Here is a 57,671-nt window from a genome sequence, read left to right on the forward strand (position 1 = left end):
CTCGGTGATCGAATCACCCAACGGCATCACCCGCACCCCACCGTTGGACTCCGCACTCGCCGGCCCCGCCACCACGGCCGCACCGACCGCCGCCAACGCGACCGTCACGGCCGCCGCGGCGAACCATTTCTTCTGTGTACGCATGATCAGACCTCGCTGTCGGTCTCCGGCGGACACGGTGCCGGCGGTCGGGTCACCGCGGTCCGCGTTCCGCACTTGACGGTGAAATTGGTGGCGCCATTCGCCGGCCACACCGGCCGTACGGGCGACGGCGCCCGTCGGCGTGACCGGCTTTCGAAGTCGGAGGGTCGAAGTGCGCGTGGCGTCCACTGCGGCGCGCGGTGCCGGTGGTTGGCCCGGACGGTTGCCGGCGGGGAAGGCGCGGGAACGAGTCGGTCCCGGGTGCCCTCGCGACGCGGCGATCCCGACGCGGAGCGTGCCCTTCGCTCCGTTGCCGGCAACGTAGCATGTTATCGTTAACATCTTCAATGGGTGAACGTCGATGGATATTCGCTCTCTGCCATCGGCTCGGTAGGCTGGCGCGGTCACCGTTCCGTCGTTTTCCGGGGAGTGCCGCCGATGACCAGCCCCGCGCCCGCCGAGGTCCGGACCGCTGACCGCGCCGACGTCGAGGCCCTCGTGGACCTGATCGAATCGGCGTACCGGGGAGAACGCAGCCGGGCCGGCTGGACGACCGAGGCGGACCTGCTCGCCGGGCAGCGCGTCGACCCGGCGATGGTGGTCGCCGCGGTGGACCGCCCGGACGGCGCGATGCTGGTCGCCGAGGACGACACGGGCATCGTCGCGTGCTGCCAGCTGGAGCGCCGCGCGGATTACGCCTACTTCGGCATGTTCGCGGTCTCCCCCCGTCGCCAGGGCGCCGGGCTGGGGCGGGTGCTGCTGGCCGAGGCCGAGCGGTACGCCCGCCGGGAGTGGGACGCCGGCGAGATGCGGATGACCGTCATCCGGCAACGCGAGGACCTGATCGCCTGGTACGAACGCCGCGGCTACAGCCGTACCGGTGAGGTGAGCCCGTTCCCGTACCGCGACGAACGGTTCGGCGTGCCGCTGCGTCCGGACCTGGAGTTCGAGACGCTGGCCAGAAAGCTGGTTTGAGGGCCGGGCCGGTCACCGGGCCGGCGGCGGGTCGGCCGCGCCGCTCACGGGTGACGCCGTCGGTTCCGGGGTCGCGTCGAGCGAGGACAGGACCCGTTCGGCCAGCTCGACGAAGACGGCCAGCTCGCGATCGGAGAGTACGGCGAACCAGTCGGCGACGGCGGTGTGGTCGTCGTCGTCCCGGGAGCGCCAGTACGCCCGGCTCGCCTCGGTGACCGAGAGCAGCTTGCGTCGGCCGTCGGTGGGGTCGTCGCGGACCGCCAGCATGCCCTTGCGCTCGAGTGCGCGGACCAGTTGGGCCACGTTCTGGTGGGTGGTCCCCAGGCCCGCCGCGACCTGCTTCACCGACGGCGCGTCCAGCGCGGCCACCAGCGTCAGCAGGGCCGCCTGACCGGTGGTGAGGTCGTCGGCACGCAGCCGGTCGTCCATCAGGTAACGCAACCGCTGGGCCAGGGACAGGGTGAGCCGGAACGCCCGTACCGGCGGGGTCAGCTCGCCGCGGAGGAAGGGTGACTTGTCTGTCGACGACATAGGAAATATATTACCTATCGTGTCGCCGGAACACCGCATCGTCCTGATGCCGCACTGCGGCTACCTCTCCGAGACGTCCCGGATGCTGGAGATCCACCGCGCCCTCGTGCGGCGCGGCGCGTCCGTGCGGATGGCCACCCACGGCGGCGTCCACGAGCGGCTGCTGCGCGCGGCCGGCGTCGACTACGACATCGTCGGTCCGCACATGACCGACGCCCGCTCGGTCGAGATCGTCGCCGCGGCGACCGGCCTGGGCGACGTACGGCAGAGCATGTACGACGACGCGGAGCTGCTCACCTATGTGCGGGCCGAGGCGGAGTACTTCCGCGCGCACGCCACCCGCACCGTCGTGACCGGATACACGCTGACCACCATGCTGTCCACCCGGCTGGCCGGCGCCGCGCTGGTGTCCGAACACAACGGCTGCTGGGTGCCACCGGTCTTCGAACGGGGCCTGGTGCCCGCGCCGAGCATGCGCCGCACCCGGCACCTGCCCGGCCCGGTCGGGCGGCTGCTGGTCAACCGGGTGCTGCCCCGGACCGGTTTCTACTGTGGCGGCTTCAACCGGGTGGCGGCCCGGCTCGGCGTCCCGGGCGTACCCAGTCTCGCGGCCCTGGTGCTGGGCGACCTCGCGCTGGTGCCGGAGATCCCCGAGGTGCTGGGCATCCCGGCCGCCGAGCTGGAGTCCTGGCGGCCGGCCGGGCGGCGCTACCGGCCCGACACGCGGCTGCGCTACACCGGTCCGCTCTTCGCCCACCTCGACCTGCCGGTCCCGGACCGGGTCGCCGACTTCCTCGCCGCCCCGGGCCCGGTCGTCTACGTCGCACTCACCTCCAGCACGCCCGACCGGGTCCGCCGCGTGGTACGCGCTCTGCGACCACTCGGCGTCCGGCTCCTCGTCGCCGCCACCGTGCACGACCTGACCGATCTCGCCGACGACCGGACCTGCGTCGGCACCGTCCTGCCCAGCCACCTGATCATGCGACGCGTCGCGCTCGCCGTCACGGGTGGCGGACAGGGCAGTGTGCAGACCGCCATGGCCTCGGGGACGCCGGTCCTCGGCCTACCCATGCATCCCGAGCAGGACCTCAACGTGGCTCTCCTGCGCCGGCGGCACGCCGCCCTCGCGGTGGCGCCCCGACACGCCGGCAGCGCCCGGCTCACCCGGGCGGCGGCCCGGATGCTCGCCGACCCGCGGTTCACCGCCGCGGCCCGCCGCATCCGGGACCTGTACGCGGCGGTCGACGGGCCGGGCAACGCGGCGGACGCGATCATCGAGCTGACCGCGCGACCGGGCGACTGACCGGCCCCGACCGTCCGGTCGGACACGGGGCGGGCCGGTCGGTCGGACCGGCGTCGGCCCGGTCGCCCCGGAGGTGACCCTGTGCCGGCGTTGTCGTACCCGTCGGACGGCGGCCGGTCACCCCGCGCACCCGGGCCGGCCGGTGCCCCGCCGGCGGGACACCCGACCGACCGGCGCCCACCGACGGGCGGTGCCCAGCCGATTGGCGAGGCTCAGCCGGTGGCCGTGGCTTTGCCGGTGCCGCGGGGCTTTGCCGGTGCCGCGGGGCTCAGCCGGTGGGCGGGGGCCCGCCGGCGGGGGACCGCTGGGGGACCGGGCCGGTGCTGGACCGCAGCGAGATCGGCGGACTGTACAGATGGTGGCGCGGTGGCATGACCGGTCCGGCGATGCGCTCCAGCAGCAGGGACACCGCCTCCGCGCCGACCTCGGCGGCCGGCACGTCCGCCGCCGTCAACGGTGGGCGGAAGTCCTCCGCCCAGTGCCGCGCGGCGACCCCGGTGACCGAGAAGTCCCGCGGCACCACCAGGCCGGCGGCCGCCAGGGCGCGCTGGATCCCCGGCAGCGCCGCCTCGTTGACGGTGACCACCGCGGTGACCCGGGGATGGGCGGCGAGCAGTTGTTCGAAGCATGCCTCGCCGGCCGCCGCGTCGTCGCCGCAGCAGACGTCGACCCCGGTCAGGCCGCGCTCGGCGACGGCCGCGGCGAAACCGATCAGGGCCCGGTGCCCGGGGCCGTAGCCGGCCGCGACGAGTTCGGCGGAGCGGTTCACCAGGGCGACGTGCCGGTGTCCCAGGTCGGCCAGGTGGTGTACGCACCGGGCGATCAGTCCGGGGTAGTCGATGTCGACCCAGGACATGCCCTCCGGGTCGGCGGTCCGGCCGATGGTGACGAACGGCAACCGGCTCTGTCGCAGCCGGGTCACCCGGTCGTCCTCCATCCGGATCTCCATCAGGATCACGCCGTCCACCCGCCGGCCGGTGACGATCCGTTCGAACGACCGCTCGTGGTCACCGCCGGAGGGGGAGAGCAGCACGTCGAGGTCGGCGTGTGCGGCCGCCTCCACGACGCTCGCGACGAAGCCGAGTTGCATGTCGGTCAGCCGCTGGCTGGCCGGCGGGATCACCAGTCCGAGGGTCCGGGTGCGTCCCTCCTTCAGGGCCCGGGCGCTGGCGTTGGGGCGGTAGTCCAGCTCGTCGATGACGGCCTGGATCCGTCGGCGGGTCGCCTCCGACACCGTGCGTTTGCCGCTCAGCACGTACGACACCGTGCTGCGCGACACCCCCGCCCGTCGGGCGATCTCCCCGATGTTCATCCCGCTCCCGTGGCCGAGCCGGTCCACCGGCAGCCTAGGCGGCGCCGCTCGGCATGGTCAACGCATGCCCTGCCGAGGCTCTCCGTGCCTTGATCACCGTCTATTGACATCGCCAGGCGAGGCGGGGACAGTGTTGACGATTTTCACTGCATGAATGAATGACGGCGGGAATTTTCGTTTCTCCGGCCGGTCGGTGTCCAGCCGACCGGCCGTACCGAGACTTGGGAGGTAATCGATGAGGAGGCTCCTCGCCCGGTGGTCGCTCGCGGCGGCGACGGTCCTGGCCTCGCTCGCGGTCGCGGCATCACCCGCGCACGCCTACGCCAACGCCTTCTTCCCCACCCAGAGCAGCGGCAACCGCGGTACCGACGTACTCACCATCCAGTACCTGCTCGCCAACGCCGGACACGCCACCGGAGCCGACGGCGTCTTCGGCCCGGCCACCGCCACCGCCGTGCGGAGCTTCCAGACGGCCAAGGGGCTCGGTGCCGACGGCATCGTCGGCCCGGCCACCTGGGGCGCGCTCGCGGTGACGATCCGGCAGGGCGACTCGAACTCCGCCGTACGCGGCCTTCAGGTGCAGCTCAACGCGAAGCGGTCCGCCAAGCTGACGGTCAACGGGGTGTTCGACGCCGCCACCGCCGCCGCCGTACGGAGCTTCCAGTCGCACGCCGGCATCGACGCGGACGGCATCGTCGGGCCGACGACCTGGCGCAACCTGGTCTGGCACTACGAGTACGCGCTGCCCAACGGCAACATCTGCGACCAGGACCCGGACGGCAACGGCCTGGCGAACTGGGCCACCGGCGCGGCGATCGGTCAGCTCCGGACCGGCATCGCGAACTTCGTCAGCACCGGCCAGGGCAAGGTGCCGCTCGGTGACTCCGGCTTCGAACACGGCGGGGACATCGCCGGCCACGCCAGTCACGAGGTGGGGCTGGACATCGACATCTGGCCGATCCGCACCGACAGCGCCCAGTGCACCGCGGGTCGGATCACCTGGCAGTCCAGCACGTACGACCGGGCCGCCACCCGGCAGCTGGTGCAGGCGATCCGGGCGGCCGCGCCCGGGCACGTCCGGGCCGTCTGGTTCAACGACCCGGTGCTGATCAGCGAGGGACTGACCAGCACCCAGGCCAACCACGACAACCACCTGCACATCCGGTACTGCGAGGCGGTCCACCCGAACAGCCTGTACGACTGCTGACCGCGGCTGTCCGGGCCGGTGGGTGACCTCCGGCCCGGACCGTGTCCGGCCGTTTGTCGGGCTGTTCGGCGGGAAGTACCTGCCAGATGACTGGAACGCCGCTCGCCGATCAGACCGTCCGGTTCGCGATCGAGGGCTACGGCTGGCTGCCCAACCTGCGCCGCCGCACCGGTGGCGACGTGGTGCGTACCCGGCTGCTCGGCGGGCCGGCGGTCGGGATGTGTGGGCCCGCGGCGGCCCGGTTCTTCTACGACGAGGAGCACATCCGGCGGCACGGCGCGTTGCCCGAACCGATCCAGGGCACCCTGTTCGGCAAGGGAGCCGTGCACGGCCTGGACGGGGTGGCGCACCAGCGGCGCAAGGAGCTGTTCACCGGCCTGATGACCCCCGAGGGGGTGGAACGGTTCGGCGCGCTCGTCGCGGACGCCTGGGACGCCGCCGTACCCGGCTGGCGCGAGCGCGGGGAGGTCACCCTCTTCGACGAGGCCGCCGTGGTGATCTGCGTGGCGGTGTGCCGGTGGGCGGGCGTACCGGTGGCCGACGCGGAGGTCGGGCCGGTCACCGCCGACCTGGTGGCGCTGGTCGACGGCTTCGGCACCGTCGGCCCACGGCACTGGCGGGCCCGGCGGGCCCGCGGCCGGCTGGAGGAGCGGTTCGGCGACCTGGTCGAATCGGTACGCCGGGGCGAGGTCACGGTGCGGCCCGGGTCCGCGACCGCGGCGGTCGCGGCGCACCGCGACGCCGACGGCCGGCAGCTGGACCGCCACGTCGCGGCCGTGGAACTGCTCAACGTGCTACGCCCCACCGTGACCGTGGCCTGGTTCATGATGTTCGCCGGGCACGCGCTGCACCGCTGGCCGGAACACCGGGCGGCACTCGCCGACGGCGACGGCGGGTTCGCCACCGCGTACGCGCACGAACTGCGGCGGTTCTACCCGTTCGCGCCGTTCATCGGCGGGCGGGCGGCGCGCGACCTGACCTTCGACCGGGAGCCGATCCCGGCGGGGGCGGTGGTGCTGCTCGACGTCTACGGACAGAACCACGACCCCGGCCTGTGGCCCGACCCGTACGCGTTCCGTCCGGACCGGTTCGTCGACCGCGAGATCGGCCAGTTCGACCTGATCCCGCAGGGCGGCGGCGACCCGCGCACCGGGCACCGCTGCCCCGGCGAGGCGATCACGATGGCGGTGCTGACCGCGCTGGTGCCCCGCCTGGCCCGGCTCGACCACCGGGTGCCCGAGCAGGACCTGACCATCCCGCTGCACCGGATCCCGACCCGGGTGCACAGCGGCGTCCGGCTGGCACTCTGACGGGTCGCTCCACCGCCACACCACCTTGATCGACAGCGACGAATCACACGACATCCCTGGTGGGCTGCGCGATGCAACGGCAGCCTCCTGGCACCCGAGCTGCTGGACGGCATTGTGGAGACCGCCGTCGACCGGTTCGTCCGCGGATCGCGCGGCCGCTAGACGGCGCCGTCACCGCCGGCCCCGCCGTCCGTGAGGCGCCGGCGCACGTCGACGGCCTCCTGGCGGACGCGCCGCCCGGTCATCCGGTCGCCGGTCGCGTCGTACGCGTCGGCGAGGGTTTCGATGCCGGTCGCCAACCAGTGCGGCGAGTCGATCCGCCGCCAGATGTCCACCGCCTGCGTGGCCCGCCGACGGGCGGCCGCCGCCCGTCCGGCGGCCAGTTGGGCCACCGCCAGCGCCCACAACGCGCCGGCCTCGCCCCAGTCGTTGCCGACGTCGCGGAACACCCACAGGCAGCGGGCCAGCAGCAACCTGCCCTCGGCCGGCCGGCCCTGGCGGACCCGCATCTCCCCGAGCCAGCAGGCCGCGTGCGCGGCGCCCACCCGGTCGCCGAGGCCGTCGCTGATCCGCTTGGCGTGCAGGAAGTGCCGGGCGGCGAGGTCGTGCCGAGCGCGGGCCCGCTGCACCTGGCCCAGGGATCGCAGGGCCTGCGCCTCGCCGGGCAGGTAACCGGCGGCCCGGCTCAGCCGCAGGCACTCGACGAAGCATGCCGCGGCATCCGCCAACCGGCCACGCTCCAGGTGGACCACGCCGAGCCCGCTGGTCGCGTACGCCAGGCCGTTGACGTTGCCGGTCGTCCCGCTCAGCGTGCCGGCGCGGGTGAATTCGGTCAGCGCGTTCCCGTACTCGCCGCGCAGCCGGTGCAGGTAACCCAGGCCGGCGGCGATGGCCGCCTCGTACTCCGGGTCCTTGGCGGCGTCCGTCGCCCGCGCCGCCCGGAAGTGCGCCACCGCCTCGGCGTAGCGGTCCTGGATGGTGTCCAGCTCCCCGAGGCCGCGGTGCAGCCACCTCGCGGCCCGCCGGTCACCGCCCCGCCGGGCCGCCGCCAGCGCCGCGGTCTGCGTCCGCCGCCATTCGGCGAACCGGTTGCCGACCTGGAAGAACGTGGTGAGCGAGGCGGCCAGGCAACACGCCAGGCGCAGCGCGCCGGCGGTCAGGCCGTGGTCCACCAGGGCGACCAGGAAGGCGTGTTCCCGTTCGTACCAGGCGCGCGGGTCGGCGGTGATCCGGTCCGCCTCCGGCCGGGGCAGGCTCCACCGGGCCTGCCGGTGTCGCGTGACACCGAGGAAGTCCGCGGCGAGCCGGGCGCCGGCCTGTTCGGTCAGGCTCAGGCCGGCACCCAGCAACCGGTGGAGCGCGCCGGCACGGGCGTGCGGCGGATCCGTCGCCGCCTGCTCCTGGGCGTACAACCGGATCAGGTCATGGAACCGGAACCGCGTCCCGTCGGGCGCCGGGTTGCCGGGTTCGGCGCCGGGTTCCACCAGGTGGGCGGCGGTCAACTCCTCGAGCAGCCGCTCCGCGGTCGGGAGCGGGGCGTCCAGCAGCGCCGCGAGCGCCCAGCCGGGGAAGTCCCGGACGGGTAGCAGGCCGAGCCGGCGAAACGCCTGCCGGGCCTGCGGCGAGAGACCGCGGTAGGTCAGTTCGATGCCGGACCGGACCGAGAGGTTCCCACTGGCGAGTTCGTCCAGCCGCCGCTGGACGGCCGCCAGCCGATCCGCGAGCGCGGCCAGCGGCCACCGTGACCGTGCCGCCAGCCGCGTACCGGCGATCTGCAGGGCGAGTGGCAGATGCCCGCAGAGGGCGGCGACGCGGGCGGCGGCGGCCGGGTCGGCCGCGACACGGGCCGAGCCGGCCAGCCGGCCGAGCATGGCCACGGCGTCGTCGGTGGAGAGCACGCCGAGGGGCACCCGGTGCGCGTCGATCGGACCGCTGAGGACGTGCCGGCTGGTGATCAGCGTGGCGCAGCCGGGCCCGGCCGGCAGCAGCGGACGGACCTGGTCCGCCGAGGCGGCGTCGTCCAGCAGCAGGAGGATCCGCCGCCGGGCCACCACGGATCGGAACAGGGCCGCTGCCTCGGCCTCCTCGTCGGGCACCGCGTCGGGGCGGACGCCCAACGTCCGCAGCAGGCGCCCGAGCGCGTCGACCGGACGCAGTGGAATCAGGCCGGAGGTGGCGCCCCGCAGGTCGACGTAGAGCTGCCCGTCCGGGAACCGGTCGGCGCCGCTTCGGGCCGCCGCCAACGCCAAGACCGACTTGCCGACACCGGCCACCCCGTCCACGGCCACCACCAGCGGCCCCGGTGCCGGGTCGGTGAGCAGTCGCCGCAGATCGGCCAGTTCGACGGTACGGCCGTAGCAGTGACGGGGCCCGGTGGGCAGCTGACGGGGTGCGGCACCGGCGGCCGGCCCGGCGGAGGTCGGCTGGACCTCCCCGCGCAGGATCTGCTCGTGCAACCGGCGCAGTTCCGGCGCCGGGTCCACGCCCAGCTCACCGGCGAGCATCCGGCGCAGCCTGGCGTACGTGGCCAGCGCCTCACTGGCCCGGCCCGCGCCGTACAGCGCCCGCATCAGCAGCTCCCACAGTCGTTCCCGCAGCGGGTTCTCCCGGGCCAGGCTGCCCAACTCCGCGATCGTGGCCTCCGGCTGGCCCAGGACCAGCCGGGCCCGCGCCCACTGCTCGACGACCGCGAGTCGGCGCTCCTCCAGTCGGGTCGCCTCCGCGTGCAGGGCCGGCCCGCAGGGCACCCCGTCCAGTACCCGACCGCGCCACAGCCGCGTGGCCTGTTCCAGCCGGTCGGCCGCCACCGGCAGCCACCCCGCGCGCAGCGCCCGCTCGCCCTCCTCGACGAGCCCGTCGAACCGGTCCAGGTCCAGCTCGCCGGGGAGGACGCTGAGCTGGTAACCACCGGCTCCGACGGTGCGGACCCGGGTGCCGGGCTCGCCGGGTGGGCGCAGTACCCGACGCAGGCTGGCCAGGTAGAGCCGCAGGTTGGACCGGGCCGCCCGGGGCGGCTCCCACCAGACCGACTTCACGAGACGGTCGGCGGACAGCCCCTGGTTGCGGTACAGCAGCAGCGCGGTGAGCACGGCCCGTTGCTTCGGCGGACCGGTGTCGAGGCGCTCACCGCCGTGGAAGACGTCCGGCCGGCCCAGAACCTGGAATTCCATCTCCTCGTCCCTGTAGCGCGAGAAAACTCCTCGGTGGTGGTTCCCGGAGGTGACGCTACGTCCGTTCCGGGAGCCGGTCGTCATACGACGACGTCAGTCCCGGTCAACTTTCGCGGTATGCCGGGCCCGGGTCGGCCGCACCGGAGGTTCGTGACGAATCGATAGACTCCGGTGGGCGACGGGGAGGACGGGCGGCGAGTGTCGAGCGGCGATGCGGCGGTGCGGGACATCCGGGTGCTCGTGGCCGACGACCAGCCGCTGGTCCGCGCGGGCCTGGCCGCACTGCTGCGGGCCGCGCCCGGCGTCGAGGTCGTCGGCGAGGCCACCAGCGGCGAGGAAGCTGTGGGGCTGGCCCGGGAAACCGCCCCGGACGTGGTGCTGATGGACATCCGCATGCCCGGCCTCGGCGGGATCGCCGCCACCAGGCGGATTCTCGGTGCGGACGCGATCACCCGCCCCGGCGTGCTCATCCTGACGACGTTCGACCTGGACGAGTACGTCTACGAGGCGCTGCGGGCCGGCGCGCACGGGTTCCTGCTCAAGGACATCGCGGCCGACCGCCTGCTCACGGCGGTCGCGACCGTCGCGGCCGGCGAGATGCTGTTCGCGCCCAGCGTCACCCGGCGGCTGGTGGAGGCCTACGCCGGTCGCCCCGGCGGGCGGACGGCCGGGCGCGCGCCGGACCTGAGCGGGCTGACCACCCGGGAGTGCCAGGTGCTGCGGCTGGTCGGGCAGGGACTGGTCAACGTTGACATCGCCGACCGGCTGCGTATCTCCGAGGCCACCGTGAAGACACACCTCAACCGCGCCATGAGCAAGCTGGGCCTGACGAGCCGGGCGCAGGCGGTGGTCCTGGCCTACGAATCCGGACTGGTCGTGCCGGGAGCCGCCGCACCGGGTCCCGCCGAGTGACCGACCCGGGCATTCGGAGTTCCGCGCCGCGGGCGTTCCGCGGCCGGACCGTCGGTCGCGCCACGCCGACGGCGATCGACGTTCTGCTCGCCCTGTCGCTGGCCACGCTCACCGGCATAGCGGGCACCGGGTACCGGATGCCGTCCCACCGGTCGTTCGACGCCTGGGCGTGGGCGCTGACGTTCGCGGTGGCCCTGCCGCTGGCGGTCCGGCGCCGGTACGCCCTGCCGGCGTTGCTGGTCTCCTGCGCCGCGTACACCGGGTACCTGGCCGCGGGCTACCAGCCATCGGTCAACTGGGTCGCCCCACCGCTGGCCCTGTACACCGTCGTGGCGCTGCGACCACGGCGGATCGCGCTGGTCGGCGCGGCGGCCGTGGCGTGGGTCGTCTTCTACAGCGGTTGGCAGGCGCGGGTGCTCCCGCTCAGCGTGGTCCTCGGCCAGGTCCTGCTCATCGTGGGCATCGCCTGGCTGTTCGGTACCAACGCCCGCCTGCTCGCCCGGCGCAACGCCCAACTGGCAGCGCTGACCGCCCGGCTGCGCCACGAGCAGCAGGAGCGGGCGCAGCGCGCGGTCACCGAGGAACGCATGCGCATCGCCCGGGATCTGCACGACGACGTCGCCCACCACATGTCGGTGGTCTCCGTGCAGGCGGCCCTGGCCCAGTACGTCTTCACCTCGAATCCGGCCACCGCGCGCGTCGCGCTCGACGCCATCGCCGAGGCCGGCCGGCAGGCCCAGCGGGACCTGCGCCACCTGCTGGCCGCCCTGCGCATCGGACCGGACGGGACCGAGGACGGCGCGCCGACGCCAGGGCTGGACCGCCTCGACGACCTGGTCGACCGGGTCCGCCGCGCCGGCCAACCGGTCGACGTCGTGGTCAACGGCCGGCCGCGGCGGCTGCCGAACCACCTGGACCTGTGCGTGTACCGGATGATCCAGGAGGCGTTGACCAACGTGCTGCGGCACGCCGGACCCGCGCACGCCACCGTGACGCTCGACTACCGGCCCGAGCAGATCCTGGTACGGGTGACCGACGACGGGCGGGGCGACCGCGCCGGCCCGGGCGACCGCGTCGACCCGGGCGAACCGGGCGAACCGGTCGGCCACGGCCTGATCGGTATGCGGGAGCGGGCCCGGCTGTTCGACGGCACGGTCGCCAGCGGCAACCGGCCCGGCGGCGGGTTCGAGGTGGTGCTGACGCTGCCGTGCCCCGAGACGCCCGCCCACGACGCCGCCTGCCCCCGGTGACACGTCCACCGCCCGGTCAACAGGTCTGCGCGCAGTTGCGCAGGCCGTAGCGGATCTTCAGCTGGGTGCCGCCGTTGCCGTCCCAGTCGTCGACGTAGAGCACGGTCAGATAGCCGGCCTGGTCGACGCCGACGGCGGGGGCGTCCTGGCGGTTGGCCGTGAAGACGCTGAGCCGGTACTCGGGGAACAGGTTCTCGGTCGTACCGGTCGGGCCGACGCCGCGGGCCCACACCTCGGTGCCGCTGCTGCCGCTGGTGAGTCCGGTCGTCTGGCCCGTCTCCTGCCAGGTGACGACGGCGTTGCCGGCACCGTCGACGGCGAGGTCCGGATGCGACTGACGGCCGACGCGGTCCGACTGGTAGGCCGTCTGCTCGGTCACCGTGTACACGCCGGACGAGTTGTTCGTCCACCGGTAGATCGGCCCGCTGACGGCTCGGGCGGCGAACGCGGCCGTCGTGCCGGTGAAGCCGCGCACGTAGATCAGCGACTGCGGCTTGCCGTCGTAACCGGTGCGGCCGGCGTAGTCGTCGGTCCAGGCCACGTACCAGGTGCCGGCCGGACCGGCGCCGACCGCCGGGTCGAGCTGCTGACCGTCGGAGAGGTCGCCGGTGTGTACGGCGACGAGCGCACCGAACACGCCCGCGAACGTGCCGGTCCGGGCGCGGATGCTGTACCCGCCGTTGCCGTCCGCGTCGTCCTCCCAGGCGATCGCGGCGGTTCCGGCGGCGTCGAGCGCCAGGTCCGGTCTGCGGTACGTGCCCTTGGCGACGGCCTGGACCGGTACGTCGTAACCCCCGCTGACCGCCGACACCCGGGCGTCGGTGGCGCTGAACGAGGCGTACCGGATCGAGCTGGCACCGGCGGTGGACCGGTCCTGCCAGGCGACCCCGAATCGTCCGTCGGGCAGCACCGCGACCGACGGCTCGCTCTGGTCACCATCGGCCTGGGAGTTGATGTTGACGACCGGGGTCATCGTGCCGTCCGGGTGTACCCGGCGGGAACGGATCTCGTAGCCGCCGTTGCCGTTGCCGTCGTCGGCCCACACGACCACGGCGTCACCGTTGGCGGCGAGGCCGACGTCGGGGGTGCGGTAGTTCCATGCCGTACTGCCGCCGGTGCGCACGACGACGTCGGACTGGCGTGCCCCGTCGACGAAGCGGCCCAGCCGGATCTCGTTGCCGGTGCCGGTCAGCGAGCCGGAGCTGTACGCGACGGCGCTGACGTGGTGCCCGTCCGCGTCGCGGCGGGCGGCGACGGCCGGCTGATGCTGGTCGCCGGTGGCCACCTGGTTCGCCGTGGCGAAGGTGGCGTCCGGGTACCGCGACGGGGCGATAGTCACGGCCGCCCTGCGGATGGCGGCGAAATCGGCGACGTAGCCGCCGTAGACGGTGGCGTCGTCGATGCGCATGAACGTCTCGTCGTTCTTCTTCAGCGCCCCGTTGGTGAGGTTGTGCGAGCCGGTGTAGACGTACTGGTGCGTCTTGTTGTCCTTGCGGGACACGCCCTGGGTCAGCAGGTACTTCGAGTGGATGCTGCCGTCGGCGCACTCGGCGTTGACGGCGGTGCCGACCCCGAAGAACGACTGGCGGCAGCCGCCCGGGTCCATCGCGTAGACGCCGATCCCGCGCGCGGTCAGCTCGTCCATGGCGTCCTCGTGCTCGCCGGTGGCGACCTCGACGGTGCAGCCGGCGGCGGCCTTGTCGCCGAGCGCGTCGATGACCTCCGGCCGGGCCTGCCGGAAGCCCCACATGGCGAGGCGGATCACGTCGTCGGTGCCGGTGGTGGAGCACTGCACGTCGTCGATGGCGGCGGCGAAGACGTCGTGCCGGGTGCTCTGCGGGTTGAACGAGCTGGTGATCTCGTTGTCCTCGGCGGTGCTGGGGGAGTTGCGGGGGGAGAACCAGACGCGGAACGCCCCGGCGTCGGAATGGCCGGTCTCGTACACCTTGCCGGTGCCGGTCACCGTGACCTTGCGGTCGACGTAGGCGCGGTAGACGGTGGCGAGCGCGGCGTTTCCGGAGACCTCGACCAGGTTCTGGAACATCTGCTGCTGCGGGTTGGTCGGGTTGTTCGACGCGACGACGGTGACGTCGGTGCGTCCGTCGGAGAGGGCACCGAACACCCAGAACTTGTTGTGGTTGATGCCGACGCCGCCGCCGGCGCAGGAGGCGAAGCAGCGTCTGACCCAGGAGCCGGTCGCTCCGGACGTCCACGCCGGCAGGCTGGCGACCAGCGCGTCGACCTGGTCGGACTGGTTGCACACGGCGGGGTCGCCGCCGGTGCACGCCTCGACGAGCAGGCGTACCTTCACCCCCCGCCGGTGCGCGGCCAGCAGGTGGTCGGTGATGGCCGGGTCGGTGAAGCTGTACAGCGACGCGTACAGGGTGGAGCCCGCCAGGCTGGCCTGGACCAGAGCGTCGATCTCGTCCCGCAGGCCGGTGGTCTGGTACCGGGCGAGCCGCGGTCCGGTCTTGGTGGGATCGGGCGCGGCGTAGTCGGCGTCGGGGACCGGGTCCAGGTTCGGTCGCAGGAACAGGACCTTGACCGAGCCGCTGGTCACGGTCACGGTGTCCGCCGCGGCCGGCGTCGCCGTGTCGATCACCATGCCGATCACCAGTGCGAACGCCAGGACCAGACGGCGCATGGCGGGTGCTCCTTTCGGACGCGGGGGAGGAGAAGGCTTCGCGGTCGCCGGCCGGGCCGGCGATGCGGGCGATTGTGCGGTACGCCCGTTCGCGTCCGCCAGGGCGATCGTCGTGGTGGCCGCCGCGGTGGCCGGCCCGTCGTCGAGGGTCATCCGGTCCCGGCGCTGGTCACGCCGTACGCGGTGCCGACCGGACGGTCGCGGCGCACGACGGAAGGCATGATGCGGGTGTGCGGAACATGTGCACCGCCGCTGCGATCCTGACGTGGTGCCACGGCGGGGGAGGGCCGGTGCGGTCCGGCCGCCGCGGTGGTGGCGTCCGCACCGTCGTCGAGGAGGCTTGATGTTTCTACGTCGCATCACCGCACTGCTGGTCACCGGTGGCCTCGCCGTCACCGCGTCGTTGGCACCGACCACACCGGCGGTCGCGGCCGTGGCCTCGGGGGCCGTGTTCAACAACCCGACCGTGGCCGGTCAGCAGTACGCCATCATCGACCACGTCCAGGGGCTGATCCGGGGCGCTGCGGCGGGATCCACGATCCGGATGGCGATGTACCACTTCACCCTGACCCGGGTCTCGAACGACCTGCTGGCGGCGTACGACCGGGGAGTGCACGTACGGGTCGTGGTCGACAGCCAGTCCCGCGACTACCCGGCGGTGACCAGCCTGACCGCCCGGCTGGGCGGGAACCGGGCCAACCCGTCCTGGGTGACCGTCTGCACCACCGGTCGGGCCTGCATCGGGAACCTCGGCACGCCGATCATGCACAACAAGTTCTTCCTCTTCTCCAACACGTCCGGGTCGACGAACGTGCTCGTGCAGAGCTCGTCCAACCTGACGTCCGGGAACGCCGAGCAGTACTGGAACAACGCCGTGACGCTGGTCGGCAACACCGCCGTCTACAACTCGTACGTCGCCTACCACGACGACCTGGCGGCGCAGGTGAAGAACAACGACTACTACCGGACCACGTCCAGCGGCAACGCCAAGTCGTACTTCTTCCCGCGCGCCGGTAGCACCCAGGACACCGACACGATCTACAACATGCTCGACGAGAACGTCACCTGCGAGGGCAACACCTCGACCGGAACCGAGACAGGACGCACCATCATCCGGATCGCCATGTGGTACTTCAGCCGCAACCCGATCGCCAGCAAGCTGCGCGAGCTGGCCGACCGGAAGTGCTGGGTGGAGGTCGTCTACACGGACACCGACGCCGACGTGCTGCGCATCCTGTCCGGGCACAGCCGGATCAAGCTGTACCGGATCAGCGGCGACTACATCGTGCACTCGAAGTACCTGCTGATCGAGGGGACGTACGCCGGGCAGAAGGACACCAAGTGGGTGATGACCGGCAGCCACAACTACTCCAACGCCGCGCTGCGGGAGAACGACGAGGCGCTGCTGCGGGTCCAGTCGGCGGCCATCCACGACCAGTACCGGTCGAACTTCTGGGCGCTGCGGGCCGCCGCCGCGCCGATCGGCTGACCTGGACGCGTCGGGTCGCGTCCTGCCGGTCGCACCGTGGAGCGCGGGGCTGTTCATTTCTTGCAAGAATCTGACGTACGATCGCGACCGTGACGAAACGCTTGACGGAGGTGGCCCGCAAGGCGGGCGTCAGCGAGGCGACCGTGAGCCGGGTGCTCAACGGCCGGGGCGGCGTGTCCGAGGCGACCCGGACGGCCGTGCTGACCGCGCTCGACGTGCTCGGCTACGAGCGGCCGACGAAGCTGCGCGGGGAGCGGGCCCGGCTGGTCGGACTGGTCCTGCCGGAACTGCAGAACCCGATCTTTCCGGCGCTGGCCGAGGTGGTCACCGGCTCGCTCGCCCAGCGGGGCTTCACCCCGGCGCTGTGTGCCCGCACCATCGGCGGCGTGCCCGAGTCCGGCTACCTGGAGATGCTGCTGGACCACCAGGTCAGCGGCGTGATCTTCGCCGGTGGCGCGTACGCGTTGGCCGATGCCTCGCACGAGCACTACCGGCGGCTGAACGACCGGGGCCTGCCGGTGGTGCTGGTCAACGCCGGCGTCGAGGAGTTGGGCTTCCCGCGGGTGTCCACCGACGACGCGGTCGCCGTCGAGCAGGCGTACGGGCATCTGCGCTCGCTCGGGCACGAGCTGATCGGCATGGTGCTCGGTCCGGAGGACCACGTACCCTCGCGGCGCAAGCTGGACGCCATGGTCCGGGCGGCGGACTGGGGTGCGGACCGGAGCCGCGTCGAGCGGTCCAGCTTCTCCATGGAGGGCGCCCGGGTCGCCGCGGCCAAGCTGATCGAGCGTGGCGTGACCGGCGTCATCTGCGCGAGCGACGTGCTGGCCCTGGGCGCCATTCGGGCCGCCCGCCGGCTCGGCCGCGTGGTGCCGGCCGACGTGTCGGTCGTCGGCTTCGACGACTCCGCGTTCATGACCTGCACCGATCCGCCGTTGACCACGGTGCGGCAGCCGATCGAGACGATGGGTCAGGCGGCGGTGGACCTGCTGGTCACCCAGATCGAGGGCGCCGGCGTGCTGCACGAGGAGCTGCTCTTCGAACCCGAGCTGGTGGTACGCGGTTCCACCGCCCCCGCGCCCCGCGGCTGAGCCCTTCGCGTCACCCGGCCGCCGACCACTGCATGTGGTCGGCGGCCGTTTTGGTGCCTCCCGACATCTCCGTCGCGATCCGCCGTTACAAAGTCGAGTTCTTTCGTCGATGGATCGAAACCTTGCCGTAAAGAGTCGGCATCGCTACATTGACTGCACTCAACCGCACCCGGGACCCCGTCGGGGCGGCCGTCGAAGATCAATGAATGCCATCGATGCACCTGTTCCCGAAGGGATGGGCAGATGTCCGTACCGCAACATCGGAAGGTCCTGGCCGCGACACTCGCGGCCGGCCTCGGGCTCGGCCTCGCGGCGTGCTCCACCAAGAGCGACAACTCCGCCGGAGCCGGCGGCAAGGTGACCATCACGGTCGACTGTCAGCCGGTCGGCGCGCAGAAGGAGCTGCTGAAGAACTGGAACGACGACGTCGCCGAGTTCCAGCGGCAGAATCCGACCATCGTCGTCAAGAGCGTCAGCGTCGGCGAGCAGTGCAACAACCCGCCGGACTTCACCGCCCGCCTCGCCGGTGGCACCGTCACCGACGTGTTCTACGGCTACATGACCGACCTTCAGCAGGTGCTGGACTCCGGTCAGGCGATGGACATCACCGGGTACGCCACCAAGGACACGCTCCCGACCTGGGACAGCGTCGACCCGGCGCTCAAGGAGGTCTTCACCGACGGCGGCAAGCTCTACGGCGTACCGGTGAAGAACTACTCGATGGGCCTGATCTACAACAAGGCGCTGTTCCAGCGCGCCGGGCTGGACGTGACGAACCCGCCCAGGACCTGGCCCGAGGTGCGGGCCGCAGCCAAGAAGATCTCCGCGCTCGGCGGCGGCGTCGCCGGATACTCGGAGTACAGCGCCGGCAACACCGGCGGCTGGCACTTCACCTCGCTGCTCTACTCCCAGGGCGGCCAGGTGCTGACCGCCGACGGCAAGAAGGCCGACTTCAACAACGCCAGCGGCAAGCAGGTCCTGCAGAACCTCAAGGACATGCGGTACGGCGACAACAGCATGGGCAGCCGGCAGCTACTGCAGTGGGGTGACCTGCTGACCAACGCCGGCGCCGGCAAGGTCGGCATGTTCATCGGCGCGCCCGACGCCACCCAGGCAATCGTCAGCCAGTTCCAGGGCCGGTACCAGGACTGGGCGATGGGCCCGCTGCCCGGTCAGGACGGTCCGGCCAAGGCGACGCTCGGCGGCGGCGAAGGCTACTTCTTCAAGAAGGGCCTCTCGCCGGAGCAGGTCAAGGCCGGTCTGAAGTGGATCGCCTACCAGAAGCTGACGCCGGGCAAGGGCCAGTTCGACTACGTACGGGCGAAGCCGCAGAACTATCCGGTGGGCCTGCCCCAGCCGCTGCTGTTCACCAACGGCAGCGACGCGCAGAAGCAGGAACTCGAACTGCGCAAGGCCAACGCCAACGTGGACACCACCAACTACGCCGTCTTCGAGGCCAACCCGGTGCCGATCAAGGGAGAGCCGCGCAACGCGCAGGCCGTCTACGCGGTGCTCGACGCCGCGATGTCCGGGGTGCTGACCAACCCGAACGCGAACATCGACGTGCTGCTCAAGACGGCCGAGGACAAGGTCAACCAGCTCCTGGCCGCCGGTAGCTGACCCGACCCGCGTGGGGGCGGGCCAGGTCGGTCCCGCATGACCGAACGCACCGAGCGGAGCGAGGGCCGTGAGGGCATGCCAGGTCAGCCCGCCCCCACGCACCGGACCCCGTCGCCACTACCGCAGGAGTCGCCTTGACGCCCACCACCGCCCGGAAGGTACGGGACAACCTCACCGGGCACACGTTCCTGATCGGCGCGGTCGCCTGCTTCGCCGTCTTCTCCTGGTATCCGATGGTCCGCGGCGTGGTGATGAGCTTCCAGCGCACCCGACGCGGCGAGACCACCTGGGTGGGCTGGGACAACTACACCCGGATCGTCGCCGACCCGAGCTTCTGGACCGCCTGGCGGAACACGCTCGTCTTCACCGGCCTGGCGCTGGTGCTCGGCTACGCCGTGCCGTTCGGTGTGGCGATCCTGCTCAACGAACTGCGCCACGCCAAGGGCTACCTCCGGGCGCTGGTCTACCTGCCGGTGATGCTGCCGCCGGCGTCCGCGCTGTTCCTGTTCAAGTTCTACGCGTACGACCCGAGCGAGGCGGGGCTGTTCAACGCGGTGCTCACCGCACTGCACCTACCCACGTCGGAGTGGATGCAGTCGCCGACCATGACGATGCCGGCGATGGTGCTCGCCTCGACCTGGATGAACATGGGCGGCGCCGTGCTGATCTACCTGGCGGCGTTGCAGAACATCCCCGGCGAGCTGTACGAGGCCGCCGAAATCGACGGCGCGGGCGTGTGGCGGCGGATCACCAACGTTACCGTCCCGCAGACCCGGCTGATCCTCGCGCTGCTGGCGATGCTGCAGATCGTGGCCACCATGCAGCTCTTCATCGAGCCGCTGATCCTGGCCAACGGCGCCGGCACGCAGGACTCGGCGACCTCGGTGGCGTACCTGATCTACCAGCACGGCTTCTTCCAGAACGACCTCAACGGCGCCGCCGCGCTCGGCGTGATCATGTTGGTGGTGCTGGCCGGGTTCTCCGCCGTCTACGTGCGACTGACCGCGAGACAGGACTAGGACATGGCAGCCGACTCCACCACCCGGACCCTGATCTCCCCGGCCCAACTGCGGCGCGGCCGCGGCCGGCTCCTCTACTGGACCGTGCTCACCGTCGTCGTGGTGACGTTCACCCTGGTCTTCCTCGGCCCGCTCTACTGGATGGTCACCGGAGCGCTGAAGTCGGGCCAGGAGATCGCCCAGACGCCGCCGTCGCTGTTCCCAGCTGCCCCGCAACCCCGGAACTACGTCGACGCCTGGACCAACCTCGACCTGGCGAAGCTGCTGTTCAACACGTTCTACTACGCCACCGGCGCGGTGCTGTTCCAACTCGTGTTCGACACCGCCGCCGCGTACGCGCTGTCGAAGCTGCGTCCGGTGCTGGGCGGCGTGCTCCTCGGCATGATGCTGGCGACGCTGATGATCCCGGCGATGGTGCTGATCGTCCCGCAGTACGTGACCGTGATCGATCTGCCGATCGTGCACCTCAACCTGCTCGACTCGCCGTTCGCCATCTGGCTGCCGCTGGTCGCCAACGCGTTCAACATCTTCCTGCTCAAGCGGTTCTTCGACTCGATCCCCGAGGACCTGATGGCCGCCGCCGTGATGGACGGCGCGTCGCCGCTGCGCACGCTCTGGTCGATCGTCCTGCCGATGTCCCGGCCGATCCTCGGCGTGGTCGCGATCTTCGCGGTGACCGCGGTCTGGAAGGACTTCCTCTGGCCGAAGCTGGTCATGCCGTCGCCGGAGACGCGCACGGTCAGCGTCGGCATCTACGCCTTCGCCGGCGGCACCCCGATGAACGTGGTGATCGCCGCCTCGGTCATCGCCGCGATCCCCACCGTCGTGCTGTTCCTGATCTTCCAAAGGAACATCATGTCCGGCCTGACCACCGGCGGCCTCAAGGGCTGACCCGGGCACCGTCGCCCGACGGTCAGCCGCCCGCCGACGTACCGATCTCGCAGAAAGCAGGTGGCCGTGTCCAAGGCCGACAGCAGCCCGTGGTGGCGCTCCGCGGTGATCTACCAGGTCTACCCGCGCAGCTTCGCCGACGGCAACGGCGACGGGATCGGCGACGTCGCCGGCATCCGGTCCCGCCTGGATCACCTCGTCGCGCTCGGCGTCGACGCGATCTGGTTCAGCCCCTGGTATCCGTCGCCGATGGCCGACGCCGGCTACGACGTGTCCGACTACCGCGACATCGACCCCGTCTTCGGCACCCTCGCCGAGGTGGAGGCGCTGATCGGCGAGGCGCACGCGGTCGGCCTCCGGATCGTCGTCGACGTGGTGCCCAACCACTGTTCGGACGCGCACCCGTGGTTCCAGGCGGCGTTGGCCGGCGGGCCGGACGCGCCGGAGCGGGAGCTGTTCTGGTTCCGCGCCGGCCGGGGCCCGGGCGGAGAGCTGCCGCCCACCGACTGGACCGGCGAGTTCGGCGGCCCGACCTGGACCCGCACCACCGATCCGGACGGCACCCCCGGCGACTGGTACCTGCACCTGTTCGCCCCGCAGCAGCCGGACTTCAACTGGGACCACCCCACCGTGCGCGCCGAGTTCGAGGACATCCTGCGGTTCTGGTTCGACCGTGGGGTGGACGGCATCCGGATCGACTCGGCCGGCCTGCTGGTCAAGGACGGCACGCTGCCCGAGGTCCGCCCGGGCCGGCCGCACCCGTTCCGCGACCTGGACGGAGTGCACGACGTCTACCGGGCCTGGCGGCGGATCGCCGACGGGTACCCGGGCCAGCGGGCGTTGGTCGGGGAGGTGTGGCTACCGGACCGGCAGCGGTTCGCCAACTATCTGCGCCCGGACGAACTGCACACCGCGTTCAACTTCGACTTCCTCGGCTGCGCCTGGGACGCCACGGCGCTGCGGGAGAGCATCGACGGCACGTTGGCGGCGCACGCGCCGGTCCGCGCGCCGGCCACCTGGGTGCTGTCCAACCACGACGTCACCCGGCACGTGACCCGCTACGGCCGGGCGGACACCAGGTTCAGCTTCGCCGCCAAACGCGAGGGCACCCCCACCGACCTGGAACTGGGCACCCGCCGGGCCCGGGCGGCCGCGCTGCTCTGCCTCGCGTTGCCCGGCGCCGCCTACGTCTACCAGGGCGAGGAACTGGGACTCTGGGAGGTCGAGGACATCCCGTACGAGCTGCGGCAGGACCCGATGTGGGAACGCTCCGGGCGGGTCGACCCCGGCCGGGACGGCTGTCGGGTGCCGCTGCCCTGGCAGGGTGACACCCCGCCGTTCGGGTTCGGCCCGGAGGGTACGACGCCGTGGTTGCCGCAGCCGGCGGACTGGAAGGACCGCACGGTACGCGCCCAGACCGGCGATCCGCACTCGATGTTGGAGCTGTACCGGGCGGCGCTGGCGCTGCGCCGGGCCGAGCCGGCGCTCGGTGACGGGACCCTGACCTGGCTGCCCGCGCCGGACGGAGTGCTCGCGTTCGCCCGCGACTCCGGCTTCGGCTGCCTGGTCAACCTCGGCGGCGAGGCCGTACCGCTGCCCGGGCACGATCGACTGCTGCTGGCCAGCGGGCCGCTCGACGACGACCGGCTGCCACCCGACACCGCGGTCTGGCTGCGTACCCGATCGACCTGAACCGCGGCGGCGCCGGCGGCCGTGCCGGCCGGCGCCCACGCTCGCACCGGGGAGGACAGGAAGGAGACCGCAGCATCGCCGTAACGGGGGAGTCCGGCCACCGACGAAAGGGAGCACACCCGCATGGTCCAGCACCGCACCGCGCACCACCATCGCAGCGCGGGGCTGGCGGCCCTGGCCGCCGCCGCGCTCGCCGCCTCGACACTGACCGTCCTGGCGCTGACCTCGTCCGCCACCCCGGCGCACGCCGCCGGGCTGTCCCCGTTCGACATCGCCGGCCGCGGCGCCGCCGTCCCGTTCCGGGAGCAGGAGGCGGAGCGGGCCGCGCACACCGGCACGACGATCGGCCCGGACCGCCGCTACGGCACGCTGCCGTCGGAGGCGTCCGGCCGGGAGGCGGTCACGCTCGACGCGGTCGGCGAGTACGTCGAGTTCACGCTCGCCGCCCCGGCGAACGCGATCACCTTCCGGTACAGCCTGCCGGACAACGCCGCCGGCACCGGCCGGGACGCCACCATCGACCTGTGCGCGAACGGCACGCTGGTCAAGGCCGTCCCGGTCACCTCCCGGTACGGCTGGTTCTACGGCGGTTACCCGTTCAACAACAACCCGGGCGACACCAACCCGCACCACTTCTACGACGAGGCCCGGACCATGTTCGGCGCCACCTACCCGGCCGGCACGAGGATCCGCCTCCAGGTCTCCTCGACCGCGCAGTCGCCCACCTTCACCATCGACCTGGCCGACTTCGAGCTGGTCGGGTCGCCCATCGCCAAGCCGTCCGGCGCGTTGGACGTGGTCACCGACTTCGGCGCGGATCCGACCGGCGCCACCGACTCGACGGCGAGGTTCCAGGCCGCCGTGGACGCCGGCAAGGCGCAGGGCAGGACCGTCTGGATCCCGGCGGGCACCTTCACACTCTGGGACCACGTGGTGGTCGACGGTGTGACGCTGCGCGGCGCCGGGCCGTGGTATTCGGTGCTCGGCGGGCGGCACCCCACCGACCGCAAACGCGCCGCCGGCATCTACGGCAAGTACGTGCCCGGCGGCGGTTACTCCGGTGAGATCCGGCCGCACGAGGCCGGCGGGCCCAGCCGCAACGTCACGCTGCGCGACTTCGCCGTCATCGGCGACATCCGGGAACGGGTGGACGAGGATCAGGTGAACGCGCTCGGCGGCGCGATGTCGAGCTCGGTGGTGGACAACCTGTGGTTGCAGCACACCAAGGTCGGCGCCTGGATGGACGGGCCGATGGACAACTTCACCATCCGCAACAGCCGCATCCTCGACCAGACCGCGGACGGGGTGAACTTCCACTGGGGTGTCACCAACTCGACGGTGACCAACACGTTCGTCCGCAACACGGGTGACGACGCGCTGGCCATGTGGGCGCAGAACGTGCCGAACGTCGGCAATTCGTTCACCCACAACACCATCGGCGTCACGGTCCTGGCGAACCACCTGGTCACGTACGGCGGGCGCGACATCACCATCGCGGACAACGTCGCCGCCGACTCGGTGACCAACGGCGGCGGCATCCACGTGGCGAACCGCTATCCCGGGGTGAACGGCGCGACGGCGGTGGCGGGCACCGTGACGGTCGCCCGCAACACGCTGATCCGCACCGGCAACTCGGACTACAACTGGCAGTTCGGGGTCGGCGCGATCTGGTTCTCGGCGCTCAACGAGCCGATCCAGGGCGCGAGCATCAATGTTGTCGACACCGACATCCTGGACAGCTCATATGCCGCCCTGCACTGGATAGAGGGGCAGACCAGCGGCATCTCCTTCACCAACGTCCGGATCGACGGCGCGGGCACGTACGCACTCCAGGTGCAGGCCCCCAGCCAGGTCAGCTTCACCCGGGTGCGGGCCACCAACATCGCCCAGGCCAATCCGATACACAACTGCGTGGGCAGTGGTTTCCAGATCACCCAGGGCGCCGGCAACTCAGGCTGGTACACGGCCACCCCGTACTGTGGGCCGTGGCCGCAGCCGCAGTGGGGCAACGGGCCGTCCAGCCCGCCGCCCACCGGCACGACGCCCCCGAGCAGCACGCCGCCTCCGACCACCCCACCGCCGGCCGGCGGGAACCTGGCCCTGGGCCGGCCGGTCACGGAGACCAGCCACACCGACGTCTACGGCGCCGGCAACGCCGTGGACGGCAACCCGAACAGCTACTGGGAGAGCGCCAACCACGCCTTCCCCCAGTCGGTGACCGTCGACCTGGGCAGCTCCCGCCCGGTGGCCCGGCTGGTGCTCAAGCTGCCGCCGTCGGCGGCCTGGCAGGCCCGTACCCAGACGCTGTCCGTGCTCGGCTCCTCCGACGGCTCGTCGTTCGGCACGCTCAAGGCGGCGGCCGACTACCCGTTCGACCCGACGAGCGGCAACACCGTGTCGATCCCGCTGCCCACCGGGGACCGCCGCTTCGTGCGGCTGACCTTCACCGGCAACACCGGCTGGCCGGCCGGCCAGCTCTCCGAGTTCGAGGTCTACGCCTCCTGACCCGGCGGCGGGGGCCGCACCGGCCCCCGCCGCATCCCATCCCACCCCACCCCACCCCCGCCACGCCTCTCCATGTCTCCAGGAAGAAGGTGTCCGTCCACCATGTCCAGAATCCGTACCCGAATGGTCGCGGTGCTCGCCGCGGTCGGCCTGGCAGTCGCCGTGGCACCGGCCCCACCGGCCCTCGCCGCCGACGGCCCGAGCCCTACCGCCGGCCGGGCCGCCGACCCGTCGACCAACCTGGCGCTCGGAAGGACCATGACCGAGAGCGGCCACGCCGACGTGTACGGGGCCGGCAACGCCAACGACGGTAACGCGGCCACCTACTGGGAGAGCACGAACAACGCGTTTCCGCAGTGGATCCAGGCCGACCTGGGCGCCGCCACCAGTGTGAACCGGCTGGTGCTCCGGCTGCCCGCCGGCTGGGGCGCCCGCAACCAGACGCTGACCGTGCAGGGCAGCACCACCGGTTCGACGTTCACCACCCTGGTTGGCTCCGCCTCGTACGCCTTCGACCCGGCCGGCGGTAACACGGTGACCGTCTCCGTGCCCACCGCCTCGACGCGCTATCTGCGGCTGCTGTTCACCGCCAACAGCGGCTGGCCCGCCGGTCAGCTCTCCGAGTTCGAGATCTACGGACCGGCGACCGGTGACACCCAGCCGCCCAGCGCGAACCTGGCGGCCGGCCGGCCGGCCACCGCGTCGTCGACGGTGCACGTGTTCGCGGCGGCCAACGCCGTCGACAACGACGTCGCCACCTACTGGGAGGGCGCGCCGGGCGCGTACCCGAGCACGCTGACCGTCGCGCTGGGTGCCAACGCCAGCATCAGCGCGGTGGTGGTGAAGCTCAACCCGGACCCGGTGTGGGGCGCACGCACGCAGACCTTCCAGGTGCTCGGCCGGGAACAGGCGGCGTCCGGGTTCACCACCCTGGTCGGCTCCGCGACGTACTCGTTCAATCCGGCCAGCAGCAACACCGTGACCGTCCCGGTCTCGGCGACCGCCGCGGACGTCCGGTTGCAGTTCACCGCGAACTCCGGCGCGTCCAACGGCCAGGTCGCCGAACTCCAGGTGATCGGCGTGCCGGCCGCCAACCCGGACCTCACCGTCACCGGCGTCACCGCCTCGCCCGCCGCGCCGGTGGAGACCGACGCGATCACGCTGTCGGCCACCGTCCGCAACGCCGGCACCGCCGCGTCCGCCGCCACCGACGTCGGCCTCTACCTGGGTACGACGAAGGTCGGCAGCGCCGCCGTCGGCGCGCTCGCGGCCGGCGCGTCGACCACCGTCTCGACGGGTATCGGCACCCGCAACGCCGGCCGCTACCAACTCACCGCGAAGGTCGACGAGGCCAACGCGGTGATCGAGCAGAACGAGGCGAACAACTCCTTCACCAGCCCCACCGCGTTGACGGTCACCCCGGTGGCCAGCTCCGACCTGGTCGCCGACGCGGTGACCTGGTCACCGGGCACGCCGAACGCGGGCTCCCCGGTCAGCTTCGCGGTGACGCTGCGCAACCAGGGCACCATCGCGTCGGCGAGCGGCGCGCACGGCGTCACGCTGACCGTGGTCGACGAATCGGGCGCGGTGGCCCGCTCGCTGACCGGCGGGTACTCCGGCACGATCGCCGCCGGGGCCATCGCCGGCCCGGTGTCGCTGGGCACCTGGACCGCCGCGAACGGCCGCTGGACCGTGCGGGTGGTGCTCGCCGACGACGCCAACGAACTGCCCGTGAAGCGGCAGAACAACGCCAGCGACCGGGCGCTGTACGTCGGTCGCGGGGCAAACCTGGGCTACGACATGTACGAGGCCGAGGACGGCACGGTCGGCGGCGGCGCACGGGTGACCGGGCCGAACCGCACCATCGGCGACCTCGCCGGGGAGGCGTCCGGCCGGCGCGCGGTCACCCTCGACACCACCGGCGGGTACGTCGAGTGGACCACCAGGTCGGCCGCGAACGCCCTGGTCACCCGCTTCTCCATCCCGGACGCTCCGGGCGGCGGTGGGATCGACTCGACGGTGAACCTCTACGTCAACGGGGTGCTGCACAAGCCGATCAGCCTCACCTCGAAACACAGCTGGCTCTACGGCGCCGAGGCCGCCCCGAGCGACTCGCCGAGCGCGGGCGCCCCCCGGCACCTCTACGACGAGGCGAACGTGCTGCTCAACTCCACCATTGCGGCGGGTAGCCGGATCAGGCTGCAGAAGGACCCGGCGAACGCCACCACGTACGCGATCGACTTCGTCAACACCGAGCTGGTGTCGCCGCGGGCCAACCCGGACCCGGCCCGCTACCGGGTGCCGGCCGGGTTCAGCCACCAGGATGTGCAGAACGCGCTGGACGCGGTGCGGATGGACACGACCGGCACGCTGGTCGGCGTCTACCTGCCGGCGGGCAGCTACGAGACCGCGCAGAAGTTCCAGGTGTACGGCAAGCCGGTGAAGGTCGTCGGCGCGGGCATGTGGTACACCCGCTTCCGGACCCCGACCAACCAGCAGAACACCGACGCCGGCTTCCGGGTGGAGCCCTCGGCCAGCGGGTCGACCTTCGCCCACCTGGCCTTCTTCGGCAACTACACCAACCGGATCGACGGTCCGGGCAAGGTGTGGGGCGAGCTGAAGGACGTGGACAACCTGACCCTGGACAGCGTCTGGGTCGAGCACACGGTCTGCGCCTACTGGGGAGTGAGCGTCGACCGGTTGACCATCCGGGACAGCCGGTTCCGCGACACCTTCGCCGACGCGGTGAACATGACCAACGGCAGCACCAACAGCCTGGTCACCAACTCCGAGGGCCGGTCCAACGGCGACGACGCGTTCGCGTTGTTCTCCGCCACCGACCAGGGCGGCTCCGGCGGCAACCACGGTAACGTGTTCGAGAACCTGACCGCCACGCTGACCTGGCGGGCGGCCGGCGTCGCGGTGTACGGCGGCTACGACAACGTGTTCCGCAACCTGCACATCGCCGACCAGTTGACGTACTCGGGCATCACCATCAGCTCGTTGGACTTCGGCTACCCGTTCGTCGGATTCGGCGCCAGCCCACCGACCCGGTTCGAGAACATCTCCCTGATCCGGTCGGGTGGACACTTCTGGGGCGCGCAGACGTTCCCCGCGATGTGGCTGTTCTCGGCGTCCAAGGAGTTCCGTGGCATCCGGGTGACGGATGTGGACATCGTCGACCCGACGTACTCGGGGATCATGTTCCAGACCAAGTACACCGGCGGCCAGCCGGAGAACCCGATCACCGACACCGTGCTCAGCAACGTGTCCGTCTCGGGGGCGCGGCGCAGCGGTGACGCGTTCGACGCCAAGTCGGGCTTCGGCATCTGGGTCAACGAGATGCCCGAGGCGGGGCAGGGGCCGGCGGTCGGCTCGGCCACCTTCACGAACCTGCGGCTGCGCGACAACTACCAGGACATCAGGAACACGACCAGCACGTTCAGCATCACCCGCAACTGATCGTCCGTTCGGGCACGGGCCGTCGGGGGGAGTCCTCTCCCGGCGGCGCCCGGTAGCATGCCGTCCCGGGCGGGCTCGTCCGGCGAACAGCCGGGGGCACGGGAAACGACCTGGCTGATCGGCGGGTGACCCTCGACGTCCAGAAAGTCGAGAGGAAACCATGGAGCCAGTGACCACCGCGTACGCCGGAGCGGAAAGCCCTGACGTGGCCGGCCGGCCGGCGGCGTTGCGCCTGTCCGGCCTGCACAAGGAGTTCGGCTCCAACACGGCGGTCGACCACGTCGATCTCGTGGTGCCGCGGGGCTCGTTCTTCGGACTGGTCGGCCCGAACGGGGCGGGCAAGACGACGTCCCTGTCCATGGCCGTCGGGTTGCTGCGCCCGGACCAGGGCACCGCGCGGGTGTTCGGGGTGGACGTGTGGTCCGACCCGGTCGAGGCGAAGGCGCTGATGGGTGTGCTGCCCGACGGACTGGCCCTGCCGGAGCGGCTGACCGGACGCGAGCTGCTCACGTACATCGGGCAGTTGCGGGGCATCGAGCCCGGCGTGCTGGCCGGTCGGGTCCAGGAGCTGCTCGACGTGATGGAGCTCGGCGCGGCCGAGCGCACCCTGGTGGTCGACTACTCGACCGGCATGCGCAAGAAGATCGGGCTGGCGACCGCGCTGCTGCACGGGCCCCGGCTGCTGGTGCTGGACGAGCCGTTCGAGGCGGTCGACCCGGTGTCCGCGGCGGCCCTCAAGACGATCCTGACCGGGTTCGTGGCCGGCGGTGGCTCGGTGGTGCTCTCCAGCCACGTGATGCCGCTGGTCGAGCAGCTGTGCGACACCGTGGCCGTGCTGGCCGCCGGCCGGGTCGTGGCGGCCGGCCCGCTCGCCGAGGTACGCGGCGACAGCACCCTGGAGCAGACGTTCGTCCGGCTGGTCGGCGGCGACGAGCACACCCGGAAAGGGCTGTCGTGGCTGGCGTCCTGATCCGGATGAAGCTGTCGATCATCAAGAACTCGATGACCGGCGGCCGGGCCGCGTGGATGCTGGTCGGCGCGGTCTTCGGCCTGCTGTTCGCGGCCGCCACCATCTGGCTCTCCCTGGTCGACCTGCCCAACCAGGACGTGCTGGGCGACCTGCTGGCGGGTGTCTTCCTGATGTGGACGCTCGGCTGGCTGATCGGCCCGCTGTGGGGCGGCTCGGCGGTGCTGCGGGCCGACCACTTCACGCTGCTGCCGGTGCCGCGCCGCCGGCTCGCGGTGGGGTTGCTGGGGGCGGCGTTCGTCGGGATCACCACGGCGGTCACCGCGCTGGGATTCATCGGCCTGATCACGTACGGATCTCGGCAGGGCCTGGTCCCGGCGGTGCTGGCGGTGCCGGTCGCGGCGCTGCAACTGATCTTCGTGGTGCTGTTGTCCCGGGTGGTCCACGCGCTGTTCGGCGTCGTCGCGGCGTCCCGGGTGGGTGCGGCGATCACCGGCGTGCTGTTCGCGGCGATGCTCGTGCTCACCCAGTCCGGCTGGATGATCGTCGTGGCGGTGCTGTCCTCCGACATCCTCGAAACCGGGTTCTCCTCCGCGACCACCGGCACGCTGCGGGCGATCCCGTCGGGTTGGGGCGTGGTGGCGGTGGACGCCGCGGGCCGCGGGGACTGGCCGCTCGCGATCGCCGCACCCGCCGGCCTGACCGTGCTCTGCGTGCTGCTGCTGCTCGTCTGGTCGATCGAGCTGGGCACCCCGCGCCGGGCCCGGGTCACCATCCGGGGCAGCGCCGACCGCGCCCCGGTCGGCGCCGGCCCGTTCGGCGGTACGACCGGCGCGGTCGTCCGCAAGGAGTTGCGCACCTGGTGGCGTGACCCGTTGCGGACCACCACCGCGGTGGTGCCGGTCGTCTGGGCGCTGGGCACCGTGCTGCTGCCGCTGACCTTCGACGCCCGGCTCCTGCTGCCCTGGGCCGGCCCGGCGCTCGCGCTCTTCGCGATCACCTCGGCCTGCAACCTCTACGGCCAGGACGGCACGGCACTCTGGCAGACCCTGACGACCGGCACCCAGCGCGCCGACGTGCGGGGCCGGCAGTGGGCGTACCTGATCGTCTTCGCGCCGCCAACCATCGCCCTGAGCATCGCCTTCACCTGGTGGAGCGGTGCCACCTGGACCTGGCCGTGGGTCGCCGCGGCGGTGCCGGCCCTGCTCGGCGGCGGCGCCGGTCTGATCGTCTATTCGTCGGTGTTCGGCATGGTCCCCGGCCCCGACGCCCACAAGCGGCCGACCAACCCGCTCGAACGCGCCGACACCACCGGCCAGTCCAATGTGCTCTTCTGGGTCGGGCTGGTGCCGCCGGCGCCGGCGCTCGCCGTGGTCCAGCTCGGCATCCGGTACGACCAGCCGTGGCTGACCTGGGCCGGGTTGCCGGTCGGCGTGCTGACCGGCATCGCCGTCGCCCGGGTGCTGGGCGGCCTGGCGATCCGGAAGATCACCCAGGACGGACCCGACCTGCTGCACACCATGCGCACCGGCCGGCCCACCGCGGCCCGGAACGCCGGCGGCGCCGACGTGGCCAGGAAGGGCGGCACGGTCGAGGGACTGAGCTGGGGCCTCGGCTCGATCCTGCTGGTGCCCCAGGGGATCCTCCCGCTGGTCTTCATCCTGTCCGACATCCACGTCAGGTCCTGGTTCCTGGCGATGTACGTGCGGCCCCTGTTCGGGGTGCCGATCGCGGTGGTCAGCATCCTGGCCGGGGTCGCGCTGTACGGCCGGGCCATCATGACCAGGGTCGACAACCGGGCCGGCCGGGCCGGTGCCCCGTCGCCGGCCGAGGACCGCGAACTGGAACCGGTCTGACCCGCGACCGCCGGAGGGTTTCCCGGCCGCACCAGCGGCAGCGGTGAGCCGGTCGTGGGCAAGAGTGTGCGCCGTCGGCCAGGGGCCGACGGCGCACACGCAACCGATGCACGAGTCGTGCGTTTAGATGATCATTAGGCGACCCACTTCACCCAGTAGAGGGTCCACGCGGCTGCGTGGCCCAACTCCGCCGCGCAGGAACTGATCATCGTCAGCGCGGAGTCGACGAGCGACTCCAGGGAGTCCACGGGTAGTGAGGAGAGGAGATCTGCAGTGACCTCGGCGTAGAAGAAGATCATCAACACGAGGAGACCCTAGCGCGGAGAGATCATCGGCGGTGAGATTGTTTCGCATTCTGGGACGTATCATTGTTATGGACTCTTCATCTTGATTTGTGGCTGATTTCTCTCATTTAGACGGTGATAAGTGACATGCAGAGATGGCGGTGATTCTAGTGACCTGCGTCGACTGCGGATGCCCGTTGCCGGTTGCCTCCTGGCGTTAGGCTCGCCGGTAACGGCAATGCGAAGCGTCTATATGAGTCGTGGTTCGTGGGAGGCCGGGCATGGATGATCAGATCGTCCTGGCAGTCGCGACCGCACTGGCGACCAAGGGTGCGGAGGCGCTCGGTGCCGGTGCCCGGAGTGCGATCGGTTCGCTGTTCAGCCTGGTCCGTAGCCGATTCGGAGCGGGGACGCGAGAATCGGCGGTGCTCGACGCCGCGCTGGCACACCCGCAGGAGCAATGGCGGCATACTGCGCTCGCCTCGACCCTGGCTGACGTGATGGCCCGGGATCCGGACTTCACCGCCGCCCTCACCGACGAATGGCGCAGGCTGGTGAGGTCGGACGTCGTCGCTGTTCAGGGCGAGGTGGTGAACCACTTCAGCGGAACGGCCGGGAAGGTCGTGCAGGCGCGCGACGTGCAGGGCGACATCACCTTCTAGGTCCGGCCGGGTCGGATGTGCGGCGGGCGGGCGGGTTGGGGCGCGGCGATTGGGAACGGAATCCGGCCGAACCGAGCGAACGGTGCCGTCCGGTACGTCGAACGAGCAGTCCGGGACCGTTTCCGGAGTGAGCGTCCAGGCCGGTGTCATCCACGGCGGTGTGCACTTCACAGGCAACCCCGTCGATCGTTCTCCGATCCCCCGGCAGCTACCGGCACCGTCGCCGAACTTCGCCAACAGAACGAGCGAGTTGTCCGCGTTGGACGGGTATCTCGCCGAGCGGGGAAACCTCGTCGCCGTTCTGTTCGGACCGGGCGGCGTGGGAAAATCGGCACTGGCGAGGCAGTGGGCGCACGGCAAGCTGGACCGTTTCGTGGACGGGCAGCTCTATGCCGACCTGCGGGGGTTCAGCGGCACCGAGCCCCTGGACCCGGGCGTGGTGCTGTCCGCCTTCCTCCGGGCCCTGGGGGTGGCCCCGGACCGGATCCCCCTGCACCTGGCCGAACAGGTCACCCTCTACCGCACGGTGACCGCGAACCGTTCCCTGCTGGTGGTTCTCGACGACGCGTACTCGGCAGCTCAGGTCAGGACGCTGCTGCCGGCGTCGACGTCGGCGGTGGTCGTGGTGACCAGCCGCCGACGACTGACCGGGTTGCTGCCCGACGGTGCCCGCCTGGTCGAGGTGGGTCCGCTGCCGGCTCCGGAAGCGGTCGAGTTGTTGGGGCGGGCCGTCGGCCGGGAGCGGATCCTCAACGAGTGCGCGCCGGCCGAGGAACTGGCGGGAATCTGTGGCGGTCTGCCCATCGCGCTCGTCGTGGCGGCGGCGCGGCTGGCTGCCCGTCCCAAGTTGACAGTTCGCCGTATGGTCGCCGAACTGGCCGACGAGGCGCAGCGGCTGTCCCGACTCTCGGTGGTGGACGGCTTGTCGATCAGGGCGACGTTCCAGTTCTCGTACCAGGCCCTGACGCCGGAGGCGTCGGCGTTGTACCGGACGCTGGCTCTGCACCCGGGAGCGGAGTTCGGGATGGATCTGATCGCGGCGGTGGCCGGAGCGGGTAGGGCCGATGGGGCCGGGGTGAGCACCGTCATGGGGGAGTTGCTGGACGCGAACCTGTTGGAGGAGGTGGTCGAGGATCGCTTCCGCTACCACGACCTGCTCCGGCTGCACGCGCGTGAGATGTCGGAGCAGGATGACCCGCCCGACGGCCGACAGGCGGCCGTGCGCACCATGCTGGAGTTCTATCTCGCCGCCGCCCGTCGGGCGGACCTCGTGGTGACCCCCTACCGGCGGCGGCTGCCGTACGTCTATCAACATGCCTTGGCCGGGCCACCCGAATTCTCCGACCGGGCTGCTGCCCTCGGCTGGTTGGATCGGGAGCGGAGCAACCTGCTGGAGGCCGGCCGGGCCGCCTTCGACCTGGGCCTCCATGAGCTGGCCTGGCAGCTCAGCGACGTGGCCTGGCCGCTCCTTCTCTACTTCAAGGGCTACAACGACCGGCTGGAGATCGACGAGCGCGGCGTGCGGGCCGCCCGGGCCTGGGGAAACGTGTGGGCCGAGGCGGACATGCTCAAACGGCTGGGCCGGGCGTGCAGCCGGGTCGGCGACCATGAGGCGGCCGAGCGGCATGGTCGGGCGGCGGTCGACCGGTATCGGCAGGTGGGCGACGTCCAGGGTGTCATCGACGCCGAGGAGGGGTTGGCCACCCTCTATGCCGACACCGGCCGTGAGGAGCAGGCGGCGGAGGCATACATCCGGGTCATCGCCGGACGGCGGACCCTGCCGAACGTCCGGAGTGTGGGCCTGTCCTGTCTCAACCTGGGTATGCTCCGGACCCGGACCGGCCGGCCGGCCGAGGCGCTACCGCTGTTGGTGGAGGCCGGGCAGATCTTCGCCGAGCTGTCCGAGGTCGACCCCTACAACGCCGCCCGGGTGCTGATCGGTCTGGCCGATGCGTATCTCGGCACCGGCGACCTGGACACCGCCGAGGAGTCCGCCATCGAGGCGGCACGCCGGATGGCCGAACTCCGAGCCGCCGGTGAACGGGCGGAGGCGGTGTTCCTGCTCGGCCGCATCGCCCGGCGGCGCGGCGACGACGAGACCGCACGACGGCACTATCGGGAGGCCGCTGCCGTCTTCGCCGCGCTCGCCGCGCCCCGGCTGCCCGAGGTGCTCCGCCGGCTCGACGAGCTGGGCGGCGACGCGGCCAGGCGGTGACAGGTCCCCGCCGGCGTGACGGTGGTACAGGGTTCCGGTGACCCACCGGTGGTGCAGCAGGCGAGCCGTGACGGTGAGCAGTCCGATCGTCAGCCGGCCGGGTGCGGCCAACTGGCCGAGGCGAAGGGGCGGGGCGCCACGTACCCCGACGGCGGCATCCCCCGTCGGGGTGCCCACGACGGCGAGAGCCAGCCCGGGATACGCCATCAGGAGGACCGCGCCGACCTCGGCCGGATCGCCGCTGTCGGCGATGGTGACGATGATGTCGGCCAACCGGGCCGAACGGGGCGCCTGCCGGCGGGCCGACAGCGCCACGACGACGGGCTCAGCCGGCGAGGTCATGCCGGGCCCTCCAACGGCCGGGGCCAGGCACCGGCACGGGGCCCGTCTTCCGGTGCCGGCCGGGCTCGGTCAGCTGGAGCAGGCGGTACATGGTGCGCCGCAGCAACACGCCGGCGTCCCCCGGACGACTGGTCAGGGCGGCCATCATCGCCTGCCGGTCGACTCCCGCGGCCCGGGAGAGCTGGGGAGGAAGCGGCCGGCGTGGGTCCAGGCGGCTGGCGCTCGCGGCCAGCAGGTGCTGAGGCGTGCCGGCGGCGGGCACCGACCGCAGCCCGGGTAGCAGCAAGGCCGGGCATCCGATGGCGGCGGCGTACGCGGTGACGGAGCCGTGGTCACCGATGAGGTGGTCGGCGGCGACCACCGGGCCGCGCCAGTCCTCGGTCGGGTCGGGCAGCAGCAGCCCGCTGTCGAGGCAGTCCCGGAGCCAGGCTCGGATCTGCCGGTGTCCGTGCGCGTCCCAGACCGCCGGGTGCAGCAGCGCGGCGATCCGGTACCGGTCCGGCGGGAGCTGCGTCATCAACTGCGGAAGCAGGTCGGGCCAACGTCCGAAGACGCCGTCCCGGCCCCAGGTGGAGGAGACCACGACGAGTTCCTGCCGCTCGCCCAGCCCCAGGCCCCGCCGGTAGTCCCGCCGCCAGGGGAGGCTGGCGACGAGTCGATCGGCGCAGGGATCACCGACGACCACGGCAGCCTCGACCGCCTCTGGACACTGCCGGCGCAGCACCTCCAACTCCTGATCGTGGGACAGGGCGAGGGCCGTCGGGAGGACCCGTCCGCCATGGATCAGTCGCTGCGCGTCGAGGCCGTACACCGGCGGGTCCGCGAGCACCGGCCCGCCGTACGGCCCGGGTCGCACCCGTTTGCCGTGCCCTGCTCCGTGGGCCATCAGGAGCAGGGGCGCGTGCAGTTGGTGGAGTCCGCCGTGGGCAGCGGCGAGACCGAGGTCGAACCGTTCCCGGGCGGCCTGGTGCCAGGGGAGGACGAGCGCCCCCGACCGGTCGAGGAACCGCTGCACCTGATGGTTGAAGACGTCCGGTGCCACCGTGAAGACCAGCTGCACCCTCGGGTCGCTCTCGAGAAGATCGATCACGTCCAGGAGCCGGTGGCAGCTCGCGATGGTGTGCGCCACGACGAGCACCGTCCGGCAGCCCGACCGACTTGCCCAGCGATCAGCGTCGATGCCAACGGGGGTGGATGACCATTCCGGCGACGTCATTGGTGTCCCTCCAGCATTGAATGTCGGCGGGACCCAGCGTCGAGGAGCCGGCTGCGGATCAGCTTGCCGTTCGCCTTGCAGTGGGCTTGCGAAGAGCTGGGAAGTGGAATGTCTGATTTTTGATTCTGCGGAGGAAAGTTTGAAGCGCTTGACCGCTGGAAGAACAATGAAATAGGCAGATCTCGATCAAGAGTGAGCGGGGGTGGAGCTGATGGAGTTCATGATTCTGGGTCCCACGAAGCTCACGGTCGAGGGGCGGTCGATCCCGCTGGGTACGGCAAAACAGCGCGGCCTGCTCGCCGTCCTTCTTTATCACGCCGACAATCCGGTGCGGGTCGAGACGATCGTGGAATTTCTGTGGCAGGACTCGGCTGTCGATGCTCGCCGCCCGTTGCTCTACACGCTGGCCAGTCGTCTGCGTGCCGCACTGAGGGCGGTCGACCTGCAGGATGCCCTGGTACGGGTGCCCGGTACCGGCGCCTACCGCCTGACCGTCGATCCTGATCTGGTCGACTACCACCGTTTCCTACGGTTGACCGCCGAGGCGCGGCAGGCAGTCGACCGTGATCAGCATGACCGGTGTGTCGCCCTGCTCACCAGGGCGAACGAGCTGTGGCGGGGCGAGCCGCTCGCAGACCTGCGTGGTGCGCGGTGCGAACACCTTCGACGGGACATGCGAGAAAGGCAATTCGGCGCGGCGAAAATGCTGGCGGAAAGCGAGTTGGTTACCGGCCAACACGACCGGGTGCTGGCCCGGCTGGAACCGTTGTTGATCGAGAATCGACTCGACGAGGGCCTGGCGAGGTTGTGGATCACCGCACTGCACGCGGCCGGTCGTACCTCCGAGGCCCGGGACTTCCTGGGTGCCTACCGTCGCCGCTACCGCCGGACGATGCGTACCGACCCGGTACTGGACATCGCGGATCTCCTGCCCACCGCATCCGCCAGGAACCAGCTCGCCGCCGTGGACGCGGCGGTGCCGGTGCCCCGGCAGTTGCCGAACGACGTACCCGACTACACGGGGCACAGCGGGCTGCTGGACGAGTTGGACGCCCTCGCCGTCGGCGAGGGCACTCCGAAGGTGGTGGTGCTGACCGGGATGCCCGGGGTGGGCAAGACCACCCTCGCCGGGCACTGGGGGCATCGCCGGCAGGGGTGGTTCCCCGACGGGCAGCTCTACCTCAACGCGGAGGCGTACGGCCCGGTGCCGCCCGTAGGCGGGCAGGAAGCACTGCACCGTTTTCTCGTCGACCTCGGCGTCCCGGCGGATCGGGTGCCCGCCGACACCCATCGACGCGTCGACCTGTACCACCGGCTGATGGATGGGCGGAGGATGCTCGTCGTGCTGGACAACGTCGTCGACTCCGACCAGGCGCAGCAGCTCCTGCCCCGCTCCGACACCAGCCTCACGGTGGTGATCAGCCGCAATCGGCTCCGCGGGTTGAGTGTCCGGCACGGCATTCGCAGCCTCACCGTCGCACCACTGTCGCCCCTCGAACGACATCACATGCTCGGCCGGATCATCGGTCCCGGACGCACGGACACGGAGCCTGCGGCACTGGAGACGCTGGCCCGGCTGTCGGGCGGGCTGCCGCTCGCGTTACGGGTCATCGGCGAGCACGTGGTCTCCCGGCCCCAGGCACGGCTCGGCGACCTGGCCGAGGAACTCACCTGCCGGCTGCTCGACATCGAGGGTGACGACACCGACGAGATGACCCTGCGGACTGTCTTCGCCTGGTCGGTCAACGCACTCGCCCCGATGCCCACCAGGCTTTTCCTGGGCCTCGGCCTCTTTCCGGGCGGCACCATCGGGACCGAGGCCGCGGCGGCGATGCTGGCGGTGGACGTCGCCGGGGCCGAGCGGGCCCTCGACCGACTCGCCCGCGCCCACCTGGTCAACCACGACACCGTCCGGCGGTATCGGATGCATGACCTGCTGCGCCGGTACGCAGCCGATCGGGCCCGGGCGGAGGAGCCCGCCGAGCAACGACACGCGGCACTGCACCGGCTGTTGGACTGGTACCTACTCACGGCCGTCAACGCCGTCACGGTCCTGGAGCCGAACCGCGCACCCGTCCCCGATCTGCCCGAACCGCGCGCGGTGACACCGATGACCTTCACCTCGGACGGCGCCGCCCTGCGATGGTGCGAGACGGAACGGACCAACGTGCTCGCCCTGGTCCGTAGCGCGGCGGTGGAGGGTTTCCATCGGCACGCCTGGCAGACCGTCGGCACGGTCCACGAGATCTTCGACCGCTCCGGGAGGCAGGAGGACATGCGCGAGATGTTGCGCATCGCCCTCGACGCCGCGACTGCCGACGGTCACGACCCGGGCCGGGTGGGCACCCTCGTCAACCTCGGAGCCAGCTATTTCACCACCCACGACTACGACCGCGCCGGCGGCCTGTTCGCCGAGGCTCTGCGTCTCGCCGAGGAGAACGGCTTCGCCGAACTGCGGACGGCCTGCCGGCACAATCTCGCCTCCGTGCACCTGCGGACCGGGGCGACCACCACCGCCATCGAGACCTTCCAGGAGGTCCTGACCGACTGTCGGGCGGCCGGGTACGCCATCGGTGAGGCGTACACGCTCTACCACCTCGGTGACGCCCACCGCCAACTCGGCCGGTACCGCCAGGCCCGCCTTCTCTACCAGCAGGCCCTTGCCATCTGGGACCGGATCGGCTCGCTGCGAGGCCGAAGCCTCAACCACGTCCGGCTCGCCGAGCTCAGCCTCGACACGGGCCAGCCCCAGGTCGCACTCGACCTCGGCCGCGTCGCTCTCGAACTACATGACCGGGTCACCGACGACACGATCCGTTGCGACGCCCTCACCGTCTCGGCCGAGGCTGAAATCCGCCTGGGGCGGCACCGTGACGCGCTGGCCGACGCCACCCTCGCCCGGGTGATCGGCGACGAGCTGACCGACCCGCTACGCCAGGCGCGCGCCCTCGCCGTACTGGCGGAGGCTCTGCGCGCGGTCGGCGACCACGACAACGCTCTCAGTCGGAGCCGGGAAGCCCTCGACCTGCTCGACGACACCGACGATCCGCAGCGGCAGGCCATTCGGGACCGGATCGCCGTGCACCACGTCCACCAGAATCGGTGAACGGTGCTCAGGACGTGGCCAGCACGCATGGCGTGAACGCCCCGGCGTACGTACCGGCGATCGCGGGGCGTTGTGCTCGGCCGTGGTCCGCGCGCGGCCACGGCCGAGCATCAGATGTCCGGATCGGGGACCGTCTCGCCGGCGGCGGGCCGATCTGGATGGTGGCGGTCGGTGTGGCGCCGAACCAGGTGTCATCCGCGGGGCGCCGTAGGCCGATAGGTCGCGATGATGGCGCCCGTGCTCGTGGACGTCGCGTCGACCAGTTCAAAGGTGGTGGGCGGCGAGTCGGCCGGGAACAGCCGCCTGCGCCCGCCACCGGCGACCACCGGGCTGATCACCAGGGTCAGCTCGTCCAGGACGCCCGCGTCGATGAGCGACTTGACCAGGGTGGGACTGCCCGAGACGCGATCTTGCCGCCGTCCTGTTCGCGGAGCTCCTTGATGAAGTCCACCACCGACCCCTCGATCAGGGTGCTGTTCGACCAGTGGTCGACCGACGTCAGGGTCGTCGACGCGACGTATTTCTGGGTCTTGTTGACGAAGCCGGCGAACGGCTCGTCGGTGGAGGTGGGCCAGTACTGCGCCCACTCGGTGAACGTGTTGCGCCCCAGGAGAATGGCGTCCTGCCCGTCGAGCATCGGCCAGAAAGACGTCGACCGCCGCCTCGGCTGCCGCCCTCATGCGGATCAGGTTTGCCCGGTGCCTCCGACAGACGCCGCATCCGGCCACCGCGCGGCCCGCGACGGCCGGATGCGGTTGCTCGTCAGGCTTTCAGGACAACCTTGGTGACACCGACCAGCCGCCGCCGGCGCCCCTGCCGGTGAGCGAGGGCCATTCCCGGCACCACCGCCCGGGACGTCGGGGAGTCGTCCACGCCGCTGATCCGGCGCACCGTGTCCGGCGCACCGTGTCCGGCGCCGCCAGCTGTGCCACGCCCAGACCGAGGCTCATCCAACCGAGCCCGCGTCCTCGCCGCTGCACCTCCTCCTGCCTGGTATTCACTGCCTCTCCGACCGCCAGTCGAGTCACGGGTAGCCTCCGTATCCAATTCGCGTCTGGCCGAGCGTCCCCGCTCCGTGACGAACCTGCGCGGCGAGCTAGTGGGGCCGGCATACCCGCCGCTGGCCACCTAAACCCGCCAAACGACATTCCGCCCTCCCGTACGGACTGAACGACCCGTCGGTGCTGAGGCGACACTGACCGGATGACCTCGACGATGCTGGTGCTCGGACCGCGGCTCGCCGCCGCGCTGGTGCTACTGACCACCGCCGCAGCAGCCATCGCCACCGTCGGGCGGCTCGGGCACGGCCGACAGATCGCCATCGCCGCCGTCCGCGCCGCGTTGCAACTGGCCGCCGTTTCACTGGTGATTACCGCGATTGTCGGCTCGCTGTGGGCCACCGGGGCGTTCGTCCTGCTCATGTGCGGAGTCGCCGCCGGCACCTCGGGCCGGCGGATCACCGGTGGGCCGTACGGCTGGTGGGCGGGCGTCCCGATCGCCACCGCCAGCCTGACCGTCGTCGCCGCGCTGCTCCTGGCGGGCCTGATGCCTCTGCGCGGCATCGCGATCATCCCGATCGCCGGCATCCTGACCGGCGGCGCCATGACCGCCACCAGCCTCGCCGGGCGGCGCTTCAACGACGAGCTTCACGCTCGGCGCGGCGAGGTCGAAGCCGCTCTCGCGCTGGGCCTGCTTCCCCGCGACGCCCGGCTGCTCGTCTGCCGCCCCGCCGCCAGCCAGGCACTCATCCCGGCCCTGGACCAGACCCGCACCGTCGGCCTGGTCACCCTCCCCGGCGCCTTCGTCGGCGTCCTCCTCGGCGGCGCGAGCCCGCTGGCCGCAGGGATCACCCAACTGTTCGTCCTCGTCGGTCTCCTCGCCGTCGAAGCCACCGCCACAGTCCTCACCATCGAGGTGATGGCCCGAGGACGGCTACGCCGGCGATCCCCGTGAACCAGCAAACGCCCAGCCGCGCGCTCGCCACACCCCGCGACGGCGCGCCGTGGTGGCCCCGCCTCGATCAAGGCCCTCCGACGCCCGGCCGCACGCCGCCGTCGGCCGGGTCACTCGGACTGACCGGCACGGCCACCCGATCGTGCCCGCGACGAGGACACCGCCCGGCGGAGCCTCGACGAACGGTTCACCCGCGGGAAGACCGACGACAACCAGTACCGGGACTATCTGGCCAACGGCACCTCTCTGTGTCAAGGCGCCGGCAGCAGAGAGGTCTCCAGCCCGACGGTGCGGGACGGCATGGGTGATCCTGGTGGTCATTTTTCGCCCATTGATACGGCCGCGGAGCCCTGCCGCCGCGAGTTTGGAGTTCCGACAGTGCTCTTCGACATCACCCGCAACGAATTCGTCGCGATCTTTGGCGAGGACCGGCTTGCGACCCTGCCCGCCGCCGCCTTCCCGGCAGCCGCCGCTGGCAGTGGCGGCGCCCGCCTCCTGCAGACCATTGGCGTTCCCACCGGGACGCTCTGGCTGCGCGGGTCCGGCGAGGATGCCGGCCGGCTACCCCTCGTTCAGGACGTCGTCGACATCGAGGACTTCGTAGACGCCCCGGCGGACGCGGGTGCCTGGTCCGTCATCGGTTGGCTGCTCAACGCCCACCTCGCCCTCGATCCGGGTACCGGCAGGGTGTACGCCGTCGACGCCGACGAGGAGACCGTGCAGGAACTCCACACGGACGTCTCCTCCCTCGTCCATGTCACCGCGCGGTTCCAGCGCCTGCTCGACGAGTTCAGCTTCATCGGCGGCGACGAAGAGGCCGGCTTCGAGCGACTGGAGCGCGAGGTCGAGCGGATCCGTCAGGAGACGAGCAGCCGTGACGCGCTCCCGTTCCGCGACGACGAGACCGTCTGGGCAGTGGTCGCCGACGAGATCGCCGCAGGGCAACGCTTCACGGGCAACAGCCCGGGAGCCCGCTCCCTCTACGGCTGACGGCTCCAAAACGGATCGGACGCGGGCCACACGGCCGATACGGCCTGCCCGTCCGACGCCGCCGGACGCCCGTACGATCGTCCCGCCCCCGCTCCTCACCCCCGGATCAGCACTCCGACTCCGAGGCCTCCGACAACGGTGCCGGTGCCCCGGTCCCACCAACGCCGGGCGCGGGGCCGACGCATCCAGGCGGCCTAACGCCCTGGCCCGACCGCGGTGAGCGCGGTCAACGGGACAGCACAAGCAAAAGGGTGATGCCCGGTGGGCAGCCTGTGAGCCGGCGTCGACCTCGGCAAGACCCACCACCACGGTCACATGGAGGACTCCGTCGAGATCGTTTGGCTGACGGTAGGAGATCTAACCCGACGCTGTGCTGGTGTCCGCAGGCCGACGACCTGCGGCTTTCCTCGCGCATCGGGCTCCGAACACCCCTACACCGGTCCGCTATCCTCCGCCGATGGCATCGAAGGGGACCGCCGCGCTGGAGGCGATGATCGAGGAAGCCACCGTCGACGCGACTGCTACGATTTCCCATGCCAGAAGGTCAGGAAGCGGAGACTTCTTGCATCAAGCGCAATTCCCCCTGTTTGCCAACCTTGCTGATCATCCGTGGGAACAGCGGTAGTGGGAAGACGACCACCGCGCGGGAGGTCCGGCGTCGTTACGGCCGCGGCTGCGCCCTCATTGAGCAGGACTACCTGCGCAGGATCGTGCTGCGTGAGCATGACAGCAGTCGTACGGATCCGGTCGCGCCGGCGTTCATCGCCGCCACTGCCCGGACCGCCCTTGACCTGGGTTACCACGTGGTCCTGGAGGGCATCCTGCACACCGGCCGCTACGCGCCCGTGCTGCGGCGCCTCATCACCGACCATGCGGGGCCGGCACACGTCTTCTACCTCGACGTCTGCTTCGACGAGACCGTCCGCCGCCACCGCACCCGCGGCGAACCGATCGACGTCACGCCTGAGCAGATGCGCGACTGGTACGCCACCCTGGATCTGCTCGACGTCCCTGGGGAACGGGTCATCCCGGAGACCTCGACGTTCGAGCAGACCGTGGCCACCATCCTCACCACCAGCGGCCTCACCGACCGCCCGCCCCTGACGCCGTGCCCGAACCAGTGCCCGCACTGCGCGGCCGAGGCCCCGCCGGACATCTTCCCCGGCGCGGGCACATCGAGTTGATGAACCGGTGTGGCCTTCACCCACGCCCAGGGCTCACGCCGTCTGGCGCACCAGGAGACCATTGTCGGCCGGCCTGACCCGCACCGGTCGAGCCGAGGTCAGACGCACCACGGGGGAGAAGGCGCCGTGCCCGAGAAGGTGATCACCACCAAGGTCCTCTGCTACGTCGTGCGGGACGGGCATTTGCTCGTCTTCCGGCACACCGACTTCAGCTACGAAGAGGTAGGCATCCAGGTCCCGGGCGGCAGCGTCCGCCCGGGTGAGGACCCCGCGGACGCCGCAGTCCGCGAGGCCCGCGAAGAAACCGGACTCTTCGACTTCACCGTCGTGCGCAAGCTGGGGGAGATCGAGTACGACATCAGCCCGCTCCGATTCGAGATCCAGCGTCGTCACGTCTTCGAAATGGCGCTGCACGGGGCGACGCCCGACCGGTGGGCGAGTCAGGAAGACCACGACGGCGAGCACGAGCCCACCCGGTTCGAATGCTTCTGGATACCGCTACGAGCCGCGCACGTCCTGCAATCCGGCCAAGGGGCCCTCGTGAGCCGATTGTTCGACTGACCAGGAACCCGACAACGGCAACCAGGAGAAACACATGCGGAACGACGAACTGCGGGACCTGGTCCGGCGCAGCCCGTGGCTGATCCGGGCGCTGGGCGTCGTCCGGGACTCCGGTCTGCCGGACGCCTGGATCGGCGCCGGAGCCATCCGCGACCTCGTCTGGGGCGTGCGGTACGGCCATGGGTTCGACCCGTCATCGGTGCGGGACGTCGACGTCGTCTTCCTCGACCCGGCGGACCTGAGCCGCGACAACGACGACCGGGCCACCCGCCGGCTGGCAGCGGCCTGGCCGGAGCCGCCGTGGGAGGCGAAGAACCAGGCCGCCGTGCACACCTGGTATCCGGCCAAATTCGGCGGCGGCCCGGTGACACCGTTGCGCAGCATCGCCGCCGCGGTCGCCACCTGGCCCGAGTACGCCACCGCCGTAGCCGTACGCCTCGACCCGCACGACCACATCGCCGTCTGCGCGCCGCACGGCCTCGACGATCTCCTCGACGGCGTGTGGCGGCGCAACCCGACCAGGGTCAGCCCGCAGATTTCCCGACAACGACTCGCCCGCCACCGCCCCGCCGAACGCTGGCCCGGCGTCCGCGTCGAGATCTGAGCCAGCGCTCAAAGCCCGCAGAGCGATACCGGCAAGGCCTGTGATCTTGGGTCAGGAGCCGTTCGGTACCGCGGCTTCGTCACGAAGTGAGCAACCGAGACCGACGGTTCCGTCGGATCGGGCGGTACGGTAAGCGCCGACTGAAACGGCGGGTTTGGAAATGATCTGGCAAGGCCGAGAGGGTATGCGAATTCATGCATGTTGTCGACCCATGCGTCGGCGGGCTCGCCTTCCTGGTCGGCGTACGTCAGCCGGGTCTTGGAGCCTCGATCAGGGAAGGCCTCGAGGTGATTGAGTGCGAATCCGGCCGGACGCCACTCGTCCTCGCTGTGGGGCACGCTTTCCGGGTGGTCGTGGAGAAAGTCCACGAGATGGCCGTCGCGTTCCCGTGAGTAGCCGATCCGATCAAGCTTGTAAATCCGAGTATGTTGGTGTCGTCGGCGGTGGTGAGTACCGCGTCTTGCCACGGCAGAAGGACGCCGGGCCCGAGCTCGAAGGGGAAGATCGCCTCCCACCAGCACACCTCCTCAAGTGGAATGGGAGCAGCTCGGCTGGATAATGACTGTCACTGCACCATGACTGAGATCGCCTTAATGGATAGTAGGTGGCGCTGCGTCCAGGACTACTCCGCACTCGTCGACCTGTGACCCGATCAATGGGGTCCCAGGGCTGACCCGCCACGCGCCACCGAGAGCGAGTGCGACCTCGCGTATCGGCCTTAGGAACGAGTTGAGGCGTCCGCCATTCGCCGCGGCTAGCACCCGGTTGTCCAGCACGGCGTCGGCTTCGGCGAAGGAGTCCGCGTGGGACCATGCCGTTGTCCAGGGTAGCCAGATGTCCGTCGAGAGCAGAAAGCTGGTTTCGACCGTGCTCGGTGTCGGCGGATCCATCCGTCGGGCAGCCACTCGTCGGTGCCGAGAGCATTGCCTGGGTGGCTCCGGATGTACTCTGTGAGGTCTCCGTCCTGCTCGCGCGCGTAGCCGACGTCGGCAATGGCGTCCACCCGGAAAATGTCCGTCGCCTCGGCTGCCTTGAGTACGGGTTCGGGAAGACCATCGGTGGGGTTGTGAAGGTGCCGCCGACGGGCAGGTTGACCGGGATGTTCACTTGGGTCATGCCGGGGGTGGCTTGTGCGTAGAGGATTCCGGTGCCGGGGGCGGTGCCACTGTTGGTGATCGTGACGGTCCAGTTGCACATGGGTGCGCGGCAGTCGGGTGCGTTGATGGTCAGGTCGAATGTGGCGTATCCCGGTTTGACGTTTCGCTGTGCGGTTGGTCCCGCCCCCGGTGACGCGGACGACGCGCCGGCCGAAGCCGCGGGGCTCGCTTCGGGCAGGACCTTCGCCACTGATACCTGGGTGCCGTTGGCGGTCTCCGATCCGGCGGGTTCGGGTGTGATGGCGACGTATGGAGGGATGGCGATCGGATCGTGGCGGGCCGGCACGACTGCGGGTGACGGGCCGGAGACGTCTGGTCTGGCGCGGTCGGCCGGGACGAGGCCGGCGGACCGGTTGTCGTCGTTGTCGTGGTAGGTAGCGGGTTGGGTCACCAGGGTCGGGTCGAGTGGTCCGCCGAGCCAGCGCAGTTTCCGGTCGCCGTCGGTGTCGAACAGTGCGGTCCAGTCGCCGGAGACGACGGTACGGACCTTGTCGTCGTTGTCTTCGGTGGGCTCGTCGTTGCGGCGGGCCGCGTGGGCGAGCGACTCCACCCGTCGGGCGAGGGCGGTCGGGTTGAGGATGGCGGCGATGTCGAATGGGAAGGCGACTCCGGGGTACACACCGATCGTGGTGGCGACCTGAACCACATAGGACAGCCCGCGTTCAGCGAGGCCGTGGCGGAACTCGCCGCTGTCGCCGTACCCGGCGTCGGCCACGATCAACGGCGGTCGCATGCCCCACCCGATGGCCTCGTCGATCATGTCCAACCCGAGACGCCACTTCTCCCGGTGCCCGACGTCGTCGGGGATCCCGGCCCGTGCACGCCGCCGCCCGACGTCCGCCACGGCGGCCGGCGAGGCGGGATCCCACGACTCGGGCAGGAACAGCCGCCAATCAACCGGACACGACGCGGTGTCGGTGACCAGGTTCAGACTCACCCCGATCTGACAGTTGGTGACCTTGCCCGCCGTGCCGGTGTACTGCCGGGCCACACCCGGCGACGCGGTCCCGCACTTGAGCCAGCCCGTGTCATCGAGAGCCCACGCCGCCGGCGTGATCACCTCATCCATCCGCAGCGCCAGGCGTCGACGCACCGGCGTCACGTCCCACGGACTGTTCGTCACGAAGTGGTTCAACGCCTGATCGTGCACACCCGGCAGGCGGCCCGCCATCGGCTGGATCGACTTACGCCGCCCGTCCAGCATCAATCCGTGCAGATACTGTCCGGCCCGGTCCTGCCATCCAGCCCGGGTCAACGACCCGAACACGTCGCCGGTGAAATCGGCCAGATCGGCGTGAAGGCGCTCCACTTCCCGAACATCCACATCGGAGCCAACGAGCCAACAAACCCATAGCTCATGAACTATACCAAAACGTGACAAAATACTACTAGCTAATCTCCCAGATACTTCCATTGCAGTCTGTTGATGAAGGCGGCGCGCCGGGCTCCTCCCGCGTTCCAGTCGTTGTTCGGATCCAGCGCGCCGCCCTGACCGTGGCACATCGCGCAGAATGGATTGACGTTCTCTCCGTTGCGGAATCGCTGCATGTTCCGCTCCGCCAACACCGGGTCGATGGCGACCCACCCGCGAGGTCGCATCTCGTAGACCATGATGGGCGCGGCGATGATCAGACCGACGCCGGACGCGGCTGCCCCCGCCTCCGCCAGGCCCACCGACCCGAACGCTGCCCCACCGATCTCCATCCCGCCGCCGACGAGACTGGCGGTCCCGCTGGTGACCTTCCCGGCGGTGACGATGCCCGGGTCTCGCTCAGTGTCGATGCTGGCGAGCATGAACGCGCCACCCGCGAAGTTCAGCGCGCCCGCGCCGCCGGCGAACCAACGCGCCGACGGAGTCATCATGAGCTCCGGGGCCGCCGGAACCGGACCCGGCGCCGTTCGGCCCGTTATGGTGGTCAACGGTGATCCGTGGACGCCGTACTTGGGATTGATCACGCCTCCGCCGTACTTGAGGTCCCCGATCAGGTCGGCGGTGCCACCGGAGATGTTGTCGCCCACGCTGATCGTCGTTCCGGGCCGGGCGACCATGATGTCGATATTGTTTGCCCCGCGCGGTCCGCCAGGTGTGCCGCCGATCTGCGTGACGACGCCGTTCACCACCCGCACTTCCGAATAGATGGACTCCGAGCCCAGGAATCCAAGCTGCTGCATCTCGTCGAGGACGTTCGTCGCGCGGGCGTGCGCAGCCGTTCCGAACGGGCTGGCAGAGCGGGGGTTGAACGTCGGCGGCCGGACGGCCCCGGTCTCGAAGCCGGCTTGGGCGTGCAAGAAGGTCAGGAGGTCTTCAATCGAGTTCGTCGCCTGCGCTGCGGTCGCAACCGAGGCGGACGGAGCGGCGGAGCGCAGCAGGTTGCCGGCCAAGGACAGTCCCGCACCGGAGCCGGAAGAACTGGAGGACGAGAGGGCGCCAGGCGGCGGCAGGTTGCGCTCAGCCGCCGGGAGCGACTGCTGCAGGGCCTCCTCACGCGCGGTCGGCTGCGTGGGGTCGATGCACGACTGCACTGCCGGGTCACAGTTCGTGCCCGTCGGGTCGCCATACCTGACCGGATTGTTCCGGCCGTAGGAGTAGAGGTTCACCCCGTCGGCCATCCCCTCGGGGTCGGCGCTCGTCCACCGTCCCAGCCACGGCGCGCAGTACCTCGCCCCGTGGTAATAGAAGCCGCTCTCCTCGTCCCGCTCCTTGCCCGTGTAGCGGTACCGCTTCGGCGTCTCGGTCCGGCTGCGTACGGCTTGACAGGTCGTGGAGCCGTACGGCGAGTACTCCTCGTAGGAGATGATCTGGGCGTGGTCGTCCAACTCGAGCCTGGTCGAGCCGAGGTGGTCGCCGTACTGGAACCGGATGAGACGTTCCGGTGCCTTGTCGTCGCCCGCGCGGTCGAGCGTGCGCGTCTCGACGAGCGCCAGGCGCCCGGTGTCGTCCATCACGTGCAGCGTCTCCCGCGCGAAGGTCGGCGTCCGCTCGCTGGCGGGTCCCTCGCTCCTGCGGAACACCTCGAACCCGCCGAGATAGAGGCGCTCCTCGACCAGGGCCGCTGACTTCTCCCAGACCTTGCGCACGCGCTGGCCGGCGGAGTCGTAGACGTAGTACGCCCTTCCCCCGCCGCCGAGATCCGTCTCGTGCAGTTGGTCCTTGTAATCCCAGCGCATGTTCGGCGCCGGCGAGCCGGCGCCGAGGTGGGGCATCCGCAGCATGTTGCCGTGCGCGTCGTAACCATCGGCGCCGCTGCTGTACGTCTCGGTCGTCGCCCCGATGCGGGTACTGGTCAGGCGGTTGCTCCGCCGCCCGGGTTCGAGCTGGCTCGGCTCGTCGTAGGCGTAGGTCCTCGTCCAGCCGGAAAGGGTCGGATCACTGCTACGGTGCCGCATCGAGAGAATGTTGCCGGCGACGTCGTACGCGTAGCGTTCGCGATAGTTGCCCATGGCCTTGCCGTCGTTGGGGTGCGGCAGGCCGATGCGCCGCGCGTCGTCGAAGGAGTACGGCGTCGGCGCGCCCGCCTGCCCCACGTGCTCGCGCCCGGTGCCCTCGATGAGCCGGTAGATGGCGTCGTACGTGTATTCCGCGCTCGGCTCCACCCGGGTGTTGCGGAAGTACACCGTTTGCTGCGCCTCGTCGCGGATGTGGGTGATGTTGCCCTTCGGGTCGTAGCTGTAGTGCAGGTTCTGCACCTGGCAGCCGGGCCACCCGGCCGGCGGCGGCTGCCGGCAGTCGCCCGGGAAGGCGGCGGCGTCGCGGCTCGTGCGCAGGTGCGTGAGGCGGAAGGTCAGCAGGTCGTAGGTGTACGCCGTCGTGGCGCCGTTGCCGTAGGTGATCCGCAGCCGCTGACCCTTGGCGTCGTAGTCGATGTCCGTCACCGCGTGCAGGTCGGCCGTGGCGGGGTCGAGCAGGTCATCCGGCTCGGCACGCTGGTCGAGCCAGGCATCCACCCGCTCCAGCAGGTTGGCCTCGTTGTACCCGTGCTGAACGACGTTGATTCCCACCCCCGGCGCGTCGCTGTGCGGGGCGATCGACTGGGTCACCCGGTTGAGGGCGTCGTAGCGGGTGTGCGCGGTGTACGTCTGCGATTCCAGCGGCACCTCGCCGGACCAGTCCAGCGGGGTCCGGTACTCCAGCGCCAGCCGGCGGCGGCTGCGCAGCAGGTTGCCCTTCACGTCGTAGCGGTCGCTGGTGACGACGCCCGCCTGGTCGGCGAGTTCTGCCACCTTGCCGCGCAGGTTGTCGTCTTCGGCGTTCGGGCGCGCCTCGCCGTAGACGTTCCGCGCGACGACGCTCTCCGGATCTGCCGCCGCGCGCAGGAAGGATTCCGTCGGCCGCCGCAGCGGGTCGTACGCGATGCGGAGGCGGTAGCCGCGGCTGTCCCAGGCGTAGAGCGACGTGCCCGCAGCGTCGTCGAGCATCCACCGCTCGCCGGCTTCCATGCTCGCCTCGTGGACCAGGTTGCCGAGCAGGTCGTAGGCGCACCGCATCACGACGCGCCCGGCGGGGTCGACGACCTTGCGCTGGTTGCCTTCGATGTCGAGGAAGACTTCCGTCGCGGGGAACTCCTCGACGGGCGGCCCGGTCATGTCGCTGTACCGGGCCCTGTTGTGGGCGACGGTGCGGAAGGTGCGGCCGAGTGAGTCCGCGTGCGCGACGGTGGGCGTCGCAGCATGGACCCCGGCCTTCTCGGCGGCCCGCGTCTCGTTCGCGCGGTCCGCCGCGTCGGGATACCGCGCCGCGAAGGCTGCGGCGTGGGCCGGATCGGTGCGCAGCGCGTGCCAGGTCGGCTGGTGATCGGCGGTCGGCAGGCGCGCGAAGAAGTCGCCCACGTCGGCATCGGTCGAGGGATCGGCGATCAGGACCGTGTCGTTGACGTCCCAGGTCTCCTGCCGCCAGGGGTCGAAGACGACCTTCTCCCAGCTGTGGTCGGGGTGCAGCGTCGCGACCACCCGTTCGACCGGGTCGTAGCAGAGCACCGGGCTGACGCCGATCCGGACGGCGAACTCGTACCGGTGGGTGTCGGTGAAGAACGGCTCGTACTGACGGACGGGCTTGCCCTTGTTGTTGAAGACCGTCCAGCCGCTGCCGACCCAGCGGGGGCTCACGTCGTCCGGGGTCAGGACGGGATGGCCGTCGGGGCCCAGGACGACCGCGCCGTCGCCGTCGCGCCGGGGGGCGGGGCCCGGCTCGGCCTGGATCTTCTTCTGGATCTCCCGGCCGAAGCCGTCGGAGTAGGAGAGGCTGACCTGGATCTTCGACCGCTGATCCGGCTGAAGGTCGCTCAGGTGGGTCTCGCGGGCGATGGTTGCGGCGACGGCGGGAGGTTTCCGGGCCGGATCCGGTTCCCGCCAGTACGCGGCGAGGTCGTAGACCATGCGGGTGGTGGCACCGGCCAGGAGGGCGGCGGCCGTCAGCCCCTTCGGTTCGGCCAGGAACCGGTCGATCGCGGCCTGGGTGAGGTCGGCGGCGAACCCGTCCAGGGAATCACCCTCGACGGCCGCCGGCGCCGGCTTGCCCATGACCGCGGTGCCGACCACCATGCCGAGGGCGTCGAACACGACCGCCGACCGGTTGCGGTTGGCATCCATCACCAGGTCGGGCTGCAGCAGGCGGTAGTTCTGCGCCCGCCGGACGACCGGCTGCGTGGGGTCGGCGTCCCGCTCGCCCGCGGTGACCCGGTTGCCCAGCGGGTCGCACGTCTCCTCGACCATCAGGTCGTACGGGTCGTAGGTCACCAGGGTCTCGGTACCGACGTCGTCGGTGTGGAACGGGTCGCGGAAGCGGTGCGGCAGGAAGAAGTGCTGCCGGGCGTGCGCCAGTTCCTGCGCCGGCGTGTCGCCGGGTTTCGGGGAGTAGAAGGACTGCCCGGACGGCGCCCACCACTGGTCGTCGTTCTCGGTGTGCAGGTAGCGGCCTTCGTCCGCCAGCATCGCGTCCGTGACGCGTCCGGCATAGACCTCCGCGACCAGGCCCGGCGTGAAGGCGTGCCGGCAGGTCCGGAAGGGCAGCGCCAGGGACTGCGCCGCGCCCAGCGGGAGAGGCCCGCCGAGGTCGTCGCGCCGGTAGTACGTGCGCAGGTGCTCGATCAGGCGCTTCTCCAGCCGCCCCGGGGTGGGGTCGCGCTCGTAGTCGAGCGCGACGGCCGCGGACGCCGCCCGGGTGATCTCGTCGAACGTGAAGCGGTGGCGCCCCGGCGCCAGTGTCAGACCGGTCAGCTCGTGTGCTCGCGACTCGCACGGCAGCGGCGTGCGGTGGTCGTCGGCCGTGTCGACGACGTTGGTGACGCTGTGCTCGGTGTACGTGACGAGCGTCCGGGCCTGCTTGGCCTGGTGCTCAGGGGCGAGCGCGGGGTCCGGCCGTCGTCGCCCGTAGCCGATCGCCGCATCCTTGAGGACGTTGCCGAAGTCGTCCACCACGAGCGTCACGGCGTGGGCGACGCGGGGATCGGCGGGGTTGCGCTCGCAGTGGTAGCTGATCGACTCGCGCGCATGTGGGAAGAACACGCCGTGCCGGTTGGCGCCCCGCGGCTGCAGCGTCCGGATCGTGAAGTTCTGCTCCGTGACCGTGTAGGGGTGCTGCGCGTTCTCCGTGCCGTCCAGGCCGTAGACCTCGTGCCGAAGCATGGAGCCCTTGAGTGCGCGGGACGCCTCGCGTGCCTCCCCGGGCGTCAGGTCGGGCGGGAGCACGGTGTCCGGCAACAGTGTCCGGACGAACGCCGCGAGCGCGGCGGCGTAGTGCGGGTCGCTCCGGTCGGGCGCGCCGTGGTACTCGGCCGCGAAGTGCGCGCTGACCCGGTCGACCCCGTCGTGGACCCCGGTGTGGAACCAGGTCCTGGTGAGCACCGGCGGGACGTGGGAGGACGCGTCGACATCGGCGCCGCCGGCTGTCCCGCCGCCGGCAGCCCGGCCGCCGGCCGCGAGCGCTCCGATCTCCTCGGTGTCCCATTTCTCCACCATTCCGAACCCGCGGAACTCGCGCTCGACGCCGTCGAAGAAGCCGTGGTGGTAGGCGAAGCGGGAGACGAAACGGTTGCCGCTGATCCGGTCGTGGGTGACGACCCGGTCGACGACATGCACGGGGAAGGGCAGCCGCGTCACCCACGGACGGCCGTCACGCTGGTCCTTGAGGTAGAAGTAGGTCGAGGGCGCGTACGAGATCTCCGTCTCGGAGCCGAGGTTGTTGACCGACTTGACCAGGAGATGTGGCTTGGTCCCGCCCATCAGGTCGACGTAGCGCAGGGGGCCGGGCGCATTGGCGGGCAGTGGCGACGACCAGACCAGGCACGCCGTGCCGTTGCCGAGCAGGTCGGCCGTCGTCACGGAGGACACGTCGTCGGCGAGCGGGAGCCGATCGAGGCGTCGCGCCTCGCTCAGCCGGTTCCCCGACTGGTTGAAGTAGATCCGCACGCCGTCGCGGTGCAGGTAGATGACGTCGTTCGTGCCGGATCCGTCGACGTCGGCTACCCGGACGCGCCGCTGGTCGAACTGGTCCGGAGCGTCGAACCACGGCGCGTTGCCCATCGTGACCTTGGCGCTGAAGCGCCCGTACCCCAGGTTCGGCCAGTAGCAGACCTCGCCGTTGCGGATGCGCACGAGGTCGGTGAGCCCGTCGCCGGACATGTCGGCCAGGTAGATGGACTGAGTGCCGTCGGCGAGGACGAGTCGGGGGCCGCGTTCCTCGTCGACCGGCTGGCGAACGTGCCGGGCCGGGCCGAAGCCGTCCTCTGCCAGCGACGGGTGCCAGGTGAAGACGTCCTGCTCCGTGATCAGGACGTCGGCGAGGCCGTCGCCGTCGAGGTCGACGAACCTCAGGTTGGGGTCGCGGGTGTCGCGGTTAAGGCGCGACGTGAAGGGGCGGAAGGGCCGCCAGCCGAACTCGCTGTCGTGCTCGTACAGCCCCGGCGCGGGGCCGTCAAGCACCACCACGTCGGGCTGGCCGTCGCCGGCCAGGTCCATGAACTGCGCCCGCCCCGCGGTGGCGCTGACGTTCGGCCTGGCTTCCATGCGTTGCAACGGCGCGAACTCGACCGGCCGGTCGCTGATCGGACTGATGTTGCGCTTGTAGAACCAGACGCCGGCCTGCTCCGTCAGGATCCCGGTGATGCCCTCGCCATGGAGGTCCACCCACTGGTACGTGGACCCGTCGAGTCCTGCCGGCAGGTTCTCCAGCTGTGCGGTGTCGGCGACCTGAACCCGGTCCCGGATCGCCGCCTTGCTGTACTCGAATTCCAGCGGCGGAAGCGACTTCTGCAGGTACGTGGCCTCGTCGGCGCCAGCCGTGGGAATGGCGCGACGCACGTAGCCCGTCTGGGTGACCGCGCGCACGAACGAGGCGAATCGGGTGCTGCCCTGGTGAGCCAGTTCCTCGTCGATCGTCGGGGACCCGTCGGGGTCGAGATCCGCGTACTCGAACTCGGTGGACCGCACCAGGCCGTCGTAACCTGGCTCGCCCGTCGGCAGGTCGGGGATGTGGTGGAACATCAGAACCCGGCGGCAGCGCCGGTACGTCCGCACCTCGAAGCCGGCGCGGTAGGAGGAGAACGGATCGGGACGTACGCCCCACGGACGGCGGGGCGTCGCCGAGGCGGTCACGAACCGGTGCTGGTCGGCCTGCGGCCGGGACGGGTCGGGACGGATGTCCGCCAGGTGCCCCTCGTCGTAGTCGAACACCACCTCGAACAGCCAGGTCGCCGCCGACAGGTCCGGCTGGACGATCCGGGGCACGTGGTTGCCGTACTTGATGCGCTTGATGTAGCGGTTCGCCGTCCGCACCCGGTTGCGCTCGTCGCCCCGGCTGCGGTCGACGCCGTCGGCGTCCTCCTGGGCGTACTCGAAGACCATCGCGTTGCCCTTGTCGTCATAGCTCTCGCAGATGAGCCAGCTGAAGACGCGGCTCGGATGCGCCGGCGACGGGTCCTCGGGGTCGACGATGCGGGAGTTGTCGTCCTTGCCGTACACGCTGGTGACGTTGGCGGGGGTGATCGACCGCCAGTGGATCTCCCCGGTGGCGGTGTTCGTCCACCGCTCGATCCGGGCGAACATGCCTTCGACGCGGGGGCGGTACCGGTGCACCACGAACCCGGGGGCGGCGCTGTCGTCGCGGAAGCGGCTGCCGTCGGCCGCCAGCACCGGCACGAGGTCCTCCGCGCCGGAGAGCACGTAGACATCGGACTCCCGGCCGTCCTGATACCGGGGCAGGCCCTTGTCGGTCTTGCGGGTGACAGCGGGCAGCGACAGGCTCCAGCCGAAGCCGAAGGGGCCGTTGCCGGAGCCCGAGTCGTAGGAGAGGGACAGCTGGGGTCCGAACCCGGAACGCCCGGGGGTGGTGGCGATCGGCACCGACATCGAACCCGTTCCGGTGACGGGATCGGTGCCGAACTTCTCCCCGATACCGCGGATCGCCCCGCCGCCCTTCGGGAGCGTGATGGACGGTGCGGCCGGCTGCTGCCGGTCGTCGTCCGGCGTACTGACCGGCTGCGGCGCGGGCATGCCGCTACTCCCGACCCGTGCGGATGCGGTAGCCGCACACGAGGTAGGCCGCGGTGAGTTCCCGCTGCGGGAAGCGAAGCACCGCGATGGGCCGGTGGTGCCCGCGCCGCGGCACGCGAAGCTCGACGTCGACGACGCCGTGGAACAGACAGGGCAGCTCGCTGGTCGCCAGGCACTCGATGGTCTGCCCCGGACAGTCGCAGTCGTCGTCGTTCCGGTGCTCGCACAGGTGGCGGGTCACGAGCGTGACGGGCAGCGAGCCGCGGCACCCAGGGTCCTCGACCTCGACGTAGAGCCCGAGCCGGGTCACCGCCAGGTCGCAACCTCCGGACAGGAACGGGAAGTGGTCCCGGGTGAGCCGCACCGGCCACGCCCCCGAGGCGTCGCCGCCGGTCAGGGCGTACCAGTCGTCGGGGAAGTCGTGCCGTACGTCGAAGAGCCGGACACCCGCACCCGGTAGGCGCCGGCGCGCCGCGGTCCGGGCGGCCTCGGCCAGCGCCTCACCGCCCTGGCGGGCGGTGTAGTCGACCCGCAGGACCACGTCGGCGAGCGTGTCGAGCGCGAAGCGGTTGTCCTCCTGCGGCAGCTCGATCCGCCACCGCCCGACCGCGCCGCGGTACTCGAACGGCAGGTACCGCTCGTCGCGGAACGACAGCTCGAACAGGCCCGAGTCGTTCTGGCCGGTGGAGGTCGCGATGGCCTCGCCGGCGATGTGGGAGCGCACGGCGCGGGGGTCGTCCGGCGCCAGGGCGTACCCGGCGGGGTCCGCCCACCTGCTGCGGTCCCGCCACCGGGAACAGCTCGGGCAGGCGCCCGTGGCGCAGCGGCAGGTGCGCGGCCGCCCTCCGCCGGCGCACCGGCACGGGCCGACGTCGCCGCAGGCGCAGCCGGAGCGGCACTGCCCGCAGCAGCCTTCCGGGGGTACGGCCAGCCGGGGGTCGAGCCGGATCTGGCTGGACAGCAGCGTGAGCCGGCAGTGCACCCCGGTGTACGGCCCGACCACGGCCGGGACGGTCAGCGTGACGTTCTTGATCCGGCGCAGGTAGTGGCCGGGATAGTCGAGGTCGAACATCCACTCCGGGACGTCGATCTCGCACCGGCCCGTCTGCTGCAGTTGGAGGAACGCGAGCGGGAAGTCGACCCGCAGCGAGAGGTGCTTGGTGAGCTCGTACTCGCGGCAGTTCTCCTCCAGGTACGCCGCCTCCATCTGCCGCAGGGCGACCAGCAGGCGTTCGCCGGCGAGTAGCCCCCGCTCGCCGCCGTCCCACGACTCCGCGGGCAGGAAGGTGTGGCGGCTGGTGGCGCGCTCGACGGTGAAGGCGCGTTGCGCCCGCAGGGCCGCCTGCACGGTGAGGTCGTACAGCCGGCGGTGCAGTCCGGCCGTCTCGCGCTGCAGGTGGAGGTACAGCTGCGCGTTGGTGAACTTGTCGCGCAGGAAGTCCTGCACGTCCGCGGCCTGCTCGGCCTGCTGCTGCTGGACGTTGATGTCTCGCAGGGCGGCGTCGCGCCGCCGCTCCGCGCCGAGGATCTGCCGCTCAACCTGCTCCAGCTCGATGGAGATGACCTGCACCTGCTGCCGCCACTCGTCCTCGCGACGCTCCCAGCCGCCCTCGGTCAGGCTGAGACCTCCGGTGATGTTGGCGATGTCGGCGAGCCCGTTCATGATCCGTGCGGCCGTGCTGAACCCCGCGGCCAGCTTGTTCCCGAGCGGGAACTGCTGGAACTGCAGGGGTGTGCCCGCGATGCCGGCGACGCCGAGCCAGAAGTCCGGCGTCATCCCGATGCCCTGCGCGATCCCCTCGGACACGTTCGCGCCCACCTTGGACGCCGTGGCGACGCCGTTGAGCGACTCGTACCCGGTCTCGCCCGCGTTGTGCCCCCGGCGCAGCAGGTCCTGGTAGTACCCGAGCCGGGCCAGCGCACCCTGCTTCGTCTTGTACAGGGCCTGCACCTGCCAGTCGGCGTCACGCCACTGGAGCTGGCGCGTGCGCACCCCCAGGTCGAGCAGCTGCCGCTCGTGCCCGGCGCGCAGTGCCGCAAGCAGCTCCCCGTCGCCCTTCTCGAAGGCGGACAGCAGGGCCGCGCCGAACCCGCGCAGCTCGTTCGCCAGGTCCATCGCCTTCTGCACCAGGAACGTGAAGCGGTACGGGCCCGCCAGGCACGTGCAGCCCTCGGCCGGGCCGCACAGGTCGCAGCCCTGCCCGCCGACCGCCGCAGGCTCACCGAGCAGGCTGGTGAGCGAGCCGGGCCGGTCCGGGGCCGTCCAGAAAGCCGGGCCGGGACGGCGCGACCGCTCGCGCAGCCGCTGCCCGTCCAGGCGCTGCCGGACCAGGCCGACGCGCTCCTCGTGCCGCTCGTAGAGGGCGAGCAGGCGAGGGTTGAGCGCGGCGGGGGCGGGCTGGAAGCCGGTCACGGTCATGCCCTCCCCGTCCCCGTCGGGGGGCTCCGCCGCTGCGGGCAGGACCCGACGCGGCGGCTCGCCCAGCACCCGGCCGGCGACGTCGAGCAGGGCACGGGCGCGCAGCGCGTGCTCCGGGCTCCCGCTGCACAGCAGGCCGTCGGCG

Annotated in this window: 34 protein-coding genes (1 of these 34 running past the window's edge); 24 read left to right on the top strand and 10 right to left on the bottom strand. The window is 71.1% G+C overall.

Going from position 1 to position 57,671, the window contains the following annotated elements; genetic code table 11:
* Positions 1–579 precede the first annotated feature (579 nt).
* The gene (locus ACFOX0_RS28625) at positions 580–1,116 is read left to right on the top strand and encodes a GNAT family N-acetyltransferase (RefSeq protein WP_377551850.1); all 537 of its coding nucleotides are present in this window, start codon (positions 580–582) and stop codon (positions 1,114–1,116) included.
* A gap of 12 nt (positions 1,117–1,128) precedes the next feature.
* Here the strand turns inward: ACFOX0_RS28625 and ACFOX0_RS28630 are convergent, their stop codons facing one another.
* Positions 1,129–1,647, bottom strand: coding sequence for a MarR family winged helix-turn-helix transcriptional regulator (locus tag ACFOX0_RS28630; protein WP_377551852.1), 519 nt, complete (start codon positions 1,645–1,647; stop codon positions 1,129–1,131).
* A gap of 19 nt (positions 1,648–1,666) precedes the next feature.
* On the opposite strand from ACFOX0_RS28630, the gene ACFOX0_RS28635 reads away from it, so the two are divergent.
* Positions 1,667–2,950: a glycosyltransferase gene (locus ACFOX0_RS28635; protein ID WP_377551854.1), complete on the top strand. Its 1,284-nt coding sequence runs from the start codon at positions 1,667–1,669 to the stop codon at positions 2,948–2,950.
* A gap of 268 nt (positions 2,951–3,218) precedes the next feature.
* Here ACFOX0_RS28635 and ACFOX0_RS28640 read toward each other — a convergent pair whose 3' ends face one another.
* Positions 3,219–4,262, bottom strand: coding sequence for a LacI family DNA-binding transcriptional regulator (locus ACFOX0_RS28640; RefSeq protein ID WP_377551856.1), 1,044 nt, complete (start codon positions 4,260–4,262; stop codon positions 3,219–3,221).
* A 235-nt stretch (positions 4,263–4,497) separates the two neighbouring features.
* Between ACFOX0_RS28640 and ACFOX0_RS28645 the strand changes: the two genes are divergently transcribed.
* Both ACFOX0_RS28645 and ACFOX0_RS28650 read left to right on the top strand, forming a co-directional pair.
* Positions 4,498–5,469 carry a penicillin-insensitive murein endopeptidase gene (locus ACFOX0_RS28645; RefSeq protein WP_377551858.1) on the top strand — a complete coding sequence of 324 codons (972 nt, stop codon included), beginning with the start codon at positions 4,498–4,500 and terminating at the stop codon, positions 5,467–5,469.
* 86 nt (positions 5,470–5,555) lie between these two features.
* Complete coding sequence (locus ACFOX0_RS28650; RefSeq protein WP_377551860.1) at positions 5,556–6,779, top strand: cytochrome P450; 1,224 nt, start codon at positions 5,556–5,558, stop codon at positions 6,777–6,779.
* A 158-nt stretch (positions 6,780–6,937) separates the two neighbouring features.
* On the opposite strand, the gene ACFOX0_RS28655 is transcribed toward ACFOX0_RS28650, so the two are convergent.
* Positions 6,938–9,949, bottom strand: a complete 3,012-nt coding sequence (locus ACFOX0_RS28655) for an AfsR/SARP family transcriptional regulator (protein ID WP_377551862.1) — start codon at positions 9,947–9,949, stop codon at positions 6,938–6,940.
* Positions 9,950–10,147: 198 nt separating this feature from the next.
* Here ACFOX0_RS28655 and ACFOX0_RS28660 point away from each other — a divergent pair, with 198 nt between their 5' ends.
* Entirely contained in the window at positions 10,148–10,861 is a 714-nt protein-coding gene (locus ACFOX0_RS28660; RefSeq protein ID WP_377551864.1) for a response regulator, read from the top strand.
* A complete protein-coding gene (locus ACFOX0_RS28665; RefSeq protein ID WP_377551866.1) occupies positions 10,858–12,111 on the top strand; it encodes a sensor histidine kinase in 1,254 nt (417 codons plus the stop codon). Before ACFOX0_RS28660 ends, ACFOX0_RS28665 begins: the two co-directional genes overlap by 4 nt.
* Before the next feature lie 16 nt (positions 12,112–12,127).
* Here the strand turns inward: ACFOX0_RS28665 and ACFOX0_RS28670 are convergent, their stop codons facing one another.
* Positions 12,128–14,755: a phospholipase D-like domain-containing protein gene (locus ACFOX0_RS28670; protein WP_377551868.1), complete on the bottom strand. Its 2,628-nt coding sequence runs from the start codon at positions 14,753–14,755 to the stop codon at positions 12,128–12,130.
* A gap of 343 nt (positions 14,756–15,098) precedes the next feature.
* Between ACFOX0_RS28670 and ACFOX0_RS28675 the strand changes: the two genes are divergently transcribed.
* The 12 genes from ACFOX0_RS28675 to ACFOX0_RS28730 all read left to right on the top strand — a co-directional run bounded on the left by ACFOX0_RS28675 (position 15,099) and on the right by ACFOX0_RS28730 (position 34,508).
* Positions 15,099–16,244: a phospholipase D-like domain-containing protein gene (locus tag ACFOX0_RS28675; protein ID WP_377551870.1), complete on the top strand. Its 1,146-nt coding sequence runs from the start codon at positions 15,099–15,101 to the stop codon at positions 16,242–16,244.
* A gap of 89 nt (positions 16,245–16,333) precedes the next feature.
* The gene (locus ACFOX0_RS28680) at positions 16,334–17,335 is read left to right on the top strand and encodes a LacI family DNA-binding transcriptional regulator (RefSeq protein WP_377551872.1); all 1,002 of its coding nucleotides are present in this window, start codon (positions 16,334–16,336) and stop codon (positions 17,333–17,335) included.
* 243 nt (positions 17,336–17,578) lie between these two features.
* Positions 17,579–18,955 (top strand): ABC transporter substrate-binding protein, encoded by a 1,377-nt coding sequence (locus tag ACFOX0_RS28685; RefSeq protein ID WP_377551874.1) that lies wholly within the window; start codon positions 17,579–17,581, stop codon positions 18,953–18,955.
* A gap of 134 nt (positions 18,956–19,089) precedes the next feature.
* Positions 19,090–19,974, top strand: coding sequence for a carbohydrate ABC transporter permease (locus ACFOX0_RS28690; RefSeq protein WP_377551876.1), 885 nt, complete (start codon positions 19,090–19,092; stop codon positions 19,972–19,974).
* Between the two features lie 3 nt (positions 19,975–19,977).
* Positions 19,978–20,865, top strand: coding sequence for a carbohydrate ABC transporter permease (locus tag ACFOX0_RS28695; protein ID WP_377551878.1), 888 nt, complete (start codon positions 19,978–19,980; stop codon positions 20,863–20,865).
* 66 nt (positions 20,866–20,931) lie between these two features.
* On the top strand, positions 20,932–22,557 hold the full coding sequence (locus ACFOX0_RS28700) for a glycoside hydrolase family 13 protein (protein ID WP_377551880.1): 1,626 nt from the start codon (positions 20,932–20,934) through the stop codon (positions 22,555–22,557).
* A gap of 123 nt (positions 22,558–22,680) precedes the next feature.
* Positions 22,681–25,062, top strand: coding sequence for a discoidin domain-containing protein (locus tag ACFOX0_RS28705; protein WP_377551882.1), 2,382 nt, complete (start codon positions 22,681–22,683; stop codon positions 25,060–25,062).
* A gap of 102 nt (positions 25,063–25,164) precedes the next feature.
* Positions 25,165–28,524 carry a discoidin domain-containing protein gene (locus tag ACFOX0_RS28710; protein ID WP_377551884.1) on the top strand — a complete coding sequence of 1,120 codons (3,360 nt, stop codon included), beginning with the start codon at positions 25,165–25,167 and terminating at the stop codon, positions 28,522–28,524.
* A 205-nt stretch (positions 28,525–28,729) separates the two neighbouring features.
* The gene (locus ACFOX0_RS28715; RefSeq protein ID WP_377551944.1) at positions 28,730–29,494 is read left to right on the top strand and encodes an ABC transporter ATP-binding protein; all 765 of its coding nucleotides are present in this window, start codon (positions 28,730–28,732) and stop codon (positions 29,492–29,494) included.
* A complete protein-coding gene (locus ACFOX0_RS28720) occupies positions 29,479–31,347 on the top strand; it encodes a hypothetical protein (protein ID WP_377551886.1) in 1,869 nt (622 codons plus the stop codon). Before ACFOX0_RS28715 ends, ACFOX0_RS28720 begins: the two co-directional genes overlap by 16 nt.
* 565 nt (positions 31,348–31,912) lie before the next feature.
* A complete protein-coding gene (locus tag ACFOX0_RS28725) occupies positions 31,913–32,293 on the top strand; it encodes a hypothetical protein (RefSeq protein WP_377551888.1) in 381 nt (126 codons plus the stop codon).
* Positions 32,294–32,420: 127 nt separating this feature from the next.
* On the top strand, positions 32,421–34,508 hold the full coding sequence (locus tag ACFOX0_RS28730) for a tetratricopeptide repeat protein (RefSeq protein WP_377551890.1): 2,088 nt from the start codon (positions 32,421–32,423) through the stop codon (positions 34,506–34,508).
* A gap of 325 nt (positions 34,509–34,833) precedes the next feature.
* Here ACFOX0_RS28730 and ACFOX0_RS28735 read toward each other — a convergent pair whose 3' ends face one another.
* Positions 34,834–35,979 carry a hypothetical protein gene (locus ACFOX0_RS28735; RefSeq protein ID WP_377551892.1) on the bottom strand — a complete coding sequence of 382 codons (1,146 nt, stop codon included), beginning with the start codon at positions 35,977–35,979 and terminating at the stop codon, positions 34,834–34,836.
* Between the two features lie 298 nt (positions 35,980–36,277).
* Between ACFOX0_RS28735 and ACFOX0_RS28740 the strand changes: the two genes are divergently transcribed.
* Positions 36,278–39,172, top strand: a complete 2,895-nt coding sequence (locus ACFOX0_RS28740) for an AfsR/SARP family transcriptional regulator (protein ID WP_377551894.1) — start codon at positions 36,278–36,280, stop codon at positions 39,170–39,172.
* A gap of 191 nt (positions 39,173–39,363) precedes the next feature.
* On the opposite strand, the gene ACFOX0_RS28745 is transcribed toward ACFOX0_RS28740, so the two are convergent.
* Complete coding sequence (locus ACFOX0_RS28745) at positions 39,364–39,558, bottom strand: dihydrofolate reductase family protein (RefSeq protein ID WP_377551946.1); 195 nt, start codon at positions 39,556–39,558, stop codon at positions 39,364–39,366.
* Complete coding sequence (locus ACFOX0_RS28750; RefSeq protein WP_377551951.1) at positions 39,516–39,809, bottom strand: dihydrofolate reductase family protein; 294 nt, start codon at positions 39,807–39,809, stop codon at positions 39,516–39,518. Before ACFOX0_RS28750 ends, ACFOX0_RS28745 begins: the two co-directional genes overlap by 43 nt.
* A gap of 566 nt (positions 39,810–40,375) precedes the next feature.
* On the opposite strand from ACFOX0_RS28750, the gene ACFOX0_RS28755 reads away from it, so the two are divergent.
* The 5 genes from ACFOX0_RS28755 to ACFOX0_RS28775 all read left to right on the top strand — a co-directional run bounded on the left by ACFOX0_RS28755 (position 40,376) and on the right by ACFOX0_RS28775 (position 44,464).
* Positions 40,376–41,125, top strand: coding sequence for an ABC transporter permease (locus ACFOX0_RS28755; RefSeq protein WP_377551897.1), 750 nt, complete (start codon positions 40,376–40,378; stop codon positions 41,123–41,125).
* Positions 41,126–41,503: 378 nt separating this feature from the next.
* A complete protein-coding gene (locus ACFOX0_RS28760; RefSeq protein ID WP_377551899.1) occupies positions 41,504–42,115 on the top strand; it encodes an SUKH-4 family immunity protein in 612 nt (203 codons plus the stop codon).
* A gap of 533 nt (positions 42,116–42,648) precedes the next feature.
* The gene (locus ACFOX0_RS28765) at positions 42,649–43,299 is read left to right on the top strand and encodes an AAA family ATPase (RefSeq protein WP_377551901.1); all 651 of its coding nucleotides are present in this window, start codon (positions 42,649–42,651) and stop codon (positions 43,297–43,299) included.
* Between the two features lie 126 nt (positions 43,300–43,425).
* Positions 43,426–43,860 carry an NUDIX hydrolase gene (locus ACFOX0_RS28770; protein WP_377551904.1) on the top strand — a complete coding sequence of 145 codons (435 nt, stop codon included), beginning with the start codon at positions 43,426–43,428 and terminating at the stop codon, positions 43,858–43,860.
* A 34-nt stretch (positions 43,861–43,894) separates the two neighbouring features.
* Positions 43,895–44,464: a nucleotidyltransferase family protein gene (locus ACFOX0_RS28775; protein WP_377551907.1), complete on the top strand. Its 570-nt coding sequence runs from the start codon at positions 43,895–43,897 to the stop codon at positions 44,462–44,464.
* 405 nt (positions 44,465–44,869) lie between these two features.
* Here ACFOX0_RS28775 and ACFOX0_RS28780 read toward each other — a convergent pair whose 3' ends face one another.
* From ACFOX0_RS28780 to ACFOX0_RS28790, 3 genes are all read right to left on the bottom strand, one after another.
* A complete protein-coding gene (locus tag ACFOX0_RS28780; protein WP_449288873.1) occupies positions 44,870–46,945 on the bottom strand; it encodes an IS701 family transposase in 2,076 nt (691 codons plus the stop codon).
* 68 nt (positions 46,946–47,013) lie between these two features.
* Positions 47,014–55,107 carry a SpvB/TcaC N-terminal domain-containing protein gene (locus ACFOX0_RS28785; protein ID WP_377551912.1) on the bottom strand — a complete coding sequence of 2,698 codons (8,094 nt, stop codon included), beginning with the start codon at positions 55,105–55,107 and terminating at the stop codon, positions 47,014–47,016.
* A 4-nt stretch (positions 55,108–55,111) separates the two neighbouring features.
* A protein-coding gene (locus tag ACFOX0_RS28790) for a Tc toxin subunit A-related protein (RefSeq protein WP_377551915.1) crosses the window boundary here: on the bottom strand, positions 55,112–57,671 show its final stretch. It continues 7,376 nt past the right edge of the window; the window shows 2,560 of its 9,936 coding nt (coding positions 7,377–9,936); its start codon lies beyond the right edge, outside the window; its stop codon occupies positions 55,112–55,114.

The sequence above is a fragment of the Micromonospora zhanjiangensis genome (genome assembly GCF_042650605.1).
Lineage (GTDB): Bacteria > Actinomycetota > Actinomycetes > Mycobacteriales > Micromonosporaceae > Micromonospora_J > Micromonospora_J zhanjiangensis.

What these genes read in the sequence shown, in the direction of transcription:
- ACFOX0_RS28625 (WP_377551850.1), top strand. Translation starts at nt 580, where the DNA reads ATGACCAGCCCCGCGCCCGCCGAGGTCCGGACCGCTGACCGCGCCGAC.
- ACFOX0_RS28630 (WP_377551852.1), bottom strand. Translation starts at nt 1,647, where the DNA reads ATGTCGTCGACAGACAAGTCACCCTTCCTCCGCGGCGAGCTGACCCCG.
- ACFOX0_RS28640 (WP_377551856.1), bottom strand. Translation starts at nt 4,262, where the DNA reads ATGAACATCGGGGAGATCGCCCGACGGGCGGGGGTGTCGCGCAGCACG.
- ACFOX0_RS28645 (WP_377551858.1), top strand. Translation starts at nt 4,498, where the DNA reads ATGAGGAGGCTCCTCGCCCGGTGGTCGCTCGCGGCGGCGACGGTCCTG.
- ACFOX0_RS28650 (WP_377551860.1), top strand. Translation starts at nt 5,556, where the DNA reads ATGACTGGAACGCCGCTCGCCGATCAGACCGTCCGGTTCGCGATCGAG.
- ACFOX0_RS28655 (WP_377551862.1), bottom strand. Translation starts at nt 9,949, where the DNA reads ATGGAATTCCAGGTTCTGGGCCGGCCGGACGTCTTCCACGGCGGTGAG.
- ACFOX0_RS28670 (WP_377551868.1), bottom strand. Translation starts at nt 14,755, where the DNA reads ATGCGCCGTCTGGTCCTGGCGTTCGCACTGGTGATCGGCATGGTGATC.
- ACFOX0_RS28675 (WP_377551870.1), top strand. Translation starts at nt 15,099, where the DNA reads ATGTTTCTACGTCGCATCACCGCACTGCTGGTCACCGGTGGCCTCGCC.
- ACFOX0_RS28685 (WP_377551874.1), top strand. Translation starts at nt 17,579, where the DNA reads ATGTCCGTACCGCAACATCGGAAGGTCCTGGCCGCGACACTCGCGGCC.
- ACFOX0_RS28695 (WP_377551878.1), top strand. Translation starts at nt 19,978, where the DNA reads ATGGCAGCCGACTCCACCACCCGGACCCTGATCTCCCCGGCCCAACTG.
- ACFOX0_RS28705 (WP_377551882.1), top strand. Translation starts at nt 22,681, where the DNA reads ATGGTCCAGCACCGCACCGCGCACCACCATCGCAGCGCGGGGCTGGCG.
- ACFOX0_RS28710 (WP_377551884.1), top strand. Translation starts at nt 25,165, where the DNA reads ATGTCCAGAATCCGTACCCGAATGGTCGCGGTGCTCGCCGCGGTCGGC.
- ACFOX0_RS28725 (WP_377551888.1), top strand. Translation starts at nt 31,913, where the DNA reads ATGGATGATCAGATCGTCCTGGCAGTCGCGACCGCACTGGCGACCAAG.
- ACFOX0_RS28740 (WP_377551894.1), top strand. Translation starts at nt 36,278, where the DNA reads ATGGAGTTCATGATTCTGGGTCCCACGAAGCTCACGGTCGAGGGGCGG.
- ACFOX0_RS28750 (WP_377551951.1), bottom strand. Translation starts at nt 39,809, where the DNA reads ATGCTCGACGGGCAGGACGCCATTCTCCTGGGGCGCAACACGTTCACC.
- ACFOX0_RS28755 (WP_377551897.1), top strand. Translation starts at nt 40,376, where the DNA reads ATGACCTCGACGATGCTGGTGCTCGGACCGCGGCTCGCCGCCGCGCTG.
- ACFOX0_RS28765 (WP_377551901.1), top strand. Translation starts at nt 42,649, where the DNA reads ATGCCAGAAGGTCAGGAAGCGGAGACTTCTTGCATCAAGCGCAATTCC.
- ACFOX0_RS28775 (WP_377551907.1), top strand. Translation starts at nt 43,895, where the DNA reads ATGCGGAACGACGAACTGCGGGACCTGGTCCGGCGCAGCCCGTGGCTG.
- ACFOX0_RS28785 (WP_377551912.1), bottom strand. Translation starts at nt 55,107, where the DNA reads ATGCCCGCGCCGCAGCCGGTCAGTACGCCGGACGACGACCGGCAGCAG.